The following is a 57,671-nucleotide window of genomic DNA, read 5'->3' as shown; positions in this document are numbered from 1 at the left end:
GCTTGAGCGTCGCCGGATCGAGCGCAGTTCCGCGATCGAACGGCGCCAGGAAATCCCTATATTCGTACCAGAGCACGACTTGCGTGGTGGCGCCGTAATAGGCCAGCGACGGCGCGATCAGCGTTTCCCGGCGCTTGCCGAAATTGCGCCAGTAATCCTCGTTCACGTGATCGACGATCAGTCGATAGGCGAGACCCGTGCCGCCGATCGGACCGGTCGTGTCGAGCGTCGCGCCGTAGCCGTTGCGGGCATTCGCATAAGTCGACCCCGTCAGGGACACCACGGTTCGCGCATTCAACTGCGGCTTCTTGCTGACGACGTTGATGACCCCGCCCGGATCCATGATGCCGTAGAGCAGCGATGACGGCCCCTTGAGCACTTCGACGCTCTGCGCCGCGGCGTTAAACCCGCGCCCCTGCACCAGCGGCATGCCGTTATGCTGGATCGAACCGTCGCGATTGCCGCCGAAGCCGCGTTTCATGATCGTGTCCTGCGTGCCCGCAAGCGTATTGCCCTGCGTGATCCCGCTGACGTTGGAAAGTGCATCATCGAGATAGCGCGGCTTCTGGTCGCGCAGCACTTGCGCCGAGACGATGTTGACGACCTGCGGTACGTCGAGTGGCGGCAGCGAACTGCGCAAGGTCGAGGCGTCGGGCGTCGGCTGGTAACGGTCGTCGGCGCCGATCGCCACGGGTGCGGCGCGCGCAGTGACGATGATGTCCTGTCCGGCGACAGGTTCGCCGTTCACCGCCTGGGCCATGGCGGAAGCCGGGCATGCGGTGACACTGGCGGCAACGAGCCACGGCGAAAACACTGACTGGCGAATGAGACTTACTCCGGCGTTGACGAACCCGCCTCTCCGCCGCCCTTGCAATGCCATCTTATGATCTAGAGCAGGCCCTCTTAGCGACGGCCGTTCGGCTATCAATAATCACTATCAATCGCAAATTGATTTTCGGTAATGTTTGGGCACGCACGGAGCGTTTGCGGCGGTTTCCAGATCGTTCCTGTGCTGCCCCCGGAACGATCGACGAGCTCCGCGAAGGGGCCGAGACGATCCCTCAGGCGAAATATTTCTCGCTTATTGCAAATGCGTCTCAACTACTTCAATGGGGCGCAATCGCACATTGCAGGGAGATACACTTTGGCCGCGCCGCGCATTCATGCCCTCTCGTCGAACGCCTTTCACAGGATGGGTCTTGCGGCCGCAAGCATAACGGCCTTGCTGCCGATCGCTGCCGCGGCCCAGGCCGCCGACGAGAATGCTCCCGTCCGCGCGGATGAGATCGTGGTGACGGCCGACCGACGGGACACCTTCAGCGCCGACTACGTACAAGCGGGCACGTTCCGCGATTCGCTCCTGCGCGATACCCCGCTGACGATCGCGGTCATGACCAAGGACCTTCTTGAGGCGCAGCAGGCGCGCGGACTGATCGACGCCGTTCGCAATACGCCGGGCGTCACCCAGGCACAGATCAATACCGCGATCTACAGCAACCTCGCCATTCGCGGGATCGTCCTGAACAACTTCACCAACGTGCGCTGGAACGGCGTGCTGCCGATCGTCAACCTGATCGAGCAGCCCATCGAGAGCAAGGATCGCATCGAGGTGCTCAAGGGCGCGGCGGGGCTCTACTACGGATTCGCAACGCCGTCCGGCATCGTCAACCTGGTGACCGAGCGGCCGAACGCCGCGCCTGTGACCCGGTTCGATGTCCAGGGCGACAGCAACGGATCGGTTGGCGCGGGCTTCGACATCGGGCGCAGCTTCGGCGCGGCGGGCCTACGCGTGAACGCCGGAACCTCGATCATCGAGACCGGCCTCAAGCGCAGCGAGGGCATTCGCCGCTTTGCCTCAGGGTCGTTCGACTGGCGCCCAGCCGACGGGCTCGAAATCCTCCTCGACGCCGAATACAATTACAAGTCCGTCACCGAGCCGACCGAATTCAGCCTACCGGCTGCGGTGAACGGCGTCATCGCGATACCGCCGCTGCAGTCGCCGTCGAAGAACCTCGGCGCGGCCTGGATGCAGGGGCGCGGCTGGGAAACCAACCTGCTGGCCCGCATGAACTACGACCTGACGCCCGACTGGCGCATCTCCGCCGCGATCGGGCAGTCCTACCTCACCCGGGGGCGGGCCTATTCCTCGTTCGGCGGCTACAATCTGGCGACCGGCGACGGGACCGTCACGGTCGCCATGACGGACGGCAACGACTACAGGAACGTGATCTATCGCGGCGACCTGTCCGGCAAGTTCCGCACCGGACCGATCGAGCACAACCTGCTGCTCGGCGTGTCTTTCTACACCCGCGACAGCAACGTGCCGACCGCCGTGCGCTATAGCTTCGCGCAGAACCTCTATGATCCGGTAGTGATCCCGCGGCAGCCGACCCCGCCCCGGATCATCGCCAACCCCTCGCGCGTCGAAGACCTCGGGCTGTACATCTTCGATCGGGCTTCCCTCGGCGACTGGCTGCAGGCGACCGTCGGCTATCGCAAGACCGATTACAGCGACGTCAGCCGTACCACCAGCTACAAGATCAAGCCGGGCACCTGGACTTACGGCGTCATGGTGAAGCCGATCAGCTGGGCCAACATCTACGCCAACTACATCGAAGGGCTCGAACCCGGCCCGATCGCCCAGCAGATCGCGAACAATGCCGGCGAGATCCTGCCGGCCGCGATCAGCAAGCAGAAAGAAGTCGGCATCAAGATCGAACCGCTCCGGGGCCTGCTCGCGACCGGCGCCTACTTCCACATCAAGCGGCCCTCGGCCTATCTCAACAGCGCGAACGTCTTCGTCCAGGATGCCGAGGCCGCGTACGAAGGCGCCGAGTTCAGCCTGGTCGGCGAAGTCGTACCCAACCTGTCGATCGCCGCCAGCGCCATGTATCTCGATGCCATGCAGAAGTCCGGCAACGCCACCGTGGTCGGCAAGCTGATCGAGAACGTGTCGAAATATTCCGGATCGCTGTTCCTCGAATACCGCGTTCCGGTGGTCGAGGGCTTGCGAGTTTCGGCGGGCATGTTCCATGTCGGCCGCAGGGCCGTCAACGCGCTCAACCAGGGCTTCGTCCCGGGCTACGAGACGTTCGACCTTGGCGCCAGCTATACGTTCGACCTTTTGGGCAACCGCACCACGGCGCGCATCTACGGTGAGAACATCACGGGCAAGCGCTACTGGGCATCGACCGGATCGAGCCTGCTCGCACAGGGCCTGCCGGCGACGGTCAAACTGAGCATCTCCACGCAGTTTCCGTAAGCAGCCAAACGGGTGACGGGCCGTCAGGATGGGCCGGACGGAAAGGCAATCCGGACCGTCAGGCCCGAGGCATTCCCGGGGATCGTGCAGACTGCATCGTGCAGGGCTGCGATCGCCGCCACCAGCGCCAGGCCGAGCCCCGAACCCTCGGTATGGCGGCTGGCATCGAGGCGATAGAACCGCCGGAAGACGTTGGCGCGCTCCGACACCGGGATACCTTGCCCGGTATCGGACACCTCGGCCACGATGCCCCCATTTTCCACGAAGAGCCGGGACGTGATCGTCGTTCCCGCCGGCGTGTGGACGATGGCGTTCTCCACCAGGTTGGTGAAGAGCTGCGCCAGCAGTTCCCCGTCGCCGTCCACGACGATGCCCGGTGCGTGGTCGGCGAGATAGATGTGCTCGGCATCCTCGGCCACCGGGGCATAAGCCTGATGGACGCGGTCCATCAGTTCGCTGAGATCTACCTGCGTGAAGCGCCGGCGCCCGACCCCACCTTCGAGCGCGCCGATCCGCAGCAGCGCCTGAAAGGTCGCGAGGATACCGGACGTCTGTTCAAGGGCGTCGTCGATCATCGCCGGTTCGATCTCGGGGCTGTCCTGCATCTGCTCAAGCCGCTGGTGCAGACGGCTGAGCGGCGTGCGCAAATCATGCGCGATGTCGTTCGAAACCTGCCGCAGTGCCTCCATCGCCGCCGCGTTGCGATCAAGCATCCGATTCAGGTTCCGCGCGAGTTCGTCGAATTCCGGGCCTAGGCCGATCATCGGCAGCCGCTCCGCACGGTCCCCCTCGACGATGCGATCGACCGCGCCGTTTACCCGGTCGAGACGACGCACGAAGAGCCTCCCGGTGAGATATCCGCCCAGCAGTGCGAAGAGCGTGATGCCGATCCCGCTGAGCAGGGTGAAGCGGCCGAGCCGGTGGCGCAGCATCTGCACGTCGTAGTTGTCGCTGGCCACGACCAGCCGCAACCCGTCCGGCAGACGCGCGCCGAGCGTAGTCATGCTTTCCCGGCGCGTGCCTTGCTGGCCCGGCTCGGGCTCTATCACGTTCACCGTGCTCCAGCCCTCCGTCATCGCCGTCGCCGGAAGATCGCCGAACAGGCGGCGGCCTGCGACATCGAGCAGCAGGTAGCGATAGGGTGCCTCGGGACGAACGCCTGCGTGACGGGCCATCGCGTCGGTCAGACCGGATTGCCCGAGTTGCGCGTATTCGCCCTGAAGCACGCTCATCTCCGCCTGCAGGCCGCCGTTCGTCGCTTCGGTGGCATAGCGCCCGATCTGCTCTTCGACGACGATCAGCAGCGCGGCCGCACCGATGGCGAAGACCCCGGCGAGAAGCAGCGCGAAACGGAAGGCCGCGCTGCGGATCGGCCCGGAAGCCCGGCGCTTAGGCCGGTGCTCAGGCGGCATCGATTCGATACCCCGCGCCGCGCAAGGTCTGGATCAGTTCCTTGCCGAAGCCGCGATCCACTTTCGCGCGCAACCGGCTCATGTGGCTCTCGATCACGTTGGTCTTGGGGTCGAAGTGGAACGACCAGACGTTTTCCAGCAGCATGGCCCGCGTGACCACTTCGCCCGCGTGGAGCATCAGGTATTCCAGCAACTTCAGTTCCTGCTGCTGCAGGTCGATACGCTGGCCACCGCGCATCACCGTCCGCTTCACCCGGTCAAGTTCAAGATCGTCTATCCGCAGCAAGGTCTGCAGTTCGACGATCGGCGGCCGCCGCGCGAGCGCATTCACCCGGGCGAGCAGTTCGCTGGCCGCGAAAGGCTTGGCAAGGTAATCGTCGGCCCCGGCTTCCAGGCCCTCGACCCGGTCCTCCACCCCGTTCATCGCGGTCAGGAAAAGCGCCGGACTTCGTACGCCCATCGCCCGCAAGGCCTTGAGCGCCCCTAGCCCGTCGAGCCCCGGCACCATGCGGTCGAGGATCAGCACGGCATGATCGCCGGTCGAACCCAGGAAGATCGCGTCCTGTCCGGTGGAGCAGACATCCACGACATGTCCGGCCGCGCTCAACACGCGCTCGAGGTGCGCCTTGGTCGCGTCGTCGTCCTCGAGAAGCAGGATTTTCATGCCGTGTCCTTTTTCGCTCGCATCGGATGCATCTGCAAGTTGGCAAAAAACAATGTTTCAATCATCTTGGGCAAAGGTTCAGTTGTTTATGTTCGCGTCATAGAGCAGTCCCGCTCTTAAGGATGCCATGATGAAAACTTCCAGCATCATCGTCGCACTTGCCCTGGTAGGTGCCGGATCTTCGGTTGCGTCGGCCAAGCCCGCCGCGCTGAAAGGCGGGGAATACGCCGCCCAGGCCAAGGTCACTCTCGCATCGGCGCGCATCGCCGCGCTGAAGGCACGGCCCGGCACGATCACGGACCAGGAACTGGAGAAGGAAAAGGGCGGCAGCGGCCTGCGCTATTCCTTCGACATCACCAGCCACGGCAAGCCATTCGAAGTGGGCGTCGATGCCAAGACCGGCGCGATCCTCGAGAATGCCGCCGAAGGCAAGAACCCGGACTGATACACCTGCGACGGGGCGGTTGCTTGGCCGCCCCGCCCTCTTTGCAAAGACACCCTACCGGTATGGACAGGCATCGTTTTAGGCACTCCGTAGCGATCTTGCTTGCCGTGGCCGTCACCGGTTGCGCGCGCTACACCCCCCTGCCGCTCTCGACCGCCGCCCCGCTTGCGCCGAGCCTCGGCGCCCTCGATGCATCGACGCCGCAAGCTCCCCTGACCGTCGCGCAGGTGATAACGCTGGCGCTCGCCAACAACCCCGACCTCAAGGCAGCGCGCCTGCAACGCGGCATCGCCGCCGGACAGACGGAGCAGGCCGGGCTGCTTGCCAACCCCTCGCTGAGTGCTGCGTTCCTGCCGTTGCTGTCGGGTGCCGGAACGGTTCCCGCCTGGAACCTCGGCCTCGCGCAGGACATCAAGAGCATCCTGACGTACAAGTCGCGCCAGCGCGCGGCCCGTGCCAGCGAGCGGCAAGTGGACGCCAGCGTCGTCTGGCAGGAATGGCAGGTCGCAGGCCAGGCCCGGCAGATCGCCACCGACCTGATCATCGGCGCCCGCAACCGCCAGAACTATCTCGCGGCCTATCAGCTCCTCGCCGAACGCAGCGCCAAGCTGGACAAGGCCCTCGCCAGCCAGACCGTCACGCTGGTGACCGTCGCTCCCGATCGTGTCGCTCTGCAATCCGCCCGCTCCGCGCTGGACGCGCTCGACCAGCAGCAGTTGAACCTGCGACACCAGCTCAATGCTCTGCTGGGCCTGTCCCCGGAAGTGGTTGTCCCCCTCGCCGCCGAGCCTGATCTGCCGCCGTTCGATCCCGCGCAAGTGCGCGGCGAGATCGCCACCCTGCCCGATCGGCGACCGGACCTGTTGGCCCTGCGCATGGGATATGCCGCATCTGACGAGCAACTGCGTCAGGCGATCCAGTCGCAGTTCCCCGACCTCATCCTCGGCGGCAGCGTCGCCAGCGACAATGCCAAGGTCATCAATGGCGGCCCGAACCTGCAGATCGGCCTGCCGATCTTCGATCAGGGCCAGGCCGCCGTCGCGACTGCCCGCGCGACCCGCGCACAGTTGCATGCCGATTACGATGCCCGCCTCTCCGCGGCCATCGGCACGATCGGTTCGCTGCTGCGCGAGTACGAGCAGTTGTCGGCGCAACTGGAGGTCGCCAGGCGCGACCTGCCGAACGCACGCGCCGCCGCCGCTCGCGCCCAGGCCGCGTTCGGCGCATCAAATCTGGACGAGCGCGGCTATGTCGACCTCGTCCTGAACCGCTTCACCAAGGAACAGGAAATCATGACGCTGGAGCTTGCCCTGCTCGATCGCCAGATCGCGATCCAGACGCTTGTTGGCGCCGGGCTGCCGACCGTCGATCTTGAATCGACGACCCCGGTGGACGCCCGATGAAAAGGCTTTTCGCTTTCTCGGCCGTGGCGCTGCTGGCGGGCTGCGGCTCGAATGCACCGACGCCGACCCCCTCGCCCACCGTGCTCGTCACCACGATCCCGGCCAGGCAGGGTTCCCTGCCGGCAACGGTCGTGGCCTACGGATCGGTCGGCCCGGCCCTCAACGGCACCATGACGTTCAGCGAGGCCCAGCCCGGCCAAGTGACCGCACTGGCCGTCGCGCCGGGCATGGCCGTGCATGCCGGACAGACGCTGGCGACGTTCGTCACCGCGCCCGCATCGCGCAGCGGCTACCTGCAGGCCGTGACCGCCCTTGCCGCGGCACGCAAGCAGGAGGCCAGCACCGCGCAGCTCCTGTCCCAGCAGCTTGCCACGCGTGACCAGCTGACCCAGGCCACCAAGGCCGTCACCGATGCGCAGACCGCACTCGCCGCCTTGCAGGCGGACGGCGCCGGCCGAGCCAGCCACACCATCGTCGCCCCGTTCGACGGGGTCGTCACGACCGTCGCCGTCGCGCAAGGGGACCGCACGCAGGCCGGAGCCCCGATCCTCACCGTCGCAAAGGCAGGCGGGATCGTCGTAACCGTAGGCGTCGATCCGGCGGCGCGGGCCGGGATCGCCGTCGGCCAGTCCGCCAGCCTCAAGCGCCTTTCGGGCGGCGGCGACCTGCGCGGCAAGGTGATCCGCGTGGACAGCGCACTGAACGCGACCAGCCGCCTCATCGACGTCGATCTCAGCTTCCCCGCCGGTACGCTGCTGCCGGGCGAATCGATGCAGGTCGCGATCGAGACGGGCGCAGTCCAGGGCTGGGTCGTGCCGCACAAGGCGGTCGTCACCGCCGGAGGTCCGTCCCGCGTGTTCCAGATCATCGGCGGCAAGGCCCAGTCGGTGCCCGTTCAGGTCCTGCTCTCGTCCGACAAGGGCGATGTAGTCCAGGGCAAGCTCGACGCCAGCCGCCCGCTGATCGTCGATGGCGCCTATCAGGTCGATGACGGCGGAGCCGTACGCCGGAGCAACCGATGATCGAGAAATTGCTGGGCTCGCAATCGCGGGCCATCGTCCTGGTCGCGCTGGCAATGGCGCTCGCCGGGATCGTCGCCGCCCTCGCACTGCCGATCGGGCTGTTCCCGCAAGTCTCCTTCCCCCGCGTTGTGGTGGACCTCGATGCCGGCAGCCGCCCTGCCGACCAGACCGCGCTGACCGTCACGCGCCCGGTGGAAGAGGCGATCCGCGCCATTCCCGGCGTGCAGAACGTGCGTTCGGAAACGAGCCGGGGCTCCGCGCAGATCTCGGTCGATTTCGGCTGGGGCCGCGACATGATCGCCAGCACCCTGCTGGTCGATACCGCCGTTGGCCGGGTCGTGCCGACACTGCCTGCGGGCACGCAGTACGACGTGCGCCGCATGGATCCCACGGTCTTCCCGATCATCTCCTACGCTCTGGTTTCCGACAAGGTCGATCCGGTTACCTTGCAGGATTTCGCCAGGTACCAGATCACCCCCCTGCTCTCGTCGATCAGCGGCCTGGCGCGCATCGGCGTGCAGGGCGGCGACACGGCAGAAGTGCAGGTCCTCGCCGACCCGCACCGCCTGGCCGACTACAACCTGTCGATGACCGACCTCTCCACCGCCATCAAAAGCGGCAACGTCCTGAGCGCGGTGGGCCAGGTGCAGGATCGCGGCCGCCTCTCGCTAGTGATCGCCGACCGCAGCGTCAGCAGCGCCGCCCAGATCGGCGACATCGTGGTCAAGGCCACGCCCACCGGCGTGGTGCGCGTGCGCGACGTCGCGACCGTGCAGAACGGCGCGCTTCCAGTCTGGCAGCGCATCGTCGAAGACGGCAAACCGGCCGTCCTCTTCAACATCTACGAACAACCGGACGGCAACGCGGTCAAGATCGCGCAGGAAGTCGAGCAGAAGCTGAACGGCCTCAAGCTGCCCCCAGGCGTCAAGCTGGTGAACTGGTACGACCAGAGCCAGCTCGTCACGCAGTCCGTCTCCAGCGTGCGCGACGCGGTGCTGATCGGCCTCGTCCTCGCCGGTCTCGTCCTCTTGTGGTTCCTGCGCAGTTGGCGGGTGACGCTGGTGGCGGTGATCGTGGTGCCGGCAACGCTGGCCATCACCGTGCTGGTGCTGAGCATGCTGGGGATGAGCTTCAACATCATGACCCTTGGCGGCATCGCAGCGGCGGTCGGCCTGCTGATCGACGACGTCATCGTCATGGTCGAGCATATCGCCCGCCGTGCAGGCGCCCGGGACGCCGACGGCAAGCTCGCCGGAGACGCCGCCGTCATGCCCGCCGCGCGGGAGTTCATGACCCCGCTGACCGGGTCGAGCATGGCGACGCTGATCGTCTTCCTGCCTCTTTCGTTCCTGACCGGCGTGACCGGCGCGTTCTCCAAGGCGCTGTCGGTGACGATGGCGGCGGCGCTGGCGATCTCCTGGGCGATGACCGCATTCGTCGTGCCCATTCTCGCCCGCCGACTGGTGGACTTCAACAAGTGGCATGACCCCGGCGCGGCCGGAGAGGGCCGTCTCGCGCACGTCCACGACGGCGCGCTCGACCGCCTGTCCGCGCGGCCCTGGCTGCTCGCGGTGATCGCGGTGCCGCTGCTCGTCATCGGCTACGTCGGATATTCCAATGTGCCCACCGGCTTCATGCCGAAGGTAGACGAGGGCGGTTTCGTCATGGACTACCGGACTCCGGCGGGCACCTCGCTGGACGAAACCGGCAGGCAGGTTGGCCAGATCGACGCGATGCTGCGCGCCAATCCCGAAGTCGCGACGTTCTCCCGCCGCCTCGGCACCGGCCTTGGCGGAGACCTTGGCCAGAGCTACCACGGCGACTACTTCGTGCGCCTGAAACCGGATCACAGCCGCCCCACCGAGGAAATCGCCGCCGCCGTAGCCGACGAGATCGCCGTCAAGGTGCCCGGCGTGCAGGTCGAGGTCGCGCAGCTGATCGAGGACCTTATCGGCGATCTCACCGCCGTGCCGCAGCCGATCGAGGTCAAGCTCTACGCCTCGGACCCGTCGATCCTCGAAGGGGAAGCGCAGAAGGTCGCCGCGACGATCAGCAAGATCTCCGGCGTCGTCGAGGTCAACGACGGTGTCCAGCTGGCAGGCGATGCGCTCAACGTCCATGTCGATCCGGTTCGCGCCGGGATGGAAGGGGTCGTCCCCGCCGACGTCGAGAGCCAGCTGTCCACCGCGCTGACCGGGGCCGTCGCAACGACGCTGGCCCAGCCCAACAAGGCCGTCGACGTCCGCGTGCGCCTGCCCGACGCCATGACCATGAGCGAAGCGGGTCTTGCCCAGCTGCCGATCCGGGCCACCGATGGCCACGTCTTCCCGCTGTCACGCGTGGCGACGATCGAGCCGGTCACCGGGCAGCCGCAGATCGGGCGCGAGAACCTGGAGCCGATGATCGCCGTCACCGGCCGTATCCAGGGCCGCGGGATCGGCGCGGCAGTCGCCGACGTCACCACCGCCCTCGACAAGCCCGGCACCCTGAGCCCCGGCGTACGCTACGAACTGGGCGGCCTCTACCAGCAGCAGCAGATCGCGTTCTCTGGGCTCATCAAGGTGTTCGCCGCCGCGCTGATCGCCGAACTGGTGTTGCTGCTGGTACTGTACCGCCGCTTCTGGCTGCCGGTCATCATCATCGGCTGTTCGCTGCTCTCGACGACCTCGGTGTTCACGGCGCTGTGGCTGGCGGGCGTCGATCTCAACATCACGGCGCTGATGGGGATGACGATGATCATCGGAATCGGCACCGAGATGGCGATCTTCTACGTCTCGGAGTTCGAGGAACTGGCCCACACCATGCCGCCGGAGCAGGCCACGCGCGAGGCAAGCCGCAACCGCCTGCGTCCCATCACGATGACGACGCTCGCGGCGATCCTGACGCTGCTGCCGCTCGCCTTCGCGATCGGACAGGGATCGGGCATCCAGCAACCGCTGGCCATCGCGATCATCGCCGGTCTGCTGCTGCAGTATCCGCTGGTCCTGCTGGCGATGCCGGTGCTGGTGCGGCTGACCCTGCCGAAGACCGCGTGACCGTTACCCCAGGCGCGACCAGATGGCCCTTCCGGTCCGTTCGAAGCGCGCCTGGGAATACTCGTCCAGCATCTGCGCCCGGGCCTGCCGCCCCAGCGCCGCGAGGGCATCGGGGGCGGACAGGGCTTCGCGCAGCGTCGTGGCGAGCGAAACCGGATCCTCGGGCTCGGCAAGCCATCCGTTGACCTGCGGCCGGACCGAGAAAGCGAGTTCGCCCACACGCGATGCGATGACCGGAAGGCCAGCAGTCAACGCCTCGTGGGCGGCAATGCAGAAGCCCTCCCGCCGCGAAGGCTGGAGGTAGAGGTGCAGGGTTTCAAGGAAGGCCCGAGGTTCGGTGGCGTAACCGGTGAGGCGCAGTCCTTCGATACCGGCTTCGGCAGCCAGTGCCGCCAGTCGCGGGCCTTGCGCACCGTCGCCCGCAATGGCGATCTCGAAGGGAACCGGGGGACGGAACCCCTGCTCTCGCAATCGGACCAGCGCCGCGATCAGCACGTCGTAGCCCTTGGCCGGGTGAAGCCTGCCGAGACTGCCGAGACGCAGGACTTCCCCCGGCTGCCAGGCGCGCGCCTGCGGCATCGCGGGATCGGCGGCATAGATCGGCCATGTCGCTAGCCGGTCCGCAGGGACACCGAGGCGCCGGGCGGTGAGTTCCTCGACCACATGCGAATCCGCCACCCACATTGCCGCGCGGGCTTGAAGCAGGCGCAGGAGACGCTCGTTCCAGGGCTTGAGGAAGGCGTTATGCTGCCATGCGATCACGGGAATTCCCAAATGCGGCCCCAGTACCAGCCCGAGGATCGTCGCGCGGCTGAGCGAGGTCCACAGATGGGTCGCCTCCCACCCGCGCAGTTCGCGGGTCAGCCATCGGGCGGCGGCGAGATGGTCGGCCTCTCCGCCTTCGCGCACCGCGACATCGAGGCCCGCCGCCTCCATGGCAGGCAGAGCCCTGCCGTCGCGACGGGTCAGGGCAAGGACGCGGACTTGTGCACCGGCACCGCGCAGCACCGCAAGGATGGCAGGCACCGGAAGCGCCGCGCCGCCACCCTCCAGCGAGTTGATGACATAGGCGATCCGGGGACCCGTCATCACCGGCCGCTGGTGCGCCAGACGAGGACCGCGAGCAATCCGTTGGCCACGACCGCCTGCGCCACCGCCTGGATGCCCGCCCCCATCAACCCGAAGGTCGTCAGCAGCCAGGGAAGGAGCGGCAGGAAGGCGAAGCTCGACAGCAGGTTGGCCCACATCGACCGGGCCGGGTGGCCAAGCGCCGTGAGTGCCGAGGTGCAAGGCGGACCTATGAGCGCAACAGCACGCGCGGCGACCAGCGCGATCATCACGCCCGACGCGGCGCCGAAAGCCGGGCCTGCCATCAGGCGGATGATCTGGGTCGGGAAAATCCCGACGATCAGCACGACGGGAACCGCCGCCAGCACCGCGATGCCGACGACCTTGAGAAGCGTCTGGCGCAGCGCCCTGCCGCCGTATCCACCCGCAACGATGTGAGCCAGTTCGGCGTAGGAAGCATTGCCGAGGATCTGCGCGGGCTGCGCGAGGATGACGGTAGCGCGCTGCGCGACCGCAAAGAGGCCCGCCATGGCCGGTCCCATCACCCATCCGATGACCAGCGGCGCGACGCGGCCGGTCAGGTCTCCGAGGGTCACGTCCGCATTGCTCGCCAGCATGAAGCGCCAGATGCCGGTGTTGTCGTCGGTCACCCGGCCGGGCTCGGGACGCACTATCGCATTGCCCAGGCGCTTCGCCGCCATCCACAGGCCGAGACCCCACATCGCGGCGAATTCCGCCAGAGCCGCGAGCAGCCATGCGAAGAGGAACGATTTCACGCCCCATCCGCACGCGATCACCACCAATGTCCCGATCAGCCTTACCGTAGGCTGCACGAGGTTGTGCAGGCCCAGCAGATCGAAGCGCCCGCACAGTTGCAGGTAGCCTGAAGGCGTCGAGCGCACCGATCCCAGCACGGCGAAGGCGTAGTACGGCGCAAAGGCCATCGCCTTCGGAGACCAGCCGAGATGGGGACCGACGAACGGCACCAACGCCATCGCCGAGATCACTGCGAGGGCGCCCCCGGCCAGTTCGACCTTGGCGCCGAAGCGCAGCAATCGCGAAAGGCGGTGGGCTTGCCCATCGCGGTCGGCCTCGGCACCATAGCGCACGATCGCCTGCCACGAGGGGAATTCGATCACCCCGCAAACCGTGGTGACATAGGCATGGACGAGGACCAGCACGCCGTAGTCCTTCGGCCCCAGGTAACGCGTCGCCAGCAACAGATAGCCCAGGCTCATGATGCCCGCGCCCGCCTTGCCTCCCAGCACCAGGCCAAGGCTCGCAAAGATGCGGCGGACCCGGCCCGCCGGTCGATCGGTCACCATTCGCCCATCAGGATTTTCGGCGCGACGTGCTGTTGCCCATTCATCGTGCGCTTCTAGCGGCTTGCTATCCGACATTACCAGTCTTTGTACTCACGCCGGAACGAGCTTGAGATGGCGGTTATCCCGGCGGCGCCGTTCCGCGAAAGCCGCTACGGCATTCGCGGCACGAATGGAAGACGGGGTGTCCTGAAGATCGAAGCTCTGCGCGAACAGGTCCTGCTGCACGGTACGGTAACGGGTCGCGTGAAGCTCTTCGGCCCGCTCCAGCGCCTGTAGCAATGCTTCGGGCCGGGTGATGACCTCCCCGGCCGTCCAGTGCCGGAAGTTGGGGTCGCCATGCCACTCGTGGCCATGGGTGTTCAGGAAGATGCAGGGCCGCGGCCGCAGCAGGAATTCGTAGACCTGGCTGCTCGCGTCGCCGAGATAGACGTCGGCCGAGAGAGTGTAGCTCATGTCGGTCGATGCCCGGCTGCCGAGATCGACCTTGATGTTGTCGCCGCGCAGGAAACGGGGCGGTATCTCTCCTGCCCGATCCACCGTCAGCCTGTCGATCGTCACTACGTATTGCCGCTGGAACAGCATCACGTGCGGGGCGAACAGCAACCCTTGGTCGGCGCGTCCCAGGAACTGCTCGAAGACGCCGTGGCCGTGGCGATACCATGAAGACAGGTGCGGCGACGGGTGGGGGTTGTAGAGCACGACCTGCTCCACGGTGGGAAGAAAGCTGACCTGCCGGGTTTCGCGGACCAGATCGAACTTGGGGTAGCCGACGATGGTGATCGCCTCGGGGGCCATCCCGGCTTCCTGAACAAGCCGGTCGCGGATCTTGGGGCCTGAGCACAGCACATGGTCGAAGCAGGCGCTGGCCTTGTTGAAACCGATGGCCCTGTCGCCGGCGCCGTGCCGGGTGTGAACGATGCCGAGGTTGGTGAGACCGTATCGCTTCTTGAGGATCAGCGAGGTCTTCTCCGCCACCACCAGTACGTCAAGACCACGGAAAAACGCCAGATTGTCCCGATAGATCAGCAGCTTTCCGGCTGGCACCACTTTGCCGAGCAGTGCATCCACCCGCCGCGACAGCGGGGACGGTTCGAGTTCAACATGTTCGATGGTCGAGCCGATATGTGCGCCGCCGATGCGCCGCACCTCGGCCGCCAGCGCCGCGTTCGTCGTGGCGACCACGATCTTCCCGCCGAAGCCGATCTCAACGAGGGCCATTGCGATCGGAAGACTATGGGCGACCTGGTGTATCTGGTCGTGATTGAACAGGAATCCGATGCGCATAGTGGCTTGACTCCGCGACCCGCGAAGACCCGCACCCCATCCGTCACAATTTTTTCGACGTCACGCGGCCCTGACGCTGCGGCGCAGTTCCCCGTAAGCGGCGAAAAGCCCCTCGAAATGCTGGAGGTTGCTGACGACCTTGCGTTGGCCTTGCGGGATTTGCGGGCTCTCGCAGAATTTCACGATCGCATTCGCCAGCGAGAAACGGTTGCCGGCCTTGAAGGTCAGCCCACCGCCGTTCAGCGCATGATCGGCAGCGCCCCCCGCATCGGGCACGATCACGGTTGTTCCGCTGGCCCGTGCTTCGGCGCCGACCATGCAGAAGGTCTCGGCCTCGCAGCCGTGGACGACGGCATCGGCGCTCGCCAGGATTGCGGCGAAGGCAAAGCGATCGCGCTCGGGCTCGAACAGGCGGACGTGCGGATTGCCGGCGATAGCGCTGCGGATCGCGCGCTTCTCGCGGCCTTCGCCGAACAGGACCAGGCCCACCGGCACTTGCGCACTCGCCGCGACGACCGCATCCACCACCATCGGCCAGCGCTTTTCCGGCGCCAGCCTGCCCGCCGCCACCAGCAGTCGGGCATTCGGATCAAGGCCGCACAGGGCCAGAAGCCGTGCCCGCAACTCCGGATCACGTCGCTCGGGCGTGAAAACGCCGGTTTCGACGCCGAGCGGATGAACGCGCACGCCGGACACCCCGCCATCGCGAAGCCTGCCTGCGAGGTCGTGGTTGGCGCAGACGGTCATGTCGAACGCTAGGCCGAGTTCGCGCAGGTGATCCCAATAGCGCTCGAACCCGCGATCGATACGGGAGCGAGCGAGGAACGGCTCAAACCAGCGATAGGCGTAGGCGGACAGCGGATCGGCGTGCATCACCAGGCTGCGGCGCGCGTTGCCCTGCCAGCGGGCCACCATGGCCGGACTGCGCCAGGGCGACGAGACCTCCACCACATCGGGTTTCTGCGCATCCAGTGCGGCATGCAGCGCGGCCTCGTCGGCGAAGTAGCCGTACTTGCGGTCCAGCGGGAAGCGCGGGGACGGCAACGTGACGATCGATGCGCCGGGACCGCGCTCGACGATCGCATGTTCCTCGCCCGGGACGATGACGACGATCTCGTGGCCGAGCTGCGGGCCTATCCGCAGCTTCTGCTCGATATAGGTACGCACCCCGCCGCCCTGGGGGCTGTAGAAGGCACAGACATCGACGATTTTCAAGGCTCAGCCCTTTCGCTTGAGCGGCGCGACGCCCAGGCCGCTGCGATAGTTCATCAGGATGGACAGCAGTGTCGGCCCGGCGCCGGTTGTCACCGCAACCCTGGCCGCCTTCGGCTTGCTCCAGCCCAGCTTCGGGTTTCCGGAGAAGCCGATGCCATCGACGGTCCATCCGAACTTGCGATTGCCATCCCTGTCATGCAGCAGCGAGACCGCATATGCGCCCGGTCCCGGAACACGGATGCACAAGCGGACACTTCCTGTCTGCGGAACCGGCACCTCGACCCGTCGGAAAACCTTTCCGGCGTTGAGCAGGACGTTATCGTCCGCCAGGAAGTCTTCGTCGTTGGCGGGATAGACTTCCAGCTTCAGGGAGCCCTGCCGGTCCTTCAGTCCCTCGACATCGACCAGCAGCGACGGCCCCTGCTCATCCCGGCGGCATTGCCCTTCCTTCTTTCCCAGGTCAGGCGAAGAGGGGAGCGCCGCCGCGCCGAGCAGCAGGGCAGTCACAAACAGCGACGTGGCGCGGATCACCATGCGTCGACGGCTCGGCGCAGCAGGTCGGACATCACCAGACCGAGCCCCAGGACAAGGTGCACCAACAGGATCGCCGAGGCCATCATCGTCATGAGCGCGGCGATGTCGGTCTCGTGACCAAGCGTGAAGACGGCGATGCCCGCGAAGACCACGTCCTTGTTCGGGATGAACGGCAGGCGCGAGATCAGCAAGCGCATCGTCGCCAGCAGCAGCCACCACATCGCCGGAACCGAGGGGAGTACCATGTGCCACAGCACCGCCGAAAGGATCGTCGTAAGGACGATGCGCCCCAGATGCATGAAGGTGATGTACCAAAGCGCGCCCCGGTCCAGCGAAAATATCCGGCGCCGGAACGCCATCGCCAGGATCGACGTTGCCAGCACCACCGAAAGCGACAGCATGACCGCCCGGTTCTCGAACCCGATCGTGGACGAGCCCAGGAAGGGCCACAGCACCACCAGCAGGACGAGCGTGACGCCGTTGCCCGTCATCGCGGACAGGATCGACACGTCCTTGATCGCTCCGAAGGGCGCTGCGGTCATGGCGGCACGCTGGCGCGCCCAGGTGTAGAAATAGGCTTCGCCCAGGTAGCCGAGCAGGAGTTCGTTGCACACCAGCTTGCGCAGCAGCGCCGCGAAACCTTCCACAGGGAGCTGCCACAAGCGGCGATAGATGAACCACTCGCTGCCGGGACCGGCGAGATAGCTGAGCGCGAAGACGATCCAGAAGCCCGGATCGCGAGGGACCATGGACAGGATCCGCACCGTGTCCATGCCGCGCAGCTCGAGGACCACCCCAAGCGCGATCAGGATCGAGAACAGGACCGGCAACAGCGCAGTCCGGCGCTTCCATGATAGCGTATCCTGCGCGCGAAGCATCACGTTCGGTCGTTCCGCCATTGAAAGAGAAGGGGGCTGAAGCACAAGGAATTCCTTGAGAGTGAACGGGATAGCCAGGGGAGGTTCGCGATTATCGCAGCGTTGGCGAGGCCATCAGGACCCGCATATGTCTGGCCGAAGCAATGGCCCGCCGCATGGTCGTCACGTAGGCTCCGGCAGCGATCTCGACAGTAAAGCGGTGCGAATACTCGCGCTGCATCGGGCCGGGCCGCGGAAGCTCGTCCGCATGCGCAATTTCCCGCGCCATCGCGTCGATGTCCCCGACCGGCACCAGCGTGGCGCGCACCCCTCGTCCGGCCAGTTCCTTCATGCTGGAGGAACAGTCGGTGGCGACGATCTGAAGCCCGGCGGCGATCGCTTCCAGGACGACGGCCGGCACGCCCTCGTAGTTCGAGGAAAGCAGAAGGCAGTCGGCGTCCCGCAGATAAGGGTCGGGATCAATCACATGGCCGCGAAAGCGCACCTTTTCCTCGATCGCCAGACCGCGCACGAGCGCTTCGAGTTGCGCCCGTTCCGGCCCGTCGCCCACGATCGTGAGTTCGTCGCCCGGCCTGAAGCCGGCTGCGAAGGCCCGCAGCATGACTTCGAGGTTCTTCTGGGGCACGAGACGCGAAAGCGCCAGGAAGCGATAGCGATGGCGGCTCCTCTGAATGCGGGGGATCGCCAAGAGACGGTCATAGCGCGCCTCGGTGAGCGCCGGATCGTGGATGGTCGTGACACGATGTGCCCCCACTGACATGGATTGGACGATCTCGCCGTGCATGGGTTCGGCCAGCGCCACGAACCGGTCCAGAGTCATCCCCTGCACCCGCAACCACAACTGGTAGACGCGCCGCCGGAAGATCGACTTGTCGCGCCGCACGAGGTCGTTGCTCACCTTGCTCACGATGGGCGGGCAGCGCTCACCCAGCAGGAGGCGGGCGGCGACGCAGACGATCGCGTATGTGTTGCCGGGGCAGAAGATCACGTCCACCCGCTCGCGGGAAAGATGTAGGAAGAAGCACCAGATCATCCAGAGCGTCTCGAACCGCGCGGTCGGCACGCGGCTCGAGACGATCCGGTAGTCGAGGTGCGCGCTGACGCGCCCCCGATCCGAGCCTTCGTCCCGTCCCAGAACGATGGACACCTGGTGGCCGGTCTGCTGCCAGCGTTCAGCCAGATTGAGAGCCACACGCTCGACCCCACCGGGTTCGAAGCTGTGGATGGGTATTGCGATCCGCAAGGGCTCCGTCATGCCCATGGGACTCCGCGCCCCGACAGGACCCGCACTCCCTGGTGCGGGGATATGCAAATTATTTCAGGAGGTCGGCGTAGCGGCCCGGGACATGGCGACGGGAGAAAGCCCGCAAGGTGGCATCGATGCTGGCGACGATCGAGGCCTTGGTCACGTCCCCGGGGTGGACCGCCAGCCGCAAGGTGCGCAGCGGCTGCAGCGCCGGCCGCGCCAACGCCGCGAAGGCCAGCGAGGACGCCGTGCGCATCGTGCTGCGCGATGCCCAGGTGACTACCGGTCCGCGCGCCAGCGGCTTGTCCTCTTGCCCCGGTCGCCACACGCGCATGTGGTCCTCGGCCAGGGCAAAGCCGCATTCACCCAGCGCCTGCATCGCGCCCGGACCGTAGAGCCAGGCGGGCGCGATGAAACCGGCGGCCGGTTTGCCGATGATGTCCTCGACCAGCGCCTTGCCGTCGCGCATGCGCTGCAGGGCCTCGGCATGGGAAAGGCCCAGGAACTCCCCCTCGCCCGCCGTCATGTGCCGCGCCTTCAGGCTGGCCGCGCCCTTGTGCTCGGCGGTATCGCGGTGAAACCAGCCATGCACGAACATCTCCACCCCGCTGTCCGCCCAGGCACGCAGCCGGGCCTGGAACCCGCGCGCCTCGGCAATCGGAGCACGGCCCCAGTGATCGGGCACCACCAGCATGGCATAACGCGCCGGGCCGAGCCGCGCCTCGATCAGGTCGGCAAGCCGGTCCACCTGGCTTTCGAAGCAGGGCGCGACGTCGTGGATCGAGGCCAGCAGGCGCTTCTCAGAAACTTGCATCGAAACCTATCCTGATCGAGCGCGGACGCATCGGCGTCTGCTGCAGTCCGTCCGCGACGGAGAAGGGATTGCCAAAGGCGAATGTATTCGCGCGGGTATTGAGCAGGTTGTCGAGGTCCAGCGCCAAGCCCCATTTGCCGAAGCCCAGTCGCGCGCCCGTCGATACGTCGTAGTAGCGCCCCTGCCCCAGCGCGAAAGGCGCCCGGATCGCGAGCTTGGAATGACCGACATAACGTACCGCTGCGTCGAGCGTGATCCGCGCCCATGACAATTCCCGATCGTACTTGGCCGCCACGCGCCAGCCTTCGTCGGCGATGTTGGGCAAGTCACGATCGGTGGCGTCGGCAAAGGCGGCCGCCGGTTTGGACAAGTCGCTGGAATTGAGGAAGCCCGCGGCTTCGAACGACAGATGGTCCTGAGCGCGCCATGCCAGCGAAAACGCCACGTTCTTCACACGGCCGGAACCGATGTTGGCGATATAGGGTAGCCCGTCCAGGCCCACGAGATCGGCCTGCACGTCCCGCCACTGCGCCAGCGAGACCGCGAGGCTTCCCGAGAGGCGGGCATCCTTCTCCATCCCGAAACGAACGCCCGCCTCGAGGGTGCGGATACGGTCGGCCCCGAAACGCTCGGCGCTCTGCGAGTTGGAGGAACCCGTCACCTGCAGCCCGCCGGGACGATAGCCCTGCTGGAAACGGCCATAGGCGAGCAGTCCGGGCCGCGCCGTCCACGAAATCGCGGCAGAGGGAAGGAACCGCTTCTGGGTGCGTACCGGCTCGAAGTCCTCGGACGCCATCTGCCCGATGAACTGGCTCGTCTGCCGCACGTAGCTCAGCCGTCCGCCTGCGGTCAGCACGAGCGTTTTCGTGATCGGCACCCCGACTTCCCCGAACCCGGCCAGGTCGAGCGTCGTGTTCGAAAGGCTGGTGAGCAGGTCCGGCGAGCCGGGCGTGCCCATGCTGCGCACGACCCGGTCGTCGTTGTGCACGACGCCGAACCCGGCCAGCCAGGTCCCCGATCCGCCCCAACTGCCGGACAATCGCGTCTCGTGGGACAGGAGGTGCACCGTGATCTCCTCGGTGAACTCGGTCGGCGATGCGGCGTCGCCAGGCGTCGCGTCGAACGTGGAATCGATCGTGTGATCGGCGTAGCCGGTGGAGGACACCAACTGCACCGCGCCCCAGTCCCGCCGCACCGTGAGGTCGGCGAGTCGATAGTCGTTGTCGAACGGTTGCGCGATCGCGGACCGGCGGGTCAGGTCCGGCTCGCCCCGCAAGGTGTATTGCCCGTCGCGAGAGGCGATGTCCTGGCTGAGGACCGACAGGTCGACGGTCCACGCCATGTCCGGCTGCCAGCGCAAACCGGCGCGGAAGCCCGTGGTCTTGTTGCGGTTGATGTCGCGCAAGCCCCGCTCGACATCGTCGATATAGCCGCCGTCAACGGTTTCGTAGGCAACTGCGCGCAGCGCCAGCTTGCCCCGCGCGAGCACGAGATTGCCGGTCACCGCCCCGTCGCCGCCCGGCGCACCGTCCTGCGTCAGGCGAACGCCTGCGGACACGTCGAAGGTATCGGATTGCAGGTCGGGCGCGTTGGGCACCAGACGGATGATGCCGCCCAGCGTCCCCGCACCGTAGAGCGTGCCTTGCGGCCCTTCGAGCACTTCGACGCGGGCGATGTCGTAAAGCGCCAGATCGGGATCGGGCGCGCTGTAGATCAGACGCGTTTCGCCCAGGTATTGGCTGATCGTCGCCTGGCTGGAACCGTTGAAGCTGCTGTCGGCGATCCCGCGAATGAACACCTTGTTGCGGCCCGGCCCCAGGTTCGTGGAGGAAAGCTGGGGCAGCTTGCCGAGGATGAAGCCGGTGCCCTTGCCACCGGCGCGCGCAAGCTCCGTCCGCTCGGGCGCGACGACCGAGATACTGGCAGGGTAGTCGAGCAGCCCAAGGCGCTGCTTGGTCGCGGTGACGACGATGTCGGGGCCGGAACCCTCCGCAGGCGGGGATGGGCGCGGGGGGCGGGGAGTGCTTTTGCGCGGCGCCGGGGCCTGCCGCACCAGCTTCACGGTCCGGGCATCGACGAAGACGAAACCGTAGCCACTGCCCGCAAGCAGCACGGCCAGCGCCTGCTCCGTGTCATAGCGCCCCCTGATCCCGCGCGTACGCAGGGTATCGAGGCGGCTGTCCCCGATCGCGATCGAGATACCCGCCTGCTCCGACAGCACGATCAGTGCGTCCGACAGCCGCCCGGCCGGAACCGAGAACTGCTGCGCGGGCCGCGCCTGAGCCGATACGGGAAGCGCCAGAGCAACCGCCGTTGCCAGGCTTGCGCGCGCCCATCTCCTACCGCGTAATCGACCAACCATCGGCAGTTGCCGTCACCTTCAAACCAAGCAGAGTGCCGACGCGCTTTTGGAGGGAGACGTCATCGCCATCAAGCTGAATGACGCCGGAAAAACGACGATGCGAAATATCCGAACCCAGTTCGACGGCAATGCCCCGCGCGCGGGTGATATCCGCCGCGACCTCGACCATCGGTGCATCGTGATAGACCAGCCGTCCGCGTGTCCAGCCGCCGATCTCCGCCGCCGGCTTCGAACCTTCGACGATGCTGCCGCTCCCCGCATCGAGCGTATCCCCGGCATTCAGGCGCAGGCGAGTCATGCCGTCCTCGAAGCGCACCGCGCCTTCGGCCACTTCGACCCGCAGCACGTCCTTGCCACTGCGCACGTTGAATACGGTGCCCACATCGACGATGCGCTGGTCACCGACCGACAGCGTGAAGGGCCGCGCGGCGTCATGACTAACCGTGAACTGCGCCTCACCGCCCTTGAGCGTGGCGACCCGGGGATCGGACTTGTCCAGCACGATCTCCGTCCCGCCGTTAAGGACGATACGCGTGCCGTCAGACAGCGCGAAAGTCCGGGTCTCTCCAGGTGCGGTACGCACCGAATAATCGCTCGACAGAAGGCCGGAACCGGCCCAGGTGCCCAGCGCTGCGAAAGCGACGGAAGCGGCCATTGCCGGCCACATCCAGCGGCGTGCGGGGCGCAGCTGCGCCATCTCCGGGAACGGATCGACCTCGACTTCAGCGGGCGCTTCGCGGGCGATCTCCACCGCCGGCTCCAGCGCCAGGTCGGCGTCGCAGACGGCTTCGTAGATGTCGTTGTGGCGCGGATCGGCTTCGAGCCAGTCGGCGAAACCGCCCCAGTCCGCGTCCGAACCATCGCTCAGGCGCAAGTGCCAGGCGATCGCTGCATCGCGCATGGTCTGTTCAGCGAGCGGCTGCATCGGTGCCTCCTGCAGTGTCGAGGACTGTCCCGCCTGAACCGGTCGGCGGCATCGCCTCCGGGTTCAGACGATTGCGGATTTCAAGTACGGCGCCATAGGCGCGCTGGAGATGTTTTTCGACCGCGCTCAGGCTGATGCCGAGATCGCGCGCGATCTCCTTCTGCGACACGCCTGCGATGCGATATTGCCGGAAGACGTAGGCCGTGCGTTCCGGCAGCTTTGCCAGCCGCGCTTCCACGCGAGCCAGATGATCGCGGGCGAGCAGCGTCGTCTCCTGGTCCGGAGCGAGATCCGCCATCTCGATATCCGTCGCAGCCAGGCCGGACGGCGCGCCGAGCCAGTCCGCATCGCGAGCCTGCTGCCGCGCTTCGGTACGGCGGCGGGTATGCGCCATGTTGTTGAGCATCTGGTAGAGATAGGCCCGCGGCGAGCGTACCGGTCCGGTCACACTCGTCTCCACCCGGAGAAACAGGTCCTGCAACAGGTCGTCGACGTCCGTCTCGCTGACACGGCGCGCCAGCAGGAACCGGCGCAGTTCGGGCCGCAGCGTCAGGCACAACTGGCGCAGGCCGGCATCGACCGGAACTTCGTGGCCATCGGATGTCATTGCCCGTCCAGCCTTGGCAAATGCAGTCTCCCCTCCAGGGCGGAGCAGACCCTTACGCGAACGAGCCGCCGGTGTCATCATCGCGCCCATTCAGAACATCGACGTCAGGGTAAACCCGACGTCGCTCGCATGGCGCATTCCCGTTCCGGCGCCGACCGCGCGGCGGCCTTCGCGAGCCTCCAGCATCAGCCAGGTGCGCGCGTCGTCACCCCCGTCGCTCAGGTTCATCCGCAAGGCGGCGCGCACACCGCGTGCCGCCGCCGGTTCACCGTTGCCCATCCGTATCACATCGAGGTCCATCTGCCGGCCACCCCAGCCGCCCTGCCGGAACCATCCGGTCGAGACCGACCACTGGCCGCGATGATCCCAGGTCACCTGCGCCGATGCGTAGCCCGCCGTCGATTTCGCGGGAAGCACCGCGGGAGACATGCTGCGACGCCCCGCCTTGCCGATATCGGCGCGTAGTCCGACGGTGTCCCCGTCGCCCACGGCGTGCCATGCGCGCAGCCCTGCCTGATGATCGCTGAAATGATCGCCCGACGCGCAGCAGTCCACGTCGCCATCGCGTGAGGATCGCAGGGACAGGTAGTCGAAGCTCCAGCCCGCATCTCCGCCATCGACCGCCAGACTGACGGCCTTCCCGCGATCCACGATGCCGCGATCGTGCCCGCTCCAGCGCACTTGTTCAGGCAGGAGCGAGACCGCGCGGGCACCGTGCATCTTTGCAGAGCGTGCCTCCGCACCGGCCGGCGCAGCCGCCGCCGCCGCCGCCGCCAGCACGCAAAATAGACTCAAGATTCCGGTTCCGCGCATCCGCGCCGCTTCCCTTCCGTTGCTGTCCGACAAACCCGGGACAATGCTGGGACTCCGTCGCCTGCAGGGAACCGCACATCGAATTTCGAAGGTGCGGGTCACGCCGGACCGCGGGGTCTACTGCGTGAACCTGTGGGAGTATCTCGCGTGAAGCGCCTGCGCATGTTGACCGTCGCCACCCTGGCGGGAATCCTCGCCCTGAACTTGTCCCTGCCTTCCCCCGCCGCCGTCTCGCCCGAGCCGGTGCACGCCCGTCCGCATGTGGCGGGCGAGCTTTCGGTCATGACCTACAACGTCAAGGGCTTGCCCTTCCCCGCCGCCTACGGCCGCGCCGGCAAGCTGACCGAGATCGGGCAGCGCCTGGGCTACTTGCGCCGCGCCGGGGTGCAGCCGCATGTCGTCCTGCTTCAGGAGGCCTTCATACCGGAAGCCAAGGCCATCGCGCAGGCCGCCGGATACGCTCATGTCGCGCTGGGGCCGCAAATCTCCGACGTGCGGAGTGCGCCCACAGATCTTGCCGCGGGCGCGTCCTGGATCAAGGGGGAAAGCCTCGGTAAATGGGTCGATAGCGGCCTCGTGATCCTGTCCGACTATCCCATAGTCCGCACGCGCAAGATGGCGTTCCCGGCCGACATGTGCGCCGGCTTCGACTGCCTGGCCGCCAAGGGTGTGCTGCTAGCGTGGATAAAGGTGCCGGGACACGATGGCCCCGTCGCCATCGCCGACACCCATCTCAACTCACGCAAGGCTTCCGGCGTCGACGTGAACCGGGCCAATACCGCCTATGCGTTGCAAGTCGCCGCCGCACGCAACTTCATTCGCGCCAATGTGCAGGCCGATACGGACATCATCTTCGGCGGGGATTTCAATCTCGGCCACGACCCCAACCGCGTCGCGGCCGAGGAGGCCGAAGGCGGCATCGTGCCCGGGGCGCGGGAGGCAACGTCTCTGGCGAATTCGATCGACACGACGGGGATGGCCGCGCGCGACCGCACCGCGATCCTCTCACGCGCCAAGGACAAGCAGTATTTCCGCGCCGGCACAGACGAGGGACTGGCCTTGCGCGACCTGGAAGTGCCCTTCGGCATCGGCAACGGCGGGACCGAATTGTCGGACCATCTGGGTTTTGTCGCCAGCTACGCGGTTCGCTGAACCGCCGCGACAGCGCAAAAAGAATGGGGCGAACTTGCGTTCGCCCCAAGGTTGGTGGCGCGTCGGCAGCGCAAATGTTGGGGCTAGTGCGCTGCAGCTGCGTCAGGATCCTTCGGACGAGTCCGGCGGCAGGTAGATGTCAGGCTTCTTCGCAGGCTTGGGCGCAACGACCTGCGGTGTCACCACGTCGAGCTTTTCCATCTGCGCCCGCGCGACCTTGGCCGTCAGCGGCAGCCACTTGCCGTCGGCCTGGACGATCTCCTGACCCTCCCGGCTCAGGACAAAGCGCAGGAATTCCTTGAGCCGGGGCTCCATCGGCTGGCCTGCAAGCTGGTCCGCATAGGCATAGACGCCGAGACCCAGTGGATAGCTGCCCTGCTGCACGGTATCGAGGCTGGGCTTGACGAACGCCTTGCCCTTTGCGTCCGAGATCGGCACCACGCGCGTCCCCGCCGCCGCGAAGGTCGAGGGCGCGAAGGTGATCGCGCAAGGGTCCTCGGCGACGATCTTCGCGCGGTCCGCGCTCGGCACGGTCCGGCTCTTGTCCGCGTTCAGCGCGAGCGGAACTTCCCGCGCGGTGTCGTTCCAGATATTGCCGCCCGCCAGCACCTTGCGCTCGAACACCGACATCAGGTGATACTTGAGCGGCGGGATGACCACGTTGATCGGCTTGTTGGCGCAGTAGCCCGTGACCCCGGCCTGCGCCCAGGTCCGGATGTTCTGGTCCGCACCGCGCCCGGCCTGACGGCGCCAGGTCGTACCGGCCCAGCCGCCGCGACGCGGTCCTCCGAAGATGCCGTCGAGCTGCTTCACGCTGAGGCCCTTGATCGGGTTCTTTGCGTTCACCAGGATCGCGAACGCGGGGCTCCAGCCCGAAACATCGGCCGACCCGGTCGCGATCTGTATCTCGCGCGGGGAGCGTTCGTGCTTCATCTGGAAGTTGTAGTATTCGCCCGCGAAGTAGGTCGTCCACTTGCGGCCCATCGAGACATCGACCTGCCCCGAATTGAGATCGCCGTCCTTGAATTCGAACTTGACGCCCGGGTGCAGCTTTTCGAAGGCAGCGACCAATGCCGGGCCGACCTTGCTGGCCATCATCTGCCCACTCGCGGGCATGCGGATCACGCCTGATACCTGCGCGCCCGGCTTGTAAGCGGGCAGGCCCGAAAGGTCGAACCGCTTCGTGTAGTACGCCTGCGTAGCCGAAACCTTGCCGGTTTCGTCGGGGCTTTCGCCTTCCCACTTCTTGGGCGCGATCATGTCGGTCTGCAGCCCGAGTTCGCGCTCATCGACCTGCGGGCCGATGGCATCGAGCCTGGCGATCATCTCGCGCGCGTGCGAGGCCGGGACGGTGAACCACTTGCCATCGCGCTGGATCGCATCCTGCCCTTCCCGGCTGAGCATGAAGGTAAGGAATTCCTTCACCAGCGGATTGAGCGGTTTGCCCGGCGCAAGGCGCGCCTGCGCCCACTGCTCGATGAACAGCGGATAGCTGCGGTCGCGCAGCGACTGCTCGGTGATGGCCACGAACGGCCCCGCCTTGGTGGCCGCAAGCGGCAGCGCCCTCACGCCGGGAATCGACGAGCCCATGTCGCTGAACACGATGCCGTACTTGTCGGCAGCCATGTCCTTCACCATTTCGACCGACGAGGTGTACCGGGTATAGTCCGGGTTCATCTCGTGCGAATACTCCATGGTATTCTCGTTCCAGATGTCGCCGCCCTGGAACACCTTGCGCTCGAAGCCGAGCTGGATGTTGTACTTGAGCGGGCGGCCGTAGATGTGGATGGGCTTGTCCGCCCATTCCCCGGTCAGGCCCAGTTGGCCCCAGGTCCGCAGGTTCTTGTCCGCTCCCCGCGCCGAGCCCGGATCCCAGGTCGTGCCCTTCCAGCCGCCGGTCCGCGCGCCCGCGAAGATGCCGTCGAGCTGGTCGACCGACATGTGCGCGATCGGGTTGTCCTTGTGCACGAAGATGACGAAACCGGGGCTCCAGCCCGGAACGTTGTATGATCCCGTCGCCCAGTCCACCTCGAAGATGCGCTGCTTGGTCGAGCGCTCGTATTCCGACACTTCGCGCAGGCGGTCGGCGATGCGCGGGCCGGTCTGGATGTCGACCTTGCCAGACGCGATCGTGCCTTGCTGGACGATCTCGACCTTCACGCCCGGCTGGAACTTCTGGAACGCCGCGACCCACTGATCCTTGATCAGCCCGTCGTGCAGGTAAAGCCCGGAAATGCGGATCGTACCGGAAAGCTGCTGCTTGGGCGCATAGGCCGGATAATCGTCCATCGGCGCCAGTTGGGTATAGAATCGCTTCTTGGCGCGCGCGTCGGTCCGCGCGTTGTGCTCGCCGCGAATGACGAGGTTTTCGAGCATCCCGTCGCCCAGCCGGTCGATGATCTGCTGGTAGCTCTCGCCGGTCGCGCGCTTGTCGTCCTGTGCGTGCGACGGCGCCGGCGGCGCGGTGTCCTGAGCCTGCGCCGCTGCGAGCCCGCAGAGCATGACGGCCCCGATCGCGTAGCGCGAACTTGCGGCCAGCGCGCGGCTGGTCGAGCGATGTACAGCAGCAGTTCTTCCAGACCTGGAAGTCATGTCTCTCTCCCGATTATTGCCCCTGACGACGCATCGCGCCGTCTGTCAATGGACCCCGTTCTGCCGGACGAAGCTGTCAACGAGCCGTCATTGCGGCGCAGCATCGCGGAATTTCTTCACAAGCGAAATTTGCCGCCGCTCAGGTCTTGAACTGAGCATGCAAACAGCCCCATGCTGCGCAGCAATTGCGTAAGGGAGAGAACGATTGCGCATTCTTCTGGTTGAGGACGACGAGGATGTTGGCGACGCCATCGCAAGGCGGCTGCGCGGCGACGGCCACGCTCTCGACTGGCTCAAGGACGGCGAGGAAGCCGACGACGTGCTGAAATACCAGCCGTTCGACCTCGTCATCCTCGATATCGGACTTCCCGGGATGGACGGCTTTTCCGTCCTGCAGGGCCTGCGCAGCCGGGGAGACCGGTGCCCGGTCCTGATGCTGACGGCGCGATCGGATATCGAGGATCGTGTCACCGGGCTCGATGTCGGCGCCGACGATTACATGTCCAAGCCGTTCGATTTCCGGGAACTGGATGCGCGGTGCCGTGTGCTGCTGCGCCGCACCCAGTCCGTCACCACCAGCACCACGACATTGGGCAAGCTGGTGTTTGACCGCAGCGCCAAGCGCGCGCTGCTCGACGATATCCAGGTACACCTGCCCAACCGCGAGTACCGGCTGCTCGAAATCCTGATGGGCAACATCGGCAAGGTGCTGACCAAGGAGCAGATCGGCGCGCAACTGTTCGACTTCGACGACGACGCCGGGGCAAATGCCATCGAACTCTACATCGGCCGCCTGCGCCGCAAGCTGGGGGAGGCGCTGACGATCAGGACGGTGCGCGGCATGGGCTACGTGGCCGAGCCCAATGACGCGAACGCCTAGGACGTTCTCGCTCCGCCTGCGCCTTGCGGCGGGCATGGCGGCGCTTTTCCTGGTCGGCATGCTGGGGCTCTACGCTGCCGCGTTCGCGTTCGGACGCACCGCTGCGGACAGATTGTACGACCGGCTGCTGGCCAGCGCGGGACGCTCCATCGCGGAAACGCTCGTCGTGACCAACGCCGGCTTCGACGTCGACATACCGTATTCGGCATTCGAAACGCTCGGCGCGGCCCCGGAGGATCGCGTGTTCTACCGTGTCTTCGACGACGCCGGGCACACCGTCACCGGCTATGGCGATCTCCCGCTGTCCCCGGTCGCCCCGCGCGCCAGCGCCTATCGCCCCGATGCGACGTTCTTCACTGCGGACTATCGCGGCGAGCCAGTCCGTTTCGTCACCGTCGGGCGCAAGCTGGCAAGCGTGGACGCGCCCTCGAACCTGCGTCCGGTCTGGGTCGAGGTGGGCCAGACCCGGCGCGCCCATAGCGCGCTGGTCCATGAACTCGTGCTCCGGTCGCTTTTCCCGATCGCCTTCATGACGATCGTGGGCCTGCTGATCATGTGGTTCGGGGTAGGCCATGCCCTGCGCCCGCTCACACGGATCGGCGACGAACTGTCCACCCGCGCGCCGACCGACCTGCATCCGATCAGCGCCCCGGTCCCTTCCGAAGTGGTGCCCCTAGTCTCCGCGATCGACGGCTTCATGGAGCGCCTGCGGCTCAACATCCACACCTTGCGCAGTTTCGTCGGCGAGGCCGCGCATCAGTTGCGCACGCCGCTCGCCGCGATCCGGGCGCAGGCGCAGGTCGCGGACCGGGCGGATGCGAAAGATCTCGGCCGCAGCCTCGACGCGGTCGAGCGCAATGCAGCGAAGCTGACCCGGCTCGTGAACCAGATGCTCAGCGACGCGACGATGAGCCATCGCTCGGACACGCTGGCTTCCGAGCGGTTCGACGTGATCGACGTGGTGCGCGAAACCGTCCATGAAATGACCGCCTTTCGCCAGGACGGCACGTGCGACCTGACGATTGCGATCGACGAAGCCCCGGCGCAGGGCGATCCGCTCATGCTTGCAGAAGCGCTGCGCAACGTCGTCGACAATGCCTGGGTCCATGGAGGAGGTGAAGCCGAACTCGGCCTTCGCCTGGAGGGCGAGACTTACCTAATCGACGTCGCGGACCGGGGCCGGGGCATCTCGGACCCTATGAAGGAGGCAAGTTTCGAGCGCTTCGTCCAGGGCGCGCAGCCCCGTGGCGGTGCCGGTCTGGGCCTCGCCATCGCCCGCCGCGCGGTGAACAGCCATGGAGGGACGATCGCACTGCTCGACCGGCCAGGCGGAGGTCTCATCGTGCGCATCGGCATTCCGGCATTGGTGCAAGAGGCATGAGCAGGCGACCGGTCATCATTGCCGTCGTCGTGCTGGCGGTCGCGGCGGCGCTTGCCGCCACCATCTTCCCGGTTTCGCACGGCGGCAGGGCTCCGCGCTCGAAGGTGATCGTGCTGGGCACCAGCGGGGAGAGCCTTCTCGCTCCGGCCATCCGGGCATTTCACCAGAAAAATCCTTCGACGACCATCGAGTATCACGAGATGGACGGCCTCTCCATCTACCGCAAGGTCGCCGATGATCTGGCGAAAAGGCGCAGCGGGGCGGATTTCACGCTCAGCACTTCGATGGATCTGCAGGTCAAGCTCGTCAACGATGGTGCATCCAGTCCTCATGTCTCGCAGAATGCCGCCGCGCTCCCGCCTTGGGCACGCTGGCGCAACGAGGCTTTTGGCGTCACTTTCGAGCCCATCGTCATGGTGTTCAACACGAACGTCATGCATGGTCGCACCATCCCGCGCTCACGTTCCGAACTGCTGGAGGCGATCGCAGCCGACCCCGCTTTCTGGCGCGGCAGGATCGGCACTTTCGACCCTCGCCGCAGCGGCACCGGCTACCTGATGCTGTCGCAGGATTATCGCCAGTCCGGCGACGCGAGTGCCCTGTTCCGTGCCTTCGGTGAAAGCGGGGTCTTCCTCGACGAAGACAGTTCCGCCATCTTCCGCAGGCTGGACCGGGGCGAGCTGGCGATGTCCTACAACAGCCTGAGCAGCTACGCGCGGCGGCGGCAGGCTGCTGGGGCGCCGCTCGAGATCGTGTTCCCGCACGAATTCACCCTCGCCATCCTGCGCACCGCCGTCATCCCGCGCAACGCGGCAAACCCGCAGGGCGCGCATGCCTTCCTGGAATTCCTGCTCTCGCCGGAAGGCCAGCGCGCGCTCTCGCGCAATACAGGGTTCTACGGCATCCGCGAGGATGCGGTCACCGGCGGCATCGGCATCACCGAATCGGGCATCGTCCGTCCGGTGCCGCTTGGGCCGGGCTTGCTGGTCTACCTCGATCAACACAAACGACGGCGCCTGCTGGAAAACTGGGACAGCCTGATGGAACGGCAGTCCCCCTGAAGAAAGCCCGCGTCACGCCGTTGCTGCGCTGCAATGTCAGGTGGATGATAGGTTGAACTGCCATCCTGACCGGCAGGCACGTATCGTGTCGCCATTGTCAGGAGAGGATACCATGAAATTTTTGGCGTTGACTGCCGCGCTGTTGCTGTCGGCGGCACCATCGGCTTCGATCGCGGCCGAGCAAGGCGCGCAGCCGGAAACCACCCGCGATGCGGACGCCCTGTCGAAGGCCCGTGCGATCGGCACCAAGATCCGCAAGGTGAAGAAATTCTACGAGCCCCAGTTCGATATCTCCGGGCTCGAATCCTACAAGCCGCAGCAGCAGGTCTCGGGCACGATCCGGCAGTGGGGTAACAACTACATCAAGGATTCCGGGCTCGTCGATGTCTGGGAAGCCGAGTTCAGGAAGCATCAGCCCGGCATCCAGTTCTCCGACAACCTCTACTCCTCCGCCGTCGGCTTCCCCGGGTTGGTGGCAAACGTCGCGGACCTCGCGCCGATGGGCCGTCAGGCGCTGTGGGACGAACTCAAGGGCTTCGAGCGCGAAGGCGCGGGCGGCGGTGACGACGGCGCGAGTTCGACCGAACTGGTCGAGATCGTCATGGCCACCGGCAGCTTCGACGTGCGCGGCTGGACGTATGCGCTCGGCTTCTTCGTCAACAAGGACAACCCGCTCGCCTCGCTCAGCATGGAGCAGCTCGACGGCATCTTCGGCGCACGGCGCGATGGCGGCTGGGACGGACTGACCTGGCGCACGGACTGGGCGCGCGGACCGGAGAAGAACATCCGGACCTGGGGGCAGCTGGGCCTTAAAGGCAAGTGGGCCGACAAGCCGATCCACGTCTACGGCTACAACGCGAAGTACCACTTCCAGGACGAGATCGACAAGAAGGTGCTCAAGGGATCGTCCAAGTGGAACGAGGACCTGCGCGCCTATTCGAACATCACCGGGCTGAAGAAGGACGGATCGCTGACGGCGGGCGGCGAACTCATCATGAACGCGGTCGCTGCCGACCCTTACGGCATCGGCTATACCGGCATGCCCTTCGCCCAGCCCGGCGGGAAGGTCCTCGCCCTCTCAACCGGCAAGGGCGCCCCGGTTCCGCTGACGCTCAAGACCGTGCAGGATCGCAGCTATCCGCTGCTTCGCGACGTCTATTATTACGTGAAGAAGCAGAAGGGGAAGCCGATCGACCCCAAGGTCAAGGAATTCCTGCGCTACGTCCTCAGCCGTGAAGGCCAGGCGGCGGTGCAGGCCGATGGCAAGTATCTGCCCCTCACCCCCGAGGCCGCGAAGGAACAGCTGGCCAAGCTCGACGCGATCGACTGAGGTCCAACGGCTCCGGCGGTGCATCGCGCCGCCGGAGCTGCTGCCTTATTGCAGAAACGCGGCAAGGCCCCGCTCGGGATCGAGAATGCCTTCGTAGATCATACGCAGCGCCACGAAGAGGATGGCGGCAAGGCCGATATAGGCGATCCAGCGATACCGCTCAATCAGTCGCGCCAGGAAGTTCGCGGCCACGCCCATCAGCACCACGGATAGCACCAGCCCGGTAACGAGCAGGCCGGGATGCTCTCGCGCCACTCCGGCCACGGCCAGGACGTTGTCGAGGCTCATGCTGACGTCCGCCACCATGACGGCCACCGCTGCTGCAGCGAAGGACTTGGGCGCTGCCGGCTTGGCCGCAATCTCCGCATCGTCGCCGGATGCCTGCAGTTCGCGCCAGAATTTCCAGCCGACCCAGAGCAGCAGCAGGCCGCCTGCAAACACCAGTCCCGTCACCTGCAGCAACTGCGTCACCGCAAGTGCGAAAACGATGCGCAGCACCAGCGCCGCCGCGATCCCCATGAGAATGATGCGGTGCCGCCGCGACGGCGAGAAACCCGCCGCCAGCGCCCCGACGACGATGGCGTTGTCGGCGGCAAGGACGACGTCGATCAGCACGATCTGGCCGAGCGATGCCAGCATGACGGGGTCGGCCAGATGCATGGCGTCGGACGCCATGGTATCGAACATGGACAAGGGGATCACCTCGCAGGAATTCGGGGCAGGAAGTCAGTAAGAAAAGCGGTTACGCGCCGTCATTCCCAGCGGGCATCGCCGCCGAGGGCACGGAACAGCGCGACGCGGTTGCTCGCGGCCTCCAGTTCTATGGCGACGATGTCGCGCCGCGCGGAATAGGCGGCGCGCTGGGCGACGAGACTGGAAAGGAACGTATCGACGCCGCGCCGGTATCGGGCATCGGCAAGCGCATAGCCATCTTCGGCGGCCACGGCCTGACGGCGGATCGCGGCCATTTCCGCGTCGATCGTGCCGCGCCGTGCGAGCCCGTCCGCCACGTCGCGAAAGGCCGACTGGATCGACTTTTCGTAAGTGGCCAGCGCCGCATCCCGCTGTGCCTGCGAGAGGCGAACACCCGCCTTCGCCGCGCCCGCCTGGAAGATGGCATAGCTGGCATCCCCCGAACCCGAGTAGCGAAACGCCCCGCCGGTAAAGAGGCCGGAGAGCGCGTTGCTCGCGAAGCCCAGCAGGCCGGTGAGCGAGATGCGGGGGAACATGGCTGCCCGTGCGGCGCCGATCTCGGCATTTTCCGCAAGCATCAGGTATTCGGCCTGGATGACGTCGGGCCGTCGCAGCAGAACCCGGGAATCCACCCCTGCGGGGACCTCCTTTACGCCTTGCGCGGCCTGCTCGATCCGGTCGGGGAGCAGGTCATTCGCGATCGGGCCTCCGACGAGAAGCTGCAGACCGTTGATGTCCTGCGCCAGCGCGGTGCGCTGCCTCGCAACGTCCGCCTCGGCGGTGGCGAGGATCTGCTCCGCCTGTCGCAAGTCCGAGCGCGGCGCGATGCCCCCGTCCAGGCGCGCACGGGTGAGCGCGACGGTCCGCTGCGCACTGGCGACGGTATCGAGCGCGACCTGCAGCAGCGACGCATCGGCGGCATGGGCCAGCCAGCCGTCCGCGATGTCCCCCACGAGCGCGAGCCGCGTGGCGCGGGCGCCCGCTTCGCTTGCGAGATAGCGATTCTGTTCGGCCTCGCTCAGCGATGCCAGCCTGCCGAACAGGTCCAGTTCGAAGGCGGTGATGCCCAGCTGCGCCGAATAGCTCGTACGCGATCGGACCTGCCCGCCGGTCGCGGCGCCCTGATTGCCCAGGGTGCCGTTGTTGCTGCGCGTATGCGTGGCACCGGCGGTCAGGTCGAGCTGGGGCAATTGCTCCGCGCGCTGGATACGAACTTGCGCTCGCGCCGCCATGACGTTGGCGGCGGCGACCTTGAGGTCGCGGTTGCTCTCCAGCGCCTGCTCGATCAGGCTCTGCAGCCGCTGGTCGGCGAAGATGCCGCGATAACCGATTGTTTCGGGCAAGGCAGCTTGCGGTGCGCCATAGGCCGGCCCGCTCGGCCAGGTTTCCGGCACCGGCGGCGCTACCGCCACATCCCGCGGCGCCATCGAGCAGGCCGAAAGCAGCAGCGGCAGGGCGAATTTCATAGGCTTCATGCCATTTCCTCCTGCGGCCGCGCGGGATGCTCCCTGCCGCCCAGCTTGAGCGCGGCTGCCCGCACCAGCACGAAGAAGAACGGGATGTAGAAGATCGCCAGGATCGTCGCGGTGATCATCCCGCCCACGACAGAGGTGCCAATGGCGATGCGGCTGTTCGCGCCCGCGCCGGTGGAAAGCGCGAGCGGGAGGACGCCGAAAATGAAGGCGAAGCTGGTCATCAGGATCGGGCGGAGCCTGACGCGCGCAGCCTCGAAGGCGGCTTCCATCACGCTGCTGCCGCGCTTTTCCGCCTGTTCCGCGAACTCGATCATCAGGATCGCGTTCTTCGCCGCCAGCCCCATCGTCGTCAGCAGGCCGATCTGAAGGTAGATGTCGTTGTCCAGGCCGCGCAAGCTGACGGCCACAACGGCACCTATGAGACCCAAAGGCACCACCAAAAGCACCGCAAGCGGAATCGTCCAGCTCTCGTAGAGCGCCGCAAGGCAGAGGAACACGACGATCAGCGACAGCGCATAGAGCATCGGCGCCTGACCCGACGACAGCCGCTCCTGATAGGACAGGCCCGACCATGCGACCGTCGTGCCGGGGATTTGGGCGGCGAGCTGTTCCATGCGATCCATCGCCTGGCCCGAGCTGTACCCGCTTGCCGCCTGGCCCGAGAATTCAAACGAAGGCAGGCCCTGGAAGCGCGACAGGCTGGTGGGGACCACCGACCAGCTCGTACTGGCGAAGGAGGAGAACGGCACCATTGCGCCGGTCTGCGCGCGGACGAACCACTGGTCGATGTCGGTGGGCTCGTCGCGGTACGGGGCGTCGCCCTGCACATAGACGCGCTTGACCCGGCCACGGTCGATGAAGTCGTTCACGTAGCGCCCGCCCCATGCCGTGGCCAGCGTGGCGTTGACGTCGTCCTGATCCAAGCCTGATGCGGCGATCTTCTGCTGGTCGACGTCGACCTTGAAGGTATCGACGTCCGGCAGTTCGGTCACCGTCACCGCGTTCAGCATCGGGTCGGACGAGGCCAGCTCGAGCAGCTTCGCGCGGGCAGCCGCAAATTCGGCCTGCGGCATCCCGGTGGCGTTCTGCAGCAGCATGGTGAATCCCGCCGACTTGCCAAGACCGCGGATCGAGGGCGGAACCTGCGCGACCGCCTTGGCATCGCGCAGGCTCTTGAACGCCTTGGTCGCCCGCTTGGTGATGGCGTCGGCGGTGTTCTCCTCGCCGCTGCGCTTCGCCCAGTCGGTCAGGTTGAGGAACCCCTGCCCAGTGTTCTGGCCCGAAGCACCGCCGCCGCCCGCATTGAGCAGCATGAGATCGACGTTGTCCTTCTCGTATTTCGCGAAATAGCGCTCGATCTCGTTCTCGACCTCCAGCGTGCGGCCCTGCGTCGCGCCGGGCGGCAGTTCGAAGCGGACGCGGGCGATGCCCTGGTCCTCGTTGGGCAGGAAACCGGTCGGCAGCATCACGAACAGGCCGTAAAGCGCGGCGGAAATCAGAGCGAACACTGCCAGCGAAGCCCACTTGCGCTTCAGCACCGTGCGCGCGCCGGAAAGATACCTCTGCGTGCCGTTCTCGATCGCGGCGTTGAACCTGTCGCCAATCCGGTGCAGCCGCGCAAGCGCCCCCTTGCGCGCCTCACCGCGGTGCTTCTGCCGCAACAGGGTGGCGGTCAGCGCCGGGCTGAGGATCAGAGCCACCAGCACCGACAAGGTCATCGAGGCGACGATGGTGAGCGAGAACTGGCGATAGATCACGCCGGTCGATCCGCCGAAGAACGCCATCGGCAGGAACACCGCCGACAGCACGACCGCGATCGCCACCAGCGCGACCTGGATCTCCTTCATCGACTGGAACGTCGCCTGCCTTGGCGTCAGCGACGGGTTCTCCTCCATCAGACGCTCGACGTTCTCGACCACGACGATCGCGTCATCGACGAGCAGCCCGATCGCCAGCACGAGCGCGAACAGCGTCATCGTGTTGATCGAGAAGCCCGCCAGATAGATGATCCCGAAGGTGCCGAGCAGCACCACGGGCACCGCAATCGCGGGGATCAGCGTGGCGCGCCAGCTTTGGAGGAACACGAACATGACGATGACGACGAGGACGATCGCCTCGATCAGCGTCTTGACCACCTCGTCCACCGACAGCGTGATGAAGTCGGTCGCATCGTTGGCGTAGGCGTACTGCATGCCCGGCGGGAAGGTCTTCGCCACCTTCTCCACTTCCGCCCTGACCATTTCGGCCGTCTTCAGCGCGTCCGCGCCGGGTGCCAGCGAAATCGCCATGCCCGCGCCGGGGTGGCCGTTCAGGCGGCTGACGGTCTGGTAGCTTTCCGCGCCCAGTTCCACACGGGCGACATCGGCCAGCCTGATCGTCGCGCCGCTCGGCTGGGTCTTGACGATGATCGCGGCGAACTGCGCCGGGGTCTGGAGCCGCGACTGCGCGGTTACGGTGGCGTTGAGCATCTGCGTGCGCGGCTGCGGCTGGCCGCCGATCTCGCCCGCTGCCACTTCGGTGTTCTGCTTGCGGATGGCGTTGATGATGTCGGACGGCATGAGCTGGTAGCTCGCCAGCTTCTCCGGGATCAGCCAGATGCGCATGGCATAGGGGGCGCCGAAGACGTCGATGTCGCCCACGCCGCTGACCCGCGCGACGGTGTCCTGCACGCGCGAGGTCAGGAGATCGGAGACGTCCTGATTGGTGAGCCGGTCGGTCTCGTCATAGACAGTGACGATCATCAGCAGGTCGGGATTGGACTTGGTGACGCGCAGCCCCTGCTGCTGCACTTGCGTCGGCAGGCGGGGCAGCGCCTGCTGCACCTGGTTCTGCACCTGCACTTGCGCGGTATCGGGATCGACGCCCTTCGCGAACGTCGCGGTGATGACGGCCTGCCCGCGCGAACTCGACGTGGAGGAGAAGTAGAGCAGGTGGTCCACGCCGGTCAGCGTCTGCTCGATGACCTGCGTGACGCTGTTCTGCAGCGTCTCGGCATTGGCGCCGGGATAGCTGGCGCGAATGTTTACCTGCGGCGGGGCGACGTCCGGGTACTGCGCGATCGGCAGCCCGGCGATCGCGAGCCCGCCCGCAAGCATGGTGAGGATGGCGATGACCCAGGCGAGAATGGGCCGCTTGATGAAGATGCTCGACATGGCGGGTCAGGCGCCCTTCTTCGTCTTCTTGGGCGCCACCTTCTGCGGCTCGGATGCGGGCACGGGCTTCACGGCGATGTCCGGCCGGATATTGCCGAGGCCCTGGATGATCAGCCTGTCGCCGGGCTTGAGGCCCGAGGTGACGACCCAAGAGGTGCCTTGCGCGGAAGGCACGACGACCTTGCGCTCCACCGCCTTGTCACCCTCGACCACGTAGACGCTGGCGGCGCCCCGAGGATCGCGGCGCAGGGCCTGCTGGGGGATCAGGAAGGCCCTGGAATTGACCTGCTGGACGAAGCGGGCGCGCACGAACATGCCCGGCAGCAACACGCCGTCGGGGTTGGGGAACGATGCCCGCAAGGTCACCGTCCCGGTGGTGGGATCGACGATGACTTCGGAGAACGCGATCTTGCCGGGCAACTCGTAGTCGCTGCCGTCTTCCAGCTTCAACCGCACGGAGGCGTCGCCGGGGGTCGATCCATCGGCAAGCGCGCGGCGCAGGCGCAGCAGTTCCGCGCTCGACTGCTGGATATCGACGAAGACCGGATCCATCCGCTGGATCACCGCCAGCGGCTCGGCCTGATTGGCGGTGACCAGTGCGCCCTCGGTAAAGAGCGAGCGGCCGATGCGGCCTGAGATCGGCGCGGGGACACGGGTGAACTGGAGGCTGACTTGGGCCGAGCGCAGGCGCGCCTGTGCCTGCGCGACGGCGGCGCGGGTCTGGCGGGCCTGCGCCGCCGCGTTGACGTAGTCCTGCCGCGCCACCGCTTCCATGTCGGCGAGCGGCTTGTAGCGATCGGCGAGTTCCCGGGCGGAATCGGCGCTTGCCATCGCGCTGTTGCGGTTGGCCACGGCCTCGTCCACCGCCGCCGAATAGACGCGCGGGTCGATCTCGTAGAGGGTCTGCCCCTTGGTGACCAGGCTGCCTTCCTTGAAGAAGCGGCGGCGCACGATACCGGCCACTTGCGGGCGCACCTCGGACATCTGCAGCGCGCTGACGCGGCCCGCCAGTTCGGTGTCGACGGGCACGCTGGTCGGCTGGACGACCACGAAGCCGACGGTCGGCGGCGCCTTGTCCTTCTTGCCTTCGTCCTTGCCGCAGGACGACAGGAGCAGGCAGGCGGGCGCGAGGGCAAGCAGCCCGGTTCCAACGACGATGCGCGTCATCGCCTTACCCTTGAGCGCCGAAGAAGGGAAACAGGCCGAGGCCCAGCGAGGCGACGAGCATCAGCACGCAGATCACCGTCGCCCACTTGAGCGTGAACTTCTGGTGATCGCCGAACTCGACCCCGGCAAGGCCGACCAGCAGGTAAGTCGAGGGGACCAGCGGGCTCAGCAGGTGCACCGGCTGGCCGATCAGCGAGGCGCGGGCCATCTCCAGCGGCGCGATGCCGTAAGCATGCGCCGCGTTCGCCGCCACCGGCAGGACGCCAAAATAGAACGCGTCGTTTGAAATGAAGAACGTCAAAGGCAGGCTCGCCAGCGCCACGATCGGGGCGAGGAACGGACCGGCCTGCGGCGGGATGAGCGCGAGGAGGCTGTTGGACATCGCCTCGACCATGCCGGTCTCGCCCAGGATGCCGGTGAAGATGCCCGCCGCGAAGATCAGCGAGACGACGGCGATGACGTTGCGGGCATGACCGGCGATCCGCGCGCGCTGGTCCTCGAGGCGGGGATAGTTCACAAGAATGGCGATGGCGAAGCCGATCATGAACATGATCGAGAGCGGCAGCACCGCGAAAACCAGCCCGGCGAGCAGGCCGATCGTCAGCAGCGCGTTGAACCACAGCAGGCGGGGGCGCTTCAGCGCGGCGTCGGCCGTGTCGGTCGGCTCGATGAGCCCGGCAGGGACGGCGCTTTCGGGCAGGCGCGCGCCGCCGGTCGCCGCGAGGCGTGCACGCTCGTGCTTGCCCAGGATATAGGCGAGCGCAATCACGCCCAGCACGCCGATCGCCATGACCGGGATCATCGGCATGAAGACCTCGCCCGGCTCGACATGCAGCGCACTCGCCGCGCGGGCCAGAGGGCCGCCCCAGGGCGTGAGGTTCATCACGCCGCCCGCAAGGATGGTCACGCAGGTGAGCTTGAGCGGGTCCATGCCGATGCGCCGGTAGAGCGGCAGCATCGAGGCGACGGTGATCATGTAGGTCGTCGAACCGTCGCCATCGAGCGAAACCACGGTGGCCAGCACCGCCGTGCCGACCAGGATCTTCACCGGGTCGCCGTCGACAACCTGGACGATGCGCCGCACCACCGGATCGAACAGGCCCACGTCGATCATCAGACCGAAATAGAGGATCGCGAACATCAGCATGATGCCCGTCGGCGCCAGCTTGGTAATGCCGGCCAGCATCATGTCGCCCAGCTCCTTCCCGCCGAACCCCGCGACGAGCGCGAAGACGATCGGGATCAGGGTCAGCGCCACCAGCGGCGACAGCCGCTTGAGCATGATGAGGGTCATGAAGGTGACGACCATGCCAAATCCGAGCACGGTCAAAAGTGTATCGCTTGCCATCTTAGCCTGCCGCTCCCTGGTCGGCGCATCGGCGCGCGACCTTATCGGTTGTGGTGTGCCGTTCTGGCGAGAAATCCTGTCAGCGAGCCGTCATTGCAGCGCAGCACCATCAAAAATCGTGCGGCCCGCCGCAATGTGCAGGCGAATTGCCGGCGTAATCCTTTGATTTTCTCCCGCTCTGTTCGCTATCGAGCAAACAAGCGGAAACATTTTTAGTGATGCTGCAGCGCAATGATGGCTGATTGACAGGATCAGCCGCGAAAAGGGCTCATCCAATATGCGTTTGGGAGCGCATGCCCGGCACGCCATCAAGAGAAAGGCGCCGGGAGGGGGAGAGGAGCTTAACACGATGTACGGCCAGCCGGATTCCGCCGATCTGTTCAACGCCAGCCGCAGCAAGGTTTCGTTTGCCGCACGCAAGGCCAGGGCGCGCCTTGCGTTGCTGTCCTGTGTCGCGGTGGGTGCATGGCATCCAGTCATGGCCGAGGCCCAGACAGTGACGCCGCCGGACCAGACCGTCGCGATCGCTGGTCCGCAGATCCCCGGAGAGTCGTCGACCAGAAGCGTGCTGATCGAAAAGACGAAGAAGAAATCGAAGAAGTCGGTCACCTTCGAAAACCCGGCCGAAGACGGCACTTTCGGTGACATGGGGCCGTTCTTCGGCTTCTCGACCTTCAACGGCCGCGAGATCACCGGTTCCAACAATTTCCGCGACATCTCCTTCCGCCAGTTCCCGATCGAACTGCAGAAGGAAGTCGGCTACCGCAGCTTCTACGGGGCGGACCAGGTCGAGGGCGCGCTGTTTGGCCTCACCACCAGCGAGGCGCTGCGACCGCTCGACCTCAAGAAGGCGCGCTTCCAGGCCGACCTCAGGGGCATATACTCGTCCTACGCCGACCGCTCCGGCCAATCGCCCGGGCGCAGGCTTTCCGCCTCCTACGTCGATCAGTTCGACACCGGGATCGGGCGCATCGGTTTCTCCGCCGGCGTCATGCTGAACGATTCCTTCCTGCCCAAGGACTTCTACAAGGGCACCACCGCCGTGAAGCCGTGCAACAGCATAGGCCCGACCGCGAGCGGCAACTGCACGTACGATCCCAATTCGACGAATGCGCTCTACTTCCCGACGGGTTCGCACACCTTCCGCCAGCAGCGCTCCGACGAAGAGCAGCGCGCCTATTTCGCGACGATCCAGTGGCAGCCCAACGAGAAGTGGGACATCATGATCGACGGCGAACGGTCCAGCCGCATCCAGTCGCGCTATCGCAGCGAATTCGCGCTGACCGAAGGTTTCCGCTCGCTCACCCCGCTGGAAATCGCCCCGAGCGGCGCGCCGCTGCGCTTTTCCGGCGAGACCAAGCTAGAATCGCTGGGCTTCGCCCGAACCCGTGACGAGAAGTACACCGGCTACGGCATCAACGTGCGGTTCCGTCCGACCGAACGGCTCGAAATCCGCACCGATCTGTCCTATTCGCGCACCGAGCGCAGCCAGACCGACATCTCGGCCAGCGCCTCGACCAACGACCTGGTCGGCCCCGGCGGCCGCATCGGCTACACGCTGGACCTGAGCCATGGCGGCGTCCCCTATATCGAGTTCGCGACACCGATCGATCTGAGCGATCACAGCCTGTTCACCGCCTCCGCCGCCGCAAGGCGCGGGCGCGACACGCGCAGGGATGCGATCAAGGCCTGGCGCACCGACGTCATCTACGAGCTTGGCGGCCTGCTCGAAACGATCCGGCTGGGTGCCCGCTACTCCGAGCACAAGCGCCATGGCCAGTTGCTGACCTACCAGAGCGACGGCATCCCGGAAGCGAACGTGCAGGCCGGCAACGCCAGCTGCCGCCGCGGCCCGATCACGACCGACTTCCTCGCCGACAGCGGCACCAACATCAACAGCTGGGCAGTATTCGACCCGGCCTGCCTCTACACCGCCTTTACCGGCAACACCGACTACGACATCCCTCTCGCCCGAAAGTCGGGCGGCGAGCAGGACGTCTCGGAAAAGATCCTTGCCGGCTACATCATGGGTAACTTCAAGGGCGAGCTTGCCGACCTGCCGGTCCACGGCAACATCGGTCTTCGGGTCACCCAGACCCGCCGCACGACGCGGGTGGCGCGCTATACCGGCAGCCCCGATCCGATCATCGACCGCTCCGGCTCGCTCGTGGACTTCCTGCCGAGCGCCAACGTCGTCGTGGAAGCGGGACGCGGGCTGGAGATCGAAGGCTCGGTGTACCGCACGCTCCTGCGCAGCGCGATCGACGGGTTCAACCTGCGCCGCGTCATCGCCGGTCCTTCGGGCACGATCGAGCGGCAGGACCCTGTCAAGGCATGGAACATGGACCTTTCCCTGCGCTACAGCCCCGCGCCGGACACCGCGATTTCGCTCGATGCCTACTACAAGTTCCTAAGCAGTTCGGCCTGGCCGGGTGACCTCATCATGCCCGGCGGCCCGGTGCTGAACCCGGCGCTGCGGGCAGACAGCCTGAAGAAGTCCTATATCCGCGGCGCCGCCGTATCGCTGCGCCAGACCTTCTCGATGCTGCCCGCGCCGCTGGACGGACTGGCGCTGGAGGCGAGCTATTCCTTCACCGACAGCAACTTCCGCTTCAACGATCCTTCGGCCACCGACCCGGCCAATCCGCTCTACCTGTTCGTGCCGCCATCGGGCGTACCGGGCCTGTCGAAGCACGCGGTCAACCTGTCGGGAAGCTGGGAAAAGGGCAACTTCGGGATCGGCGCGACATACGAGTATCGCTCGGGCTTCCTGCGCCCCACCGGCCTGACGGCCAACCGTGTGCTGGGGCCGACCAACTACCTCAACGCCTACGTATCATACCGGATCGACGATCACATGCAGCTTCGCCTGGCGGCACTGAATCTGACGAACGAACACGAAGTGCTCTACCGCCCTGTCGCCGATGCCGCTGCGCAGACCAGCTACTTCGGCCAGACATTCTCGCTGAGCCTGAAGCTGCGGTACTGAATTGCTCGTCACCCCCGGATCCTGATCTCGACGGCAAAGCCGTGCCGATCGTCGAGGATCCGGGCATCGCCGCCATGGGCCAGGGCGATAGCCCGCACCATTGCCAGCCCAAGCCCGTGCCCCGGCGTCGAACGCGCCGCTTCCGCGCGGGCGAAGCGGTCGAACAGGCGGGCTCTGTGCTGCGCCGGAACCCCCGGCCCGTCGTCGGCGACGGTCACCTTCACCCCGCCCTTTACCCGTTCGCCGCTGATCGTCACGCCGGTGCCCGCAGGCGTGTGCCGCAAGGCGTTGTCGAGCAGGTTCGCAAGGGCCTGGTTGAGAAGGCGCCGGTCGCCCTCCACCTGCATCTCCTGCACCAGTACGAGGTGCAGCGAACGCCCACTGTCCTCGAAATCGGGGCGATAGCTCTCCGCCATCCTTTCGAGCAACGTGGAGAGGTCAAGGCGTTCGCGCGGAAGCCGCTCGCTCATGCCCTCGATCTCGGCGATGCGCAGCAGGGCGGAGAAGATCTCCAGCAGTTCGGCTGCCTGCGCGCGGGCGCTTTCGAGCCGTTCCGATCGGACCTCCTCATCGCTCTCCTGCGCGGCCTGGTCGAGGCTGGAACACAGCCGGGTCAAAGGCGTGCGCAAGTCGTGCGCGACGTCGCTGGAGACTTGCCGCAAGTTCTCCATTAGCCCCTCGATACGGTCCAGCATCGCATTGAGAGTGCCCGCGAGCCGGTCGAATTCACTGCCCGATCCGTCACGCGGGACGCGCCGGGCAAAGTCGCCGCCGATGATCGCCCGCGCGGTCGCGTCGATGCGCTCCAGCCGGTGCTGCGTCAGCCAGCCGATGATCCCGGCGGCGACCGCGCCGACCACCAGCAATGCTGCAAGGGCCGCTGCGAAAAGGGCAGCAAGCGTGCGGTCGATCTCGTCGAGGCCGGAACGGTCGGCTGCAACCACCAGCATGCCGCCCGCCACTTTCGTCGTCAGCGCCTGCGCAATGCCGGTGTCCGGCTCGCCGGACTTGCGATAATGCAGGAACTCCTCGAACCCGACTTTCGAAGGCACTTGCGCCTGCAGCTTTCCCGCGACCCGGTTCCCTGCCTCGTCCACAAGCAGGTAGTCGAGGCTTGCAGTGGACCGGGATGCCTCGCGCCGCTCGATGGCGGAGGCGATCGCGGGCAGTCCGTGCCTGTGCGCCTCCGCCAGCAACCCCGCGGTCTCGGCGGAGATGCGGTGGTCGAGCTGTTGCTCCAGCGCCTCGTGCGTGACTTCATACGAGATCGCCCCGATCCCCACGATGGCCAGCGCGAAGACGAGACCGACGATGGCGACAAGCCCGGTCGTCGTCTTCCATGCCTTCCCCAACATCACAGTATCCACATCATCCGGGCCGCATCATGTAGCCCGAGCCGCGAACGGTCTCGATCGCGTCCTCCTCGAACCCGGCGTTCAGCTTGGAGCGCAACCGGCTCATGTGCGTGTCGACGATGTTGGTCTTGGGATCGAAGTCGAAATCCCACACCCGCTCCAGCAGCATCGTGCGCGTCACCACCCGGCGCGGGTTGCGCATCAGTTCGGCCAGCAGGCTGAATTCGCGCGGTTGCAGGGCCACGCGCCTGCCGCCCCTCTCGACCGTGCGGCTGTCGAGGTCCAGCACGATGTCGCCGACGCTGAGCCGCCGCGCCTCGATCCGGGCGTGGGTGCGCCGCCCCAGCGCATTGATCCGCGCGCTGAGTTCGGAGAATGCGAAAGGTTTGACGAGGTAGTCGTCCGCGCCCGCCTCCAGCCCGTTCACCCGGTCGGCGATGCTGCCGAGCGCGGTAAGCATCAGCACCGGCGTCGCATCGCCGGTCGCCCGCAGCGCCTTGAGCAGCGAGAGCCCGTCGAGCCCCGGCAGCATCCGGTCCACGACGACGACGTCGAACCCGCCACCGGCGGCATGGTATAGCCCCTCGGTCCCGTCCGAAGCGAGCATGACGGCGTGGCCCGCCTCCTCCAGCCCCTTGGCGATGAAGCGCAGGGTGTCTTGGTCATCTTCGACGATCAGGATTCGCATGCTGCCAGCCTAGCGCGCCTGCGCCCCGCCGCGCCAGCCACCTCCGAGCGCGCGGAACAGTGTTACCTCTGCCTGTGCGAGCGCCATGTCGCTCTGCACCCGGGCGAGCCGGGCGGTGGCGAGGGTGCGCTCCGCATCGACCTGCAGCAATCCTGCAGCATCGCCATAGCGCACGCGAGCGGCGGTGCGCCGTGCATAGGCCTGCGCCTGGCTCGCTGCCTCGGCAAGATCACGGTTGCGGCGCATCTCCGCATCGTAGCTGGCGAGGCCGGTCTCGACCTCGCGCAGCGCCTTGAGCATAGCGACGTCCCACCCGGCCAGCGCCGCCTGTTCGAACGCGAGGGCCTGCGCCATCTTTGCGCGCGCCGGGGCCATGTTGGGGAAAGCCCAGCTGATCAGCGGCGAGGCGACCGCATCGAACCCGCCCGCCAGCAGGCCGAGCGCGCCGCCGAGATTGACTTTGGGATAGAAGTCCGCCCGCGCCACGCCCACCCGGGCGCTGGCGGCGGCCAGCTTGCGCTCCGCCTCGCGCACGTCGGGGCGGCGCAGCAGCAGCGCGGTGCCGTCGCCCACGGGCAGTGCACCCTTGAGGCGCGGCGCAGCCTCGCAGGCCAGCGCGAACCCGCGCGCCTCCGCCGGGGGACGCCCCTGCAGCGTGGCGATACGGTAGAGCGCGTTCAGCCGCTGCGCCTCGAAAGGCGCGACCGCCGCGCGCGACGATGCCGACAACGCGGTGACTTGCGAGACTTCCAGCGGCGAGACCTCGCCTGCGGCCAACTGCTCCTTCACCAGCGCCACCGAGCGATCCTGCGCGGCGGCGACCGACTTGGCCTCGGTAATGGCGCGGGAGGCAGCACAGAATTCGACATAGGCCTGTACGGTATCGGCAACCACCGCCACCCGCACGCCGTCGAGCGCAGCGGCCTGCGCTTCGGCATCGGCGCGCGCGGCGAGTGCCCCGGAGCGCAGGCGGCCAAACAGGTCGATGTCCCAGCTGGCGGTCGCGGCGATGTCCCAGTCGCTGGCGGAGACCGAGGCGGCGCTCGGCTGGTTGCTGGGATTGTCCAGCGTCAGCGCACTTTCCACCGTGGTCGTCGGCAAGCGCGCCGCCTGCGCCTGCCGCAAGGCCGCGCGGGCGCCGTCGAGGTTGGCGTAGGCCACGCGCAAGTCGGCGTTGGCGGCAAGGCTGGCCATGACGAGCGCGTCGAGCTGCGGGTCGTCGTAGAGCCGCCACCAGTCTTCCGGCACCGGCTCTATCGAGGCGACCGGAAGCGCCGCGAAAGCGCCGCCCGCAGCGGGCGGAACCACGGTCTTCGGAGGCGTCCCCGCACCCATGCAGGCCGACAGGGCAAGCGCCAGCAGCGGCGCGGCGAGCGAAATGCGGCGCGTCATGCCAGGACCTCCTGAGCCTGAGCGGGCGGCGTGCGCTTCTCCTCGCCGTAGCGCGCATAGAGCGCGGGCATCAGGAACAGGTTGAGCACGGTGGAGGACAGCAGGCCGCCGAGGATGACGATGGCCATCGGGTGCTCGATCTCGTGCCCCGGGGCATTCCCCGCGACGATCAGCGGCACCAGCGCCAGCCCAGCGCAGGCCGCCGTCATCAGGATGGGCACCAGCCGCTCCTCCGCCCCGCGCAGGACGAGGTCGCGGCCGAACGCCATCCCCTCTTCGCGTTCGAGATGGCGGTAGTGCGAGAGCAGCATGATCCCGTTGCGCGCGGCGATGCCGATCACAGTGACGAAGCCCACCAGCGAGCCGAGCGAGAGCACCCCGCCCGTCAGCGCCACCGCAACGACCCCGCCGACCAGCGCGAACGGCAGGCTCACGCCCACCAGCGCGGTGATCCGGCGCGAGCGGAACTCGATCCACACCAGCAGCAGCACGCCCATCAGGCACAGCGCCCCGGTGGTCCAGAGCCGCTGGCGCGACTCCTTTAGCGCGGCATATTCGCCCAGCACTTCGGGGTGATAACCGCTGGCGAAGCGCACTTTGGCGACGGCCGCCTCGACCCCGCGCGCCACCGTGCCGAGATCCGCACCCGACACGTTGAGCGTCACGTCGAGCCGGCGCTGGCCGTTCTCGCGCTTCACTTCGTTGGGCGCGGGCACCACTTCGACATCGGCGATGTCGGCGAGGCGTACCGGGGCACCGGCCGGCGACTGGATCATCAGATCGCGCAGGGCGTGGATATTGCCGCGCACTGCGGGCTCGCCCCATAGCGCGACGTCGAAGGCGCGCTGGTCGCGGTAGATCTCGCCGACCTTCTGCTGGGCCACCAGCGTCTGCGCCTGACGGCGCACTTCGCCCGCCGTCAGGCCGAACCGCCCCAGATCCTCGGGACGCGGGCGGATGCGCAGCTGGGCGACCAGCACCTGGCTCTCCAGCTTGAGGTCCGCCACGCCGGGAATACCCGAAACCGCATCGCGCACGCGCTGCCCGGCGGCGCGCAGTTCCTCCTGCTCGGGGCCGTAGATGCGCACCACCACGGTGGCACCGGCGCCGGTCAACACTTCCTTGATGCGTTCGCGCAAGTACGTCAGCACATCGCGGAACAGGCCGGGGTAGCCGTCGACCACTTCCTTGATCTTCGCGACCGAGCCGTCGTAGTCGGCCTTTTCGTCGAGGCTGATCCACAGTTCGGTGAAGTTCGGGCCGACGACCTCGTCCGCCTGCTCGGCGCGGCCGATGTGCGCGCCGAAATTGCGCACGCCGGGGATCGAGCGCAGTTCCTTCGACGCGCGGATGGTTATGCGGTCCATCGCCTCGATCGAGGTGCCCGGCTTCTCGACGAAGTGCATCAGGAAATCGGTTTCGCGAAAGTCGGGCAGGAACTGGTCCTTGAAGGTCATGTAACCCAGCCCTGAAAGCAGCAGGCCGCCCGCCACCACGCCGATCGCCGCTCTGGGGCGCACCACCGCGCGTGGCAGGATGCGGGCGTAGCGGCCCTTGAGCCAGCCGACGAAGCGGGTGTCGCGCTCCTCGGTCAACGGCGCGCGGGGCAGCAGCAACAGGCACATCGCGGGGGTCACCGTCAGCGCCACCAGCAGCGAGGCCCCGATCGCCAGCACGTAAGCGATCGCCAGCGGCTGGAAGAACGTCCCCGCCAGCCCGCCGAGGAAGAAGATCGGCAGGAACACCAGCATCACGATGAGCGAGGCAAAGACCACTGCCGAGCGCACTTCCAGCGAGGCGGCGAGGACCACCTCGAAAGCCGATTTCCGATGCTCCGCCTCGCGGTTGAGGCGCAGGCGGCGAGCGATGTTCTCGACGTCGATGATGGCATCGTCCACCACTTCGCCCAGCGCGATGACGAGGCCCGCGATCACCATGACGTTGATCGTCGCCCCGCTCCACAGCAGCACCAGACCGGCACCGAGCAGCGACAGGGGAATCGCCGTCAGGCTGATGACCGCCTGCCGCCAGTCGCGCGTGAACAGGAACAGCACCGCCGCCACCAGCGCGCAGCCGATCAGCAGGGCGCGGGTCAGGTTGTCGATCGAGCGCTCGATGAAGGTGGCCGGGCGGAAGATCGTGGTATCGATCTTCACGTCGGTCAGGCCCGGCTTCAGCTCGGCGATGGCGGCCTCGACCGCGCGGGTCATCTCGAGCGTGTTGGCGGTCGGCTGCTTCTCGACGATCAGCATGATGCCGGGCACGTCGTCGATGATCGCGTTGCCGATCGGCGGCGCATGGCCGTCGATCACGCGGGCGACGTCGGACAGGCGGACGGGAGCGTTGCCGGACTGCCTGACGATCGCCTGACCCAGCTGGGCGGCGTCCTGCACCATGCCCGCCTGCTGCACGGCGATGCGCTGGTTGGGGGTATCGACGAAGCCGCCCCCGCCCACCAGCACCGCATCGCCCGTAGCGGCGCGCACTTCGGTAAGGGTCACGCCCGAGGCGCGCAGGCGGTCGGGATCGACGAGCACCTGCAACTGCCGGTCGCGCTGGCCCCAGACCGCCACGTTGGCGACGCCGGGCACGGCCATCAGCCGGGGGCGGATCGTCCAGCGCACCAGTTCGGACAGCTTCATCTGGTCGAGTTTGGTGGAGGTCAGCCCGATCTTCATCGCGCGGCTGGTCGAGGACAGCGGCGGCATCAGCACCGGCTGGCGCGCGGCCAGCGGCAGGCGCGCCTGCACTTGCGCGATGCGCTCGCCGACGATCTGCCTTGCACGCATGACGTCGGTGCCGCGATCGAACAGGATCTGGACGGAGGACAGGCCGAGCACCGACTTGGAGCGCAGCGTCATCAGGTCCGGCACTCCGTTCACCGCCGTCTCGATCGGCACGGTGACGAGGCTTTCGACTTCCTCGGTGGACAGGCCGGGCGACTCGGTCTGGATCTCGACCATCGGCGGGGCGAACTCGGGGAACACGTCGAGCGGGACATCGCGCCCGGCGCGGATGCCGAGGACCACCAGCAGCGCCGCAAGGGCGAGCACGAGGACGCGCTGGACCAGCGCGAAGCGAACGAGACCGGCCAGCATCAGTGCGCCGCCCCGAACTCGGTGCCGAAGAGCTCCGCGGTGCCGACGGTCACGACCAGCGCCCCGGCCTTGAGCCCCCGCGCGAGCAGCGCCTGGCCGCCGCTTTCCGAGGCGACCTCCACGCGCTGGCGCACGAAAGCATCGGCACCGGTCTTCCGGTAGACCCATTCGCCGCCGTAGATGTCACGCACGATGGCCGAGGACGGGACCGATAGGCCCTGCGTGCGCCCGGCCAGAGGCAGTTCGACCGCGACGCGCTGACCGACGCGCAAGGCGCGGTCGCCGTTGTTCACGGCATAATAGAGATCGACGGTGCCCGCCACGCTGTCGGCGGAGGGCGGCGCCTGGACCGGGCGTGCACTCCTGCCTTCTCCGTTCCCGCCGAGCGGGTGGATCATGGCCTCGCTCCCGCGCAGCACCGCGCCAACGTCACTGGCGAAGACCGATGCGCGAACCCAGAGCGTCGATTGGGTGCCGAGCGTCGCGACCGCCGGGCCGAGCAGCCTGCGCTGCTGGCGCGCGGCGCCGAGCGCGGCCTGCGCGGCGGCATGGGCGGCAGCGGCCTCGTCACGGGCGCGCACGCTTCCGGCTTCCTCACGCACGAGGGCCTCGGCGCGGGTCAGGGCAATGCGGGCGAGCCGGGCCTGTGCCTCGGTGCGCGCCACTTCGCCGTCGGCCACCGCCTGCTGCGATCCGACCTGCTGCAGGTTGGTGAGCGAGTTGACGGGCACGCCGCCCGCGCTCGTCGGCGGCACCACGATCTCGCCGGTCACCTGCCGCGTCTGCGCGGCCGAACCGCCGCCCACCGTCGTGGTCTTGATGCCGAGGCGCTGCTGGGCCTTGGGCGTCAGGGTGAGTTTGAGCAGTTCGGCTTCGTTCGCGATCAGCTCCGCATGGGCGGGCGGCGTGGATGGCTTGGATGCCGTTTGACCGCAGGCGGACACGGCGAGCGGCAGGATCAGGAGAGCAAGATGGCGCATGCCCAAGGCGCTAGCAGACGCACATTGGGCGATTCTGGAGGCAACCATACAAAATCCCAATGTTCGAAAGGACGATGATCAAGGCTGGTCGCCGCTCCTCAGTGCAGATGATCCTGCGCGACTGTGGGCGCGGGCGCGTTCCTGCTGCGCCACGCACGCTTTCGCCGGGTCGAGCCGCCGGGAGATATCCGCGCGACGTTGCGATATTCGAGCCTGCCGCCATATCCGGCAAGACGCTCCGCCCCGCGTGCAAGATGGCGCAGCAGTTGCGGATCGAGATCCAGCGCCAATATCGCGCGCTGGCGCTGGAGCAGCGCCAGACAGCCGAGCAACGTCGCCTCGTCATCGCCCAGATAAGGGCAGTCGAGGGCGGAGATGACCATCCCCGCCCCCTTCGCCGCACGCGCAAGCCGGACGAAATCCCGGCAGTCGTCCGACCCGAGGCGTGCCGGTCGGCAGCCCCGGATCAGGTCGATCGCCAGTTTCTCGATCGGCGACAGTTTAGCGACGTGGATCATCGATCCAGACCGATCACGCTGCGGGCTCAGAAGCGCGCGTTGAGACCGACCTTGAACGCGGTCGGCGATCCCGGCGTCACGTTCGTGTTGCTGTGCGCGTAGATGAAGTAGCGCTTGTTGAAGACGTTCTCCACGTTGAGCTGGGCGCTGACCGTCTCGCTCAGGTTGTAATAGAGCGCGGCATCGACACGGGTATAGCCGGGCATCGAGACGAGGTTGTCGGTCGAGGCATAGCGCTTGCCCTGATAGATGACGCCGACGGCGGCGCCGAGTTGCTCGATCGGATCGAAACGGGTCCACAGCGAGGCGCTATGCTTGGGCATGTTGGGCAGGATGTTGCCGGCCTTCACCGTACCCGACACGTCATCGAGGAACGTGCCGTCCGAATAAGTATAGGCGCCTACCATGCTGACCTGCTTGGTGATGCTGCCTGCGACGGCGAGTTCCACACCCTTGGTGCGCTGGCGACCGACCGGCTCCTGGATGCCGTCGCCATCGACGTCGGCGAGCACATTGGTGCGGTCCAGCTGGAACACGGCGGCCGATACGTTGAAGGTGGGCAGGATGTCCCACTTCGCGCCCAGTTCGTAGTTCTGATACTTTTCCGGAGCGAGGTTCTGGTTGGTCGGCGACAGGCCGGTGAGCTGGTCACCGCCGCGCGGCAGGTACGTGCGTGAGTAGCTGGCGTAGATCGAGGCGTTCTCCACCGGCTTGAAGATCAGGCCCGCACGCGGCGACCACAGGTCGTCGGTGACCTTGAAGTCCTGGTTGTTGCGCAGGTTCGTGACCTTGGTGGTGAAGTGCTCGTAGCGCACGCCGACAACCACGTCGAACATCGGCGAGAGCGCGATCTGGTCCTGCACGTAGCCTGCGACGACTTCGGCGGTGCCGCGGTTCTGCGGGCTCGACGCGCTTTGCGCCCAGCGGATGTCGGGGCGGCTGATCGTGGGGTCGAGCAGCGTCGCATAGATCGTCGTCACGCCGCTGGCGTTGGACGCGGTGGGGAAGAAGGCTTCCTGACGCAGGTTCTCGGTCTTCTGGTGGCCGTATTCCGCCCCGACGAGCAGGGTGTGCTCGATCGCGCCGGTGGCGAACTGGGCGTTCAGGTCGGTCTGATTGATGAAATTCTTGCGATTGGTGAAGTTGTTGTAGCCCTGGATGCCGACGATGGTTCCTGCCGCATAGGTACCGGCGGGCAGGCCGGCCGGGTTGGTCATCGGCGCCGTGTTCACCGTCGTCGGGAAGACGTTCTGGTAGAACTTGTCGTAGTCGGCATAGCGGGTGCGGTTGCGGATCGAGACGGTATCGCTGAACTTGTGCTCGACGAACAGCGTCGCCGCGTCCGTATCGGTCCAGGTCGGGCTCTGGTCGGGGTCGCCGAAGAACTGGCCGCGCGGGGTGTGCAGCGGCTTGCCGAGGTAGGTGGAGACACCGCGGTCGGCAACGCGCTCATCCTTGAAGTGCTCGTAGCCGAGGGTCACGGTGGTGTCCGCGCCGAGCTTGAAGGTCGCCGTCGGGTTGAAGCCCCAGCGGTTGTAGTCGACACCGTCGCGGTAGCTCTCGCTGTTCTGGTACACGCCGGTCATGCGCACCGAAACCACCTCGCCCAGCGGCGTACCCAGGTCGAACTGGCCGCGCACGTGGTTGAAGCTGCCGCCCTCGACGCGGAACGAGCGGATGAGGTCGCCATTCGCGACCTTGGTGACGCGATTGATGACGCCGCCGACGCCACCGCGCCCGAAGATCATCGCGTTGGAGCCCTTGAAGACCTCGAGCCGCTCGATGTTATAGAGATCGCGGTAGGTCTGGACGTCGTCGCGCACGCCATCGACGAAGAAGTCGCCGGTGGTGGAATTGCCGCGGATCACCAGCGTTTCGCGGTTGCCCTCGCCCTGCGCCGAGAAAATGCCCGGCACATAGCGGATGGCATCGCCGATGCTGTTCGAAGCCTGATCCTCGATCTGCTTCACCGAAACGACGTTGACCGTCTGCGGCACATCGATCAGCGGGGTATCGGTGCGCGTCGCGCTGGTCGAGCGGCTGACTTTGTAGGAAGTCTGCGCTTCCTTGTCGTCGATCGACGTCGCGGTGACGGTCGCGCCGCCGAGATTGGCCGGGGCTTCCTGCGCCTGCGCGGCCGCGCCGTGGCCGACGAGCGCAGCTGCCGTGGCGGCAAGCAGGGCATGGCGGCTGCGCGCATGCAGTGACGTGAAAGCAGGCATATTTCTGAATCCCCCTGATCGATCGAGCATAATTGCTAACGATAATGCGAGCTAATCGCACTTGCTGGGGCGGATACAGACGGGCATGGTGGTTCCCAAGATGCAAAACGCAACATTGGGAAGAAGTGTATTCTTCCCAATGTAATCCCAATGTTGGGAATTTGGCGAAAGTGGTGAGTTGTTTTCCGCGATGAACGTGCTGGTTCTTGAAGATGATCCGGAGCTTTCGAAGTATCTGGGCTCCGGCCTTGGCGAACTGGGCCACCATTCCCGCCTCGTCACATCGGGGCACGAGGCGCTCGATCTGCTTGCGGACGAGCAATTCGACGTCGCCGTGCTGGACCGGATGGTTCCCGGGCTCGACGGTCTTTCGGTGATGAAGCAGGCACGGGACGGCGGATGCCAGACGCCGATCCTGATGCTGACCGCGCTGGGCGGCATCGAGGACCGCGTCGAGGCGCTGGAAGGCGGCGCCGACGATTACCTGACCAAGCCGTTCGCCTTCGCCGAGTTCGCCGCGCGGCTGATCGCCCTGGCCCGCCGCCCGGCGCCCCAGACGCTTCAGCAAAACCTCGTCGTCGGCGACATCGAGATGAACCTCGCCCGGCGCACGGTGAGGCGCGCCGGATTGCCGATCGACCTCCAGCCGCGCGAGTTCAGCCTGCTGGAGCAGCTCATGCGCAGCCCCGACCGGGTCGTCACGCGCACCCTGCTGCTGGAGCGGATCTGGAACTTCGGCTTCGATCCGCAGACCAACATCGTCGAGACTCACATGAGCCGCCTGCGCACCAAGCTGAACCAGGGGTTCGCGCATAACGCCATCCGCACCGTGCGCGGATCGGGCTACATCATGAACCCGGCGGATGACTGAGCGATCCGGCAGGCGCCGACGCCTTTCCCTGCCGCGCACCATTCCCGGGCTCGTCCTCGTCGTCGCCGCGGCATCGGCGCTGATAACCGCCGCGCTCGGCGGCCTCACGTACTGGTTCGTCCATGAGGAGATCGAACGACAGATCGACCACCGGGTCGATATCGAGACCCGTGCCCTGCTGGAATACGAACGCGAGCACGGCTTCGATGCGCTGATCGAGGCGGTCCGCATCCGCGACCTCGCCAGCAAGCCCGGCACGGTGGGCTACCTCGACGACGAGCCGGGCGACGACGAGCGATCGATGGGTTACGCCGTGGTCGATGCGGCGGGACACAGGCGAGCGGGCCGCCTCGACGCCCGGATGCCGCCGCCGGGGTGGAGCGAGTTCGTGCCGTTCGTCCGGCCCGACGGGACACCGGCGATCGCCCAGGGCATCAACGCGCGCCTGTCGAACGGCGGCCGCCTGCTGGTAGCGGCGGACCGGACCATCGTGGATCGCATGGACTTCGTGCTGCTGCGCCTGTTCATCGCTGCCGTCGCGCTGCTCATGCTGGCGAGCGTGGGCACGACGCTTGCCTTCGGCGTCACCATCCGCCGCCGGCTGCGCGCGATGGAAAGCCGCGCCAGCGCGATCATGGCCGGCGACATGACCCAGCGCATGCCTGTTCATGGCGGGGCGGACGAACTCGACGGCCTTGCCACGGTGCTCAACCGCATGCTGGACCGGATTTCCACGCTGCTGTCGAATCTTCGCGAGGTGTCCAGCGGACTGGCCCATGACCTGCGCACGCCGCTGAGCCGCGTAAGCGCCAAGCTGGAGAAGGCTGCGGCGCTGGCGACCGACCCGGCGCAGCGCGATCTGCTGGACGCCGCCAGCGACGATACCGACGAACTGATCGGCCTTTTCGCCAGCCTGCTGGCGATCACAGAGATCGACGGGAAGCTGGTGCGCAAGCGCTTCGTGCCGGTCGATGTCGCCGATGCCGTCCGGGAGATCGCCGAAGCCCACCGCCCGTCGCTGGAAGACGCGGGCCTGAGGCTGGAACTGTCGATCGAGCCCGCGACGGTCCATGGTGACAAGGCGCTGATCCAGCGCATCGTGGCGAACCTTCTGGACAACGCCCTCGTCCACGCGCACCCGGGCAGGTCCGTAAGCGTCACGAGCCTGACCGAAGGCAGGGAAACCGTGATCAGGGTTGCCGACGATGGCCCCGGCGTCCCCCTGAAGGATCAACCGCGCATCTTCGAACGGCTGGTCCGTCTCGATACGAACCGCGGGAGCCCGGGACACGGCCTGGGATTGAGCATGGTGCAGGCCATCGCCGCCGCACACGACGGCACTGCGCGCATAGTCGCCGGGCCTCCGGGGATGGTGGTCGAGATCCGGTTGCCGGCGGGCGACGACGACGCAGAGGTGTGATCCAGCCTCGCTACCGGTCCCAGTACGCAGGCGTGCCGATCTCCTGCCGCAGCCACTCCGTCAGCGCCGCGAGCTTGGCCGAGGCACTGCGGTTGCGCGTGTAGGCGATGTAGAGTTCCGCACCCTCCGCTTCGGCGCCGACATCGACCTGGACCAGTGCACCGCTCGCCAGTTGCTCGTACGTGAAGAACGTCGGCAACAAAGCGATGCCGAGGCCCGCCAGCGCGGCATCGCGCATGACGATGCCGTTGTTCACGCGCAGGCAGGCGCGCGGCCGCAGGATGGTCTCGCCGTCGCCGGAACGGAAGCGCCAGTCGGCCGAGCGGTTGGAGTAGAGGATCGCGCAGGCCCGATCCAGTTCCTCCAGCGACGCGGGCGCGCCGTGCTTCTCCAGATAGGACGGCGCGGCGACGAGGACCCGGCGGCTCGACGCCAGCCGCTTCGCGATCAGGCGCGTATCCTGGATCGGGCCATGGCGGATCACCGCGTCGTAGCCGTCGGCGGCCACGTCTACGAACTTGTCGTCCAGATCCATGCTGAGTTCGATGGCCGGGTGGACCGCCAGGAACGCGTTCACCATCCGGCCAAGGTGCAGCGTGCCGAACCCGATCGGTCCGGCCAGACGCAGCGGCCCGGACAGGGATCCGCGCCGCTCCGCGATCTCGGCCTGCGCCTCTATCGTCTCGCGCATGATCCGGCGCGCCCGTTCGAGGAACAGCTCGCCTTCCCCGGTCAGGGACAGCTTGCGGGTGGTGCGCTGCATCAGGCTTGCGCCGAGCAGTCTTTCCAGTTCGGCCACGCGCTCACTGACCACCGACTTGGCAAAGCCGAGGCGGCGCGCCGCCTCGCTGATCGATCCCGCTTCGGCCACCGATACGAACGCGGCCACTCCTTCCAGCTTCATCATCGTTCGGCATTCCCGAAAGCCGGTTCCGGAATTTGGCGGCTAGTGCGCACGATGGCCTGAAATCATCTTGCCGTCGACAGCCCGCGACATGCGGGATGAAGGAGGCAGACAGATGTTCACTCGAATTATTGCAGCGGCCCTCGCCCTGGCCACCCCGCTCGGCATCGCCGCGACCCCGGCAAGCGCGCAAGTCGCGCCGTTTCCCGAAGGTTTCCGGACCGAGGAGATATCGACCAACGGCACCACGATCCACACCCGCATCGGCGGCAAGGGGCCGGCCGTCGTCCTGCTTCACGGCTATGGCGAAACCGGCGACATGTGGGCGCCGCTGGCGGCCGATCTCGCGCGCGATCACGTGGTCATCGTGCCCGACCTGCGCGGCATGGGCCTCTCGGCGAAGCCCGCCGGGGGCTATGACAAGAAGACGCAGGGGCAGGACATCGCCGGGCTGCTCGACGCGCTGAAGGTCGGCAAGACCGCCCTCGTCACGCACGACATCGGCAACATGGTGGGCTACGCCTTCGCCGCCCAGAACCGCGAGCGCGTCACCAGCTTCGTGCTGATGGACGCGCCGCTGCCCGGTGTCGGTCCCTGGGAGGAGATCCTAAAGAACCCGCTGCTGTGGCACTTCCGCTTCGGCGGCCCCGACATGGAGCGCCTCGTCGCCGGACGCGAACGGATCTACC

The 57,671-nt window shown here is 66.7% G+C and carries 43 protein-coding genes (2 of these 43 cut by a window edge); 14 read left to right on the top strand and 29 right to left on the bottom strand.

The window, feature by feature from the left end:
• Positions 1–760, bottom strand: partial view of a TonB-dependent siderophore receptor gene (locus BES08_RS22875; protein WP_036528361.1) — the start only. Its footprint begins 1,343 nt before the window's first position; 760 of the gene's 2,103 nt are visible here — the first part of the coding sequence; its start codon is at positions 758–760; its stop codon lies off the left edge, out of view.
• Between the two features lie 462 nt (positions 761–1,222).
• Here BES08_RS22875 and BES08_RS22870 point away from each other — a divergent pair, with 462 nt between their 5' ends.
• Entirely contained in the window at positions 1,223–3,262 is a 2,040-nt protein-coding gene (locus BES08_RS22870; protein WP_162177416.1) for a TonB-dependent siderophore receptor, read from the top strand.
• A 23-nt stretch (positions 3,263–3,285) separates the two neighbouring features.
• On the opposite strand, the gene BES08_RS22865 is transcribed toward BES08_RS22870, so the two are convergent.
• Together BES08_RS22865 and BES08_RS22860 are read right to left on the bottom strand one after the other, a co-directional pair.
• Positions 3,286–4,674 carry a sensor histidine kinase gene (locus BES08_RS22865; protein ID WP_051587060.1) on the bottom strand — a complete coding sequence of 463 codons (1,389 nt, stop codon included), beginning with the start codon at positions 4,672–4,674 and terminating at the stop codon, positions 3,286–3,288.
• Entirely contained in the window at positions 4,664–5,338 is a 675-nt protein-coding gene (locus BES08_RS22860) for a winged helix-turn-helix domain-containing protein (protein WP_008828764.1), read from the bottom strand. The genes BES08_RS22865 and BES08_RS22860 overlap by 11 nt, the downstream gene beginning before the upstream one ends.
• A gap of 130 nt (positions 5,339–5,468) precedes the next feature.
• On the opposite strand from BES08_RS22860, the gene BES08_RS22855 reads away from it, so the two are divergent.
• From BES08_RS22855 to BES08_RS22840, 4 genes are all read left to right on the top strand, one after another.
• A complete protein-coding gene (locus BES08_RS22855) occupies positions 5,469–5,783 on the top strand; it encodes a PepSY domain-containing protein (RefSeq protein WP_008828763.1) in 315 nt (104 codons plus the stop codon).
• Positions 5,784–5,845: 62 nt separating this feature from the next.
• Positions 5,846–7,186 carry a TolC family protein gene (locus tag BES08_RS22850; protein WP_051587061.1) on the top strand — a complete coding sequence of 447 codons (1,341 nt, stop codon included), beginning with the start codon at positions 5,846–5,848 and terminating at the stop codon, positions 7,184–7,186.
• Positions 7,183–8,208: an efflux RND transporter periplasmic adaptor subunit gene (locus BES08_RS22845; RefSeq protein WP_036528364.1), complete on the top strand. Its 1,026-nt coding sequence runs from the start codon at positions 7,183–7,185 to the stop codon at positions 8,206–8,208. Before BES08_RS22850 ends, BES08_RS22845 begins: the two co-directional genes overlap by 4 nt.
• The gene (locus tag BES08_RS22840; RefSeq protein ID WP_036528365.1) at positions 8,205–11,243 is read left to right on the top strand and encodes an efflux RND transporter permease subunit; all 3,039 of its coding nucleotides are present in this window, start codon (positions 8,205–8,207) and stop codon (positions 11,241–11,243) included. The genes BES08_RS22845 and BES08_RS22840 overlap by 4 nt, the downstream gene beginning before the upstream one ends.
• 3 nt (positions 11,244–11,246) lie before the next feature.
• On the opposite strand, the gene BES08_RS22835 is transcribed toward BES08_RS22840, so the two are convergent.
• The 12 genes from BES08_RS22835 to BES08_RS22780 form a co-directional block, all read right to left on the bottom strand.
• A complete protein-coding gene (locus BES08_RS22835; RefSeq protein ID WP_036528366.1) occupies positions 11,247–12,332 on the bottom strand; it encodes a glycosyltransferase in 1,086 nt (361 codons plus the stop codon).
• Positions 12,332–13,636, bottom strand: coding sequence for a lipopolysaccharide biosynthesis protein (locus tag BES08_RS22830; protein WP_036528368.1), 1,305 nt, complete (start codon positions 13,634–13,636; stop codon positions 12,332–12,334). Before BES08_RS22830 ends, BES08_RS22835 begins: the two co-directional genes overlap by 1 nt.
• Positions 13,637–13,726: 90 nt before the next feature.
• A complete protein-coding gene (locus BES08_RS22825) occupies positions 13,727–14,920 on the bottom strand; it encodes a CDP-glycerol glycerophosphotransferase family protein (RefSeq protein ID WP_036528370.1) in 1,194 nt (397 codons plus the stop codon).
• A gap of 60 nt (positions 14,921–14,980) precedes the next feature.
• On the bottom strand, positions 14,981–16,135 hold the full coding sequence (locus BES08_RS22820) for a glycosyltransferase (RefSeq protein ID WP_008828756.1): 1,155 nt from the start codon (positions 16,133–16,135) through the stop codon (positions 14,981–14,983).
• Positions 16,136–16,138: 3 nt separating this feature from the next.
• A complete protein-coding gene (locus BES08_RS22815) occupies positions 16,139–16,669 on the bottom strand; it encodes a DUF2141 domain-containing protein (RefSeq protein WP_051587062.1) in 531 nt (176 codons plus the stop codon).
• Positions 16,663–17,547 (bottom strand): hypothetical protein, encoded by an 885-nt coding sequence (locus BES08_RS22810; protein ID WP_036528424.1) that lies wholly within the window; start codon positions 17,545–17,547, stop codon positions 16,663–16,665. The genes BES08_RS22815 and BES08_RS22810 overlap by 7 nt, the downstream gene beginning before the upstream one ends.
• Before the next feature lie 91 nt (positions 17,548–17,638).
• Complete coding sequence (locus BES08_RS22805) at positions 17,639–18,802, bottom strand: glycosyltransferase (protein WP_036528426.1); 1,164 nt, start codon at positions 18,800–18,802, stop codon at positions 17,639–17,641.
• 58 nt (positions 18,803–18,860) lie between these two features.
• Positions 18,861–19,607 carry a DUF2334 domain-containing protein gene (locus BES08_RS22800; protein WP_036528371.1) on the bottom strand — a complete coding sequence of 249 codons (747 nt, stop codon included), beginning with the start codon at positions 19,605–19,607 and terminating at the stop codon, positions 18,861–18,863.
• Positions 19,594–21,969, bottom strand: coding sequence for a TonB-dependent receptor (locus BES08_RS22795; RefSeq protein WP_069709468.1), 2,376 nt, complete (start codon positions 21,967–21,969; stop codon positions 19,594–19,596). The genes BES08_RS22800 and BES08_RS22795 overlap by 14 nt, the downstream gene beginning before the upstream one ends.
• On the bottom strand, positions 21,947–22,894 hold the full coding sequence (locus tag BES08_RS22790) for a FecR family protein (RefSeq protein ID WP_036528375.1): 948 nt from the start codon (positions 22,892–22,894) through the stop codon (positions 21,947–21,949). The genes BES08_RS22795 and BES08_RS22790 overlap by 23 nt, the downstream gene beginning before the upstream one ends.
• Positions 22,878–23,501, bottom strand: coding sequence for an RNA polymerase sigma factor (locus tag BES08_RS22785; protein WP_036528377.1), 624 nt, complete (start codon positions 23,499–23,501; stop codon positions 22,878–22,880). The genes BES08_RS22790 and BES08_RS22785 overlap by 17 nt, the downstream gene beginning before the upstream one ends.
• Positions 23,502–23,591: 90 nt before the next feature.
• Positions 23,592–24,314 carry a hypothetical protein gene (locus BES08_RS22780; RefSeq protein WP_156799949.1) on the bottom strand — a complete coding sequence of 241 codons (723 nt, stop codon included), beginning with the start codon at positions 24,312–24,314 and terminating at the stop codon, positions 23,592–23,594.
• 147 nt (positions 24,315–24,461) lie between these two features.
• Here BES08_RS22780 and BES08_RS22775 point away from each other — a divergent pair, with 147 nt between their 5' ends.
• Positions 24,462–25,466: an endonuclease/exonuclease/phosphatase family protein gene (locus BES08_RS22775; RefSeq protein ID WP_036528381.1), complete on the top strand. Its 1,005-nt coding sequence runs from the start codon at positions 24,462–24,464 to the stop codon at positions 25,464–25,466.
• Positions 25,467–25,568: 102 nt separating this feature from the next.
• Here BES08_RS22775 and BES08_RS22770 read toward each other — a convergent pair whose 3' ends face one another.
• A complete protein-coding gene (locus tag BES08_RS22770; protein ID WP_231958336.1) occupies positions 25,569–28,058 on the bottom strand; it encodes a PstS family phosphate ABC transporter substrate-binding protein in 2,490 nt (829 codons plus the stop codon).
• 205 nt (positions 28,059–28,263) lie between these two features.
• Between BES08_RS22770 and BES08_RS22765 the strand changes: the two genes are divergently transcribed.
• From BES08_RS22765 to BES08_RS22750, 4 genes are all read left to right on the top strand, one after another.
• A complete protein-coding gene (locus tag BES08_RS22765; protein WP_008828745.1) occupies positions 28,264–28,938 on the top strand; it encodes a response regulator transcription factor in 675 nt (224 codons plus the stop codon).
• A complete protein-coding gene (locus BES08_RS22760; protein WP_036528384.1) occupies positions 28,922–30,319 on the top strand; it encodes a sensor histidine kinase in 1,398 nt (465 codons plus the stop codon). Before BES08_RS22765 ends, BES08_RS22760 begins: the two co-directional genes overlap by 17 nt.
• On the top strand, positions 30,316–31,380 hold the full coding sequence (locus BES08_RS22755; RefSeq protein WP_036528386.1) for an ABC transporter substrate-binding protein: 1,065 nt from the start codon (positions 30,316–30,318) through the stop codon (positions 31,378–31,380). The genes BES08_RS22760 and BES08_RS22755 overlap by 4 nt, the downstream gene beginning before the upstream one ends.
• Positions 31,381–31,492: 112 nt before the next feature.
• Positions 31,493–32,710 carry a PstS family phosphate ABC transporter substrate-binding protein gene (locus BES08_RS22750; RefSeq protein ID WP_008828742.1) on the top strand — a complete coding sequence of 406 codons (1,218 nt, stop codon included), beginning with the start codon at positions 31,493–31,495 and terminating at the stop codon, positions 32,708–32,710.
• A 45-nt stretch (positions 32,711–32,755) separates the two neighbouring features.
• Here the strand turns inward: BES08_RS22750 and BES08_RS22745 are convergent, their stop codons facing one another.
• From BES08_RS22745 to BES08_RS22725, 5 genes are all read right to left on the bottom strand, one after another.
• A complete protein-coding gene (locus tag BES08_RS22745) occupies positions 32,756–33,397 on the bottom strand; it encodes a YjbE family putative metal transport protein (RefSeq protein WP_036528388.1) in 642 nt (213 codons plus the stop codon).
• Between the two features lie 65 nt (positions 33,398–33,462).
• Positions 33,463–34,869: an efflux transporter outer membrane subunit gene (locus tag BES08_RS22740; protein WP_081799147.1), complete on the bottom strand. Its 1,407-nt coding sequence runs from the start codon at positions 34,867–34,869 to the stop codon at positions 33,463–33,465.
• Between the two features lie 5 nt (positions 34,870–34,874).
• A complete protein-coding gene (locus tag BES08_RS22735) occupies positions 34,875–38,030 on the bottom strand; it encodes a multidrug efflux RND transporter permease subunit (protein WP_036528391.1) in 3,156 nt (1,051 codons plus the stop codon).
• A gap of 6 nt (positions 38,031–38,036) precedes the next feature.
• Entirely contained in the window at positions 38,037–39,197 is a 1,161-nt protein-coding gene (locus BES08_RS22730; protein ID WP_036528393.1) for an efflux RND transporter periplasmic adaptor subunit, read from the bottom strand.
• Positions 39,198–39,201: 4 nt separating this feature from the next.
• Positions 39,202–40,545, bottom strand: coding sequence for a CitMHS family transporter (locus BES08_RS22725; protein WP_069709467.1), 1,344 nt, complete (start codon positions 40,543–40,545; stop codon positions 39,202–39,204).
• A gap of 349 nt (positions 40,546–40,894) precedes the next feature.
• On the opposite strand from BES08_RS22725, the gene BES08_RS22720 reads away from it, so the two are divergent.
• Positions 40,895–43,534 (top strand): TonB-dependent receptor domain-containing protein, encoded by a 2,640-nt coding sequence (locus BES08_RS22720; protein ID WP_069709466.1) that lies wholly within the window; start codon positions 40,895–40,897, stop codon positions 43,532–43,534.
• Positions 43,535–43,542: 8 nt separating this feature from the next.
• Here the strand turns inward: BES08_RS22720 and BES08_RS22715 are convergent, their stop codons facing one another.
• The 7 genes from BES08_RS22715 to BES08_RS22685 all read right to left on the bottom strand — a co-directional run bounded on the left by BES08_RS22715 (position 43,543) and on the right by BES08_RS22685 (position 53,787).
• Positions 43,543–44,889, bottom strand: coding sequence for a HAMP domain-containing sensor histidine kinase (locus tag BES08_RS22715; protein WP_069709593.1), 1,347 nt, complete (start codon positions 44,887–44,889; stop codon positions 43,543–43,545).
• Between the two features lie 13 nt (positions 44,890–44,902).
• On the bottom strand, positions 44,903–45,577 hold the full coding sequence (locus tag BES08_RS22710) for a response regulator transcription factor (RefSeq protein ID WP_008830052.1): 675 nt from the start codon (positions 45,575–45,577) through the stop codon (positions 44,903–44,905).
• Positions 45,578–45,586: 9 nt separating this feature from the next.
• Positions 45,587–46,969, bottom strand: a complete 1,383-nt coding sequence (locus BES08_RS22705; protein WP_036530353.1) for an efflux transporter outer membrane subunit — start codon at positions 46,967–46,969, stop codon at positions 45,587–45,589.
• Positions 46,966–50,067, bottom strand: coding sequence for an efflux RND transporter permease subunit (locus BES08_RS22700; RefSeq protein WP_036530351.1), 3,102 nt, complete (start codon positions 50,065–50,067; stop codon positions 46,966–46,968). The genes BES08_RS22705 and BES08_RS22700 overlap by 4 nt, the downstream gene beginning before the upstream one ends.
• A complete protein-coding gene (locus BES08_RS22695) occupies positions 50,067–51,047 on the bottom strand; it encodes an efflux RND transporter periplasmic adaptor subunit (RefSeq protein ID WP_036530349.1) in 981 nt (326 codons plus the stop codon). The genes BES08_RS22700 and BES08_RS22695 overlap by 1 nt, the downstream gene beginning before the upstream one ends.
• 98 nt (positions 51,048–51,145) lie before the next feature.
• A complete protein-coding gene (locus tag BES08_RS22690; protein ID WP_036530345.1) occupies positions 51,146–51,565 on the bottom strand; it encodes a hypothetical protein in 420 nt (139 codons plus the stop codon).
• 26 nt (positions 51,566–51,591) lie between these two features.
• Positions 51,592–53,787, bottom strand: coding sequence for a TonB-dependent receptor (locus BES08_RS22685; protein WP_036530341.1), 2,196 nt, complete (start codon positions 53,785–53,787; stop codon positions 51,592–51,594).
• A 190-nt stretch (positions 53,788–53,977) separates the two neighbouring features.
• Here BES08_RS22685 and BES08_RS22680 point away from each other — a divergent pair, with 190 nt between their 5' ends.
• Both BES08_RS22680 and BES08_RS22675 read left to right on the top strand, forming a co-directional pair.
• Complete coding sequence (locus tag BES08_RS22680) at positions 53,978–54,658, top strand: response regulator transcription factor (RefSeq protein WP_008830046.1); 681 nt, start codon at positions 53,978–53,980, stop codon at positions 54,656–54,658.
• A complete protein-coding gene (locus BES08_RS22675) occupies positions 54,651–56,078 on the top strand; it encodes a sensor histidine kinase (RefSeq protein ID WP_069709465.1) in 1,428 nt (475 codons plus the stop codon). Before BES08_RS22680 ends, BES08_RS22675 begins: the two co-directional genes overlap by 8 nt.
• Positions 56,079–56,088: 10 nt before the next feature.
• On the opposite strand, the gene BES08_RS22670 is transcribed toward BES08_RS22675, so the two are convergent.
• Complete coding sequence (locus tag BES08_RS22670) at positions 56,089–56,985, bottom strand: LysR family transcriptional regulator (protein ID WP_036530335.1); 897 nt, start codon at positions 56,983–56,985, stop codon at positions 56,089–56,091.
• Between the two features lie 112 nt (positions 56,986–57,097).
• Between BES08_RS22670 and BES08_RS22665 the strand changes: the two genes are divergently transcribed.
• Positions 57,098–57,671, top strand: partial view of an alpha/beta fold hydrolase gene (locus tag BES08_RS22665; RefSeq protein ID WP_036530332.1) — the 5' portion only. Its footprint extends 359 nt past the window's final position; 574 of the gene's 933 nt are visible here — the first part of the coding sequence; its start codon is at positions 57,098–57,100; its stop codon lies beyond the right edge, outside the window.

The organism is Novosphingobium resinovorum (genome assembly GCF_001742225.1).
In the GTDB taxonomy this organism is placed as follows: Bacteria; Pseudomonadota; Alphaproteobacteria; order Sphingomonadales; family Sphingomonadaceae; genus Novosphingobium; species Novosphingobium resinovorum_A.
Note: the sequence above shows the minus strand (reverse complement) of the source record. Positions and strands in the feature narration are given on the sequence as shown.

Excerpts from the sequence above, each read along its gene's own strand:
- BES08_RS22690 (WP_036530345.1), bottom strand. The coding sequence starts at position 51,565 with ATGATCCACGTCGCTAAACTGTCGCCGATCGAGAAACTGGCGATCGAC.
- BES08_RS22800 (WP_036528371.1), bottom strand. The coding sequence starts at position 19,607 with ATGCAAGTTTCTGAGAAGCGCCTGCTGGCCTCGATCCACGACGTCGCG.
- BES08_RS22745 (WP_036528388.1), bottom strand. The coding sequence starts at position 33,397 with ATGTTCGATACCATGGCGTCCGACGCCATGCATCTGGCCGACCCCGTC.
- BES08_RS22845 (WP_036528364.1), top strand. The coding sequence starts at position 7,183 with ATGAAAAGGCTTTTCGCTTTCTCGGCCGTGGCGCTGCTGGCGGGCTGC.
- BES08_RS22740 (WP_081799147.1), bottom strand. The coding sequence starts at position 34,869 with ATGAAATTCGCCCTGCCGCTGCTGCTTTCGGCCTGCTCGATGGCGCCG.
- BES08_RS22730 (WP_036528393.1), bottom strand. The coding sequence starts at position 39,197 with ATGACGCGCATCGTCGTTGGAACCGGGCTGCTTGCCCTCGCGCCCGCC.
- BES08_RS22695 (WP_036530349.1), bottom strand. The coding sequence starts at position 51,047 with ATGCGCCATCTTGCTCTCCTGATCCTGCCGCTCGCCGTGTCCGCCTGC.
- BES08_RS22795 (WP_069709468.1), bottom strand. The coding sequence starts at position 21,969 with ATGGTTGGTCGATTACGCGGTAGGAGATGGGCGCGCGCAAGCCTGGCA.
- BES08_RS22830 (WP_036528368.1), bottom strand. The coding sequence starts at position 13,636 with ATGGTGACCGATCGACCGGCGGGCCGGGTCCGCCGCATCTTTGCGAGC.
- BES08_RS22770 (WP_231958336.1), bottom strand. The coding sequence starts at position 28,058 with ATGACTTCCAGGTCTGGAAGAACTGCTGCTGTACATCGCTCGACCAGC.
- BES08_RS22670 (WP_036530335.1), bottom strand. The coding sequence starts at position 56,985 with ATGATGAAGCTGGAAGGAGTGGCCGCGTTCGTATCGGTGGCCGAAGCG.
- BES08_RS22680 (WP_008830046.1), top strand. The coding sequence starts at position 53,978 with ATGAACGTGCTGGTTCTTGAAGATGATCCGGAGCTTTCGAAGTATCTG.
- BES08_RS22815 (WP_051587062.1), bottom strand. The coding sequence starts at position 16,669 with ATGGTGATCCGCGCCACGTCGCTGTTTGTGACTGCCCTGCTGCTCGGC.
- BES08_RS22780 (WP_156799949.1), bottom strand. The coding sequence starts at position 24,314 with ATGCGCGGAACCGGAATCTTGAGTCTATTTTGCGTGCTGGCGGCGGCG.
- BES08_RS22790 (WP_036528375.1), bottom strand. The coding sequence starts at position 22,894 with ATGCAGCCGCTCGCTGAACAGACCATGCGCGATGCAGCGATCGCCTGG.
- BES08_RS22835 (WP_036528366.1), bottom strand. The coding sequence starts at position 12,332 with ATGACGGGTCCCCGGATCGCCTATGTCATCAACTCGCTGGAGGGTGGC.
- BES08_RS22720 (WP_069709466.1), top strand. The coding sequence starts at position 40,895 with ATGTACGGCCAGCCGGATTCCGCCGATCTGTTCAACGCCAGCCGCAGC.
- BES08_RS22700 (WP_036530351.1), bottom strand. The coding sequence starts at position 50,067 with ATGCTGGCCGGTCTCGTTCGCTTCGCGCTGGTCCAGCGCGTCCTCGTG.
- BES08_RS22860 (WP_008828764.1), bottom strand. The coding sequence starts at position 5,338 with ATGAAAATCCTGCTTCTCGAGGACGACGACGCGACCAAGGCGCACCTC.
- BES08_RS22840 (WP_036528365.1), top strand. The coding sequence starts at position 8,205 with ATGATCGAGAAATTGCTGGGCTCGCAATCGCGGGCCATCGTCCTGGTC.
- BES08_RS22805 (WP_036528426.1), bottom strand. The coding sequence starts at position 18,802 with ATGACGGAGCCCTTGCGGATCGCAATACCCATCCACAGCTTCGAACCC.
- BES08_RS22825 (WP_036528370.1), bottom strand. The coding sequence starts at position 14,920 with ATGCGCATCGGATTCCTGTTCAATCACGACCAGATACACCAGGTCGCC.
- BES08_RS22785 (WP_036528377.1), bottom strand. The coding sequence starts at position 23,501 with ATGACATCCGATGGCCACGAAGTTCCGGTCGATGCCGGCCTGCGCCAG.
- BES08_RS22715 (WP_069709593.1), bottom strand. The coding sequence starts at position 44,889 with ATGTTGGGGAAGGCATGGAAGACGACGACCGGGCTTGTCGCCATCGTC.
- BES08_RS22725 (WP_069709467.1), bottom strand. The coding sequence starts at position 40,545 with ATGGCAAGCGATACACTTTTGACCGTGCTCGGATTTGGCATGGTCGTC.
- BES08_RS22705 (WP_036530353.1), bottom strand. The coding sequence starts at position 46,969 with ATGACGCGCCGCATTTCGCTCGCCGCGCCGCTGCTGGCGCTTGCCCTG.
- BES08_RS22710 (WP_008830052.1), bottom strand. The coding sequence starts at position 45,577 with ATGCGAATCCTGATCGTCGAAGATGACCAAGACACCCTGCGCTTCATC.
- BES08_RS22810 (WP_036528424.1), bottom strand. The coding sequence starts at position 17,547 with ATGCTTCGCGCGCAGGATACGCTATCATGGAAGCGCCGGACTGCGCTG.
- BES08_RS22750 (WP_008828742.1), top strand. The coding sequence starts at position 31,493 with ATGAAATTTTTGGCGTTGACTGCCGCGCTGTTGCTGTCGGCGGCACCA.
- BES08_RS22685 (WP_036530341.1), bottom strand. The coding sequence starts at position 53,787 with ATGCCTGCTTTCACGTCACTGCATGCGCGCAGCCGCCATGCCCTGCTT.
- BES08_RS22855 (WP_008828763.1), top strand. The coding sequence starts at position 5,469 with ATGAAAACTTCCAGCATCATCGTCGCACTTGCCCTGGTAGGTGCCGGA.
- BES08_RS22735 (WP_036528391.1), bottom strand. The coding sequence starts at position 38,030 with ATGTCGAGCATCTTCATCAAGCGGCCCATTCTCGCCTGGGTCATCGCC.
- BES08_RS22755 (WP_036528386.1), top strand. The coding sequence starts at position 30,316 with ATGAGCAGGCGACCGGTCATCATTGCCGTCGTCGTGCTGGCGGTCGCG.
- BES08_RS22865 (WP_051587060.1), bottom strand. The coding sequence starts at position 4,674 with ATGCCGCCTGAGCACCGGCCTAAGCGCCGGGCTTCCGGGCCGATCCGC.
- BES08_RS22675 (WP_069709465.1), top strand. The coding sequence starts at position 54,651 with ATGACTGAGCGATCCGGCAGGCGCCGACGCCTTTCCCTGCCGCGCACC.
- BES08_RS22760 (WP_036528384.1), top strand. The coding sequence starts at position 28,922 with ATGACGCGAACGCCTAGGACGTTCTCGCTCCGCCTGCGCCTTGCGGCG.
- BES08_RS22850 (WP_051587061.1), top strand. The coding sequence starts at position 5,846 with ATGGACAGGCATCGTTTTAGGCACTCCGTAGCGATCTTGCTTGCCGTG.